We start from the raw sequence: 57,014 nt of genomic DNA on the forward strand, positions 1-57,014 counted from the left end.
GACCGTCGGGAGCCTCTTGCGCTGGCCCAGGGGAGAGATGCCGCCCCGCACATAGCCCGTGGTGCGCTCGGCCAGCGCCGGGTCGGCCATCGCCGCGCGCTTGCCGCGCACCGCGGCGGCCAGCGCCTTGAGGTCCAGCTGGCCCGCCACCGGCACCACGGCGACCGTCAGCGCGCCGTCGACGTCCGCCACCAGCGTCTTGAAGACCCGCTCCGGCGAGACACCCATCGCCTCGGCCGCCTCCTCGCCGTAGGACGGGTGGGAGGGATCGTGCTCGTACGCGTGGACCGTGTACGTCACTCCGGCCGCCGCGAGCGCCACCGTCGCGGGGGTGCCACCGGACTGCTGCTTCTTGGACTTCTTCGCCATGGGGACCAGTACCTCAGTTGAGACTCGTGGGACCGCGCGTCAGGTCCACCGCCGGCAACGACGGCAGGTTACGGATGACGGCCGTCTCGGAGCGAAGGAGTTTCAGCTCGTCCCTCAGGCGCGAGGCGGTGTCCGGAGCCTGGAGCAGACGCTGCTTCGTCGGCGTGTCCAGCATCATCGCGGCGGCGACCAGGTAGGAGACCACGCCCGGTTCGTCCGGCAGCTCGGCGCCGGTCGCCAGCGACCGCTCGCGTGCCCCCGCCAGCCGCTTCTGGTACTGCCGGAAGGACCGCAGCACCCCTTCGGCCAGCGCGCCCGCCTCGTCGCCGTCGTCCTCGGGCAGCGGCTCCAGTTCGGCCGTCAGGAAGGGGCCCGAGGCCTCCACCGAGAGCAGCCGCACCCGGGTCGTGCCGGTGGCCAGCACCTCGAAGGTGCCGTCGGCCCGCTCGCGGATCGTCGCCGCGTCCGCGACGCAGCCCACCTTGTGGAACGCCTTGACCGGGTCGGGCCCGAACCCGGCCGTCGGTCCGCGCTCGAGCGTCGTCGTCGGGTCGGGCAGGCCGGGCGCGCTCCGGGCCACCTCGTAGCCGTCGCGGATCGCCACGACGGCGAACCGGCGCGGTTCGTCCTCGGGAGTCTTCAGCAACTCGCGCATCATGGCGCGATAGCGCTCCTCGAAGATGTTGAGCGGGAGCACCAGCCCCGGGAACAGGACCGAGTTCAGGGGGAAGAGGGGGAGCCGGACGGTGGTCACGACCCAGAAGCCTAATGGTCGCCGGGGCGGACGCGACCGCCGTGCCCACTTCGTGGATGACCTGAACCTGTCGTCTCCCTCGCCGAGGCCACCGCGGCACGGACGTCGGCGCGCACCTGGAGGAAGCGGCCGAGCGGGTCGTCCGCGGCTCGGTCCCCGTCCCGGCCCCATGGGAAGGACGTGACGTACGGGCCGGTCAGACGCAGTTGCTCCGCCGCGTCCTGGTGGCGTTCCAGGCGCACCAGGACGTACGCCAGGAGGTTCCGCAGCTCGGCCGGCCAGGGGTCGGCAGCCGGGCGGGCGGCGGAGAGGGCGATCGCACGGTCGGCGGCCGCGTCCAGCCGGTCGCGGTGCGCGCCCGCCGCGTCGTCGCCGCTCGTCGTCAGGCAGATGAAGGCCGCCCTCAGCGGCAGCGCCCGTACGAGCGCGTCCTCGGGCGCGTCCTGCGCCGCCGTCTCGGCGAAGTCCAGGCACTCGCGGTGCGCGCCGGGTGAGGCGGCGGCCAGGTAGTCGAGGGCGGCGACATGGCAGCCGTAGTGGTGCGGGGAGCGGCGGACCGCCTGCGCCCACAGGCGCTCGAACTCGGGGTGCCCGGCGCGTGCGCCCCGAGCGGTGTCCAGCGCGGTCCGCCACGGCACCGGGTCGGGGCCGGCGGCCTCGGCGGCGGCCGTGACGGCGGGGGCGATCTGGCGCAGGAGCTCCGTGCGGGCCGGCGAGTCCCAGTGGCGCTCCACCGTCAGCCGGGCGGCGACCAGCAGGGCGTCGGGGTCGTCGGGAGCGGTGGCGCGCCAGTCGTCGAGCCACTCGGAGCGTGAGCGCGCGAAGGCGGCCAGCCGGGTCGCGTAGCGGTCGCGGTGCTCCCACTCGGCGTTCTCCCGGGTGCCGGCGAGGAGGGCGGCCGCGGGAGCGGACTCGCCGCGGGCCGCCGCGACGAGGACGGGGGCGAGGTGGTCGTCGGGGGCGTCGAGGAGTACGTCGTCGTCTTGGGCGGGCCGTGACGTCCGGGGGCGGGCGGCCCGGGCCGCCGTCCGGAGGAACGCGCGCAGCATGGCCAGTACGACGGCCGACGGTTCGTGATGGTTGTGCGGCTCGGCTTCGCCTTCGGCCGTCTGTGTTCCCACCCGCACCACCGTGCGGCTTTCGTCGTCGGGTGCGGGTGGCCGTCGGGGAGTGTGCTTCCCTCGGCCGGGTGCCGGGTGCCGGGTGCCGGGTGCCGGGTGCCGGGTGCCGGGTGCCGGGTGGGGAGGCGTGCTGCCCGGGTCTGGAGTGGTGTTTTTGCCGGGCCGGGGCCGGGGCCGGGTGCCGGGCGCCCCGTGGCGGGGAGGCGGTGCGCCGGGCCGGGGTGAGGCGGTCAGTTCCGGCGGAGCAGCCGTGTCGCTCCCGCCGCGACCGTGGTCGCCAGGATCCAGCCCAGCAGGATCAGGGCGGTCGCCAGCCACTGCCAGCCGTCCCGCAGCTGCCAGAAGCCGGCCTGTCCCAGGTCGATGACCGGCAGCAGCAGATCGAGGGCGAAGAGGGCGGGGTTCCAGTCCGGATGCTCGCCGTTCTTCAGCGGCGGCGGGTCGGCGCGCGCGAAGGCGAGCGAGCCGGCCGCCCACAGCACCGCCATCCACACCGCGGCCCGGCCCGGCCGGTAACCGTAGGCGACCGTCCAGTCCTGCGCGTATCCCACCAGCTTCGCGGCGATGGGCAGGCTCTCGCGGCGCCGGCGGTGCTTGGCGAGCAGTACCTCGCGGGCGTCCTCGTCCTCGCCGCCGGCCCGCAGCACCGCGGCGAGGCGCTCGTACGGCTCCGGGTGGTACTCGGCGGTCGCGGCGCCCACCCAGCGCAGCCGCTTCGCCAGCGGGAACGGCCCCCGCGGCACCAGGTTCTCGTAGGCGAAGCCGCCCATGTGCAGCCGTCCCGGCCCCGGCCAGCTGGCCGCCCGGTCCATCAGGTTGACCACCCGCGCCCCCGACAGCACCACCCGGCCGCGCGCCGGCCGCTCGCCGAGGAACCGCAGCTCGGGCGTCTGCACCCGGCGCAGCGACAGCTCCTGCTCGTCGGTGAAGGTGAACCGGGCGTACTCGAAGTCGACGGCGTCGCCGAACCGCCCGTCGTCCAGCCGCACCCCGCCCTCGCACTCGAACCGCTGGATCCGCGTCCCCTGCGCCGGAGTCGTCCCCCGCAGCAGCGGGCTGCCGATCCCGGCCGGGGTCAGGTACAGCGTGCGCTCCACGGTCAGCTGCGGGGCGTTCAGCGCGTGCCGCGTGTACGGGTTGAGGAGCCGGGCGCCGCGCAGGCTCAGCGAGACGCCGACCTGGGCGCTGCGCAGACTCACCTCGCCGTAGGACTCCAGCATCTCGGCCTGGAGGTCCTGCCCGACGCTCAGACCGTCCGCGGCGATCGAGCGCCCGCTGCGGTCCCGGTGCACGATCGCCTGGTTGAGCAGCAGGTCGGTGCCTATCTGCGCGTCGGTGAGCCGGATACCGGACCGGAACCGGCAGCGCGGCAGATGCAGATCGCCCTCGGTCTGCAACCGGGCCGCCTCCAGCCGCGGCACCGCGCAGTCCACCAGCCGCACGGTCGTGAAACGGGTCTCCGGCAGCAGGACCTCCCGCTCGAACCGGCAGCCCCGCAGCTCGACGTAGGGCACCACGGTGCCGCCCGCGAGGTTCATCGTGTCGCTGATCCGCACACCCACGAGCTGCAGCGAGGACACCCGGCCCGCGAGCGCGGGCGGACCGTCGAGAAGCAGCCAGCACACGATGCGGGCCCGCACGGTCCGCTCGGGTCCCCACGGATGCCCGCCGTGCGGGTCGTCGGCGAGCGCGTCGCCGCTGCTGAGGTCGTACACGCTGCCGTTGCGGAAGGCCTGCCACATGCCGGCCTCGGTGGCGGTCAGGTCGTCCGGCAGCTCTCCGTCACGGTGGCCGTCCCCCTCGGTCACGGCGCTTCACCCCCTCCCCAACTACTCGTCGGTCGCTCACACTTCGTACAACCGTTCATGCCCACTGAGTGACCCCTTGAACACACATAGTGAGCACGATCTCCCCGAGCCCCGGCGTGGCCCGCGCGGACCCGTCGCGTTCTGTATCAGCCATTGATACGCGCGGACAGTGCCCGACGCGGGTCTGAGAGAATTGGTTCCGTGATCTCCCGAATCGATCTGCGCGGCGACGCCCTCCCCGAGGGCCCCGCCCTGCGCGACCTGCTGCCCCGAGCCGACTTCGACGTCTCGGCCGCCCTGGAGAAGGTGCGTCCGATCTGCGAGGACGTGCATCATCGTGGCGACGCGGCGCTGATCGACTTCGCCGAGCGGTTCGACGGCGTCCGGCTCGACCGGGTGCGGGTCCCGGCCGCCGCGCTCACACGCGCGCTGGACGAGCTCGATCCGGCCGTGCGCGCGGCGCTGGAGGAGTCCATCCGCCGCGCCCGCCTCGTCCACCGCGCGCAGCGCCGCGAGACGCACACCACACAGGTCGTGCCCGGCGGCACCGTCACCGAGAAGTGGGTGCCGGTCGACCGCGTCGGCCTGTACGCCCCCGGCGGACGCTCGGTCTACCCCTCGTCCGTGATCATGAACGTCGTACCCGCGCAGGAGGCCGGCGTCGAGTCGGTCGCGCTCGCCTCGCCGGCGCAGGCCGAGTTCGACGGCCTGCCGCACCCGACGATCCTCGCCGCGTGCGCCCTCCTCGGCGTCGACGAGGTCTACGCGGCCGGCGGCGCCACCGCCGTCGCGATGTTCGCCTACGGCACCGAGTCCTGCCCGCCCGCCAACATGGTCACCGGTCCCGGCAACATCTGGGTCGCCGCCGCCAAGCGCTACTTCACCGGGAAGATCGGCATCGACGCCGAGGCCGGTCCGACCGAGATCGCGGTCCTCGCCGACGCCACCGCCGACCCGGTGCACGTCGCCTCCGACCTGATCAGCCAGGCCGAGCACGACCCGCTGGCCGCCGCCGTCCTGGTCACCGACTCCGCCGACCTCGCGGACGCGGTCGTCAAGGAGCTCCAGCCGCAGGTCGAGGCCACCAAGCACATCGACGACCGGATCGTCCCGGCCCTGGCGGGCCGTCAGTCCGCGATCGTGCTCGTCGACGGCATCGACGAGGGCCTGCGCGTCGTCGACGCCTACGGCGCCGAGCACCTGGAGATCCAGACCGCCGACGCCGCCGCCGTCGCCGACCGGGTCAGGAACGCCGGCGCGGTCTTCGTCGGCCCCTGGTCCCCCGTCTCGCTCGGTGACTACGCGGCCGGGTCCAACCACGTCCTGCCCACCGGCGGCTGCGCCTGCCACTCCTCGGGCCTGTCGGTGCAGTCCTTCCTGCGCGGCATCCACATCGTCGACTACACGCGGGACGCGCTGGCCGAGGTCGCGCACCACGTGGTGACGCTGGCGGAGGCGGAGGACCTGCCCGCGCACGGCGCGGCGATCAAGGCGAGGTTCGAGTGGAAGGTCCCGCAGAGCAAGTGACGTTCGGAATCGACGACCTCCCCGTACGGGACGAGCTGCGCGGCAAGTCCCCCTACGGCGCGCCCCAGCTGGACGTGCCGGTACGGCTGAACACCAACGAGAACCCCTACCCGTTGCCCGAGGCGCTGGTCGAGCGGATCACCGAGCGGGTCCGCGAGGCCGCCCGCGACCTCAACCGCTACCCGGACCGGGACGCGGTCGAACTGCGCACGCAACTCGCGGAGTACCTGACGAAGACCTCCGGGTACGCCGTGGACACGCGGGACGTCTGGGCGGCCAACGGCTCCAACGAGGTCATCCAGCAGCTGCTGCAGACCTTCGGCGGGCCGGGCCGCACCGCGATCGGCTTCGAACCGTCGTACTCGATGCACGGCCTCATCGCGCGCGGCACCGGCACGGGCTGGATCTCCGGCCCGCGCCACGACGACTTCACCATCGACCTGCCCGCCGCCGAGAAGGCCGTCGCCGAGCACCGCCCGGACGTCGTCTTCATCACCACCCCCAACAACCCCACCGGCAACGCGGTCCCCGCCGAGACGGTCCTCGCGCTGTACGACGCCGCGCAGGCCGCCAAGCCGTCGATGGTCGTCGTGGACGAGGCCTACGTCGAGTTCAGCCACGGCGCCTCGCTGCTGCCGCTGCTGGCGGGCCGGCCGAACCTGGTGATCTCCCGCACGATGTCGAAGGCGTTCGGCGCGGCGGGCCTGCGCCTGGGCTACCTCGCCGCGCACCCGGCCGTCGTCGACGCCGTCCAGCTCGTACGGCTGCCGTACCACCTGTCGGCCGTCACCCAGGCGACCGCGCTGGCCGCCCTGGAACACACGGACACGCTGCTGAAGTACGTCGAGCAGCTGAAGACCGAGCGGGACCGGCTGGTCGCCGAACTGCGCGCGATCGGTTACGAGGTGACCGAGTCCGACGCGAACTTCGTCCAGTTCGGACGGTTCGCCGACTCGCACGCCATCTGGCGGGAGATCCTCGACCGGGGCGTCCTGGTCCGGGACAACGGCGTACCGGGCTGGCTGCGGGTGACCGCCGGCACCCCGGAGGAGAACGACGCGTTCCTGGACGCGGCCCGTGAAGTACAGCGTTTTGTGGGGGAGACCCCCACACCCCCTAAGGAGCAGGACGCATGAACCGCGTAGGGCGCGTGGAGCGCACCACCAAGGAGACCTCGGTCCTCGTCGAGATCGACCTCGACGGCACCGGCAAGACCGACATCGCCACCGGCGTCGGCTTCTACGACCACATGCTCGACCAGCTCGGCCGGCACGGCCTGTTCGACCTCACCGTGAAGACCGACGGCGACCTGCACATCGACTCCCACCACACCATCGAGGACACCGCCCTCGCGCTGGGTGCCGCCTTCAAGCGGGCCCTCGGCGACAAGGTGGGCATCTACCGCTTCGGCAACTGCACGGTCCCGCTGGACGAATCCCTCGCCCAGGTCACCGTCGACCTGTCCGGCCGCCCCTACCTCGTGCACACCGAGCCCGAGAAGATGGCGCCGATGATCGGCGAGTACGACACGACGATGACCCGGCACATCCTGGAGTCCTTCGTCGCCCAGGCGCAGATCGCGCTGCACGTGCACGTGCCGTACGGGCGCAACGCGCACCACATCGTGGAGTGCCAGTTCAAGGCGCTGGCACGGGCCCTGCGCTACGCCTCGGAGCGCGACCCGCGCGCGGCCGGCATCCTGCCCTCCACGAAGGGCGCGCTGTAACCCATGACCGGCACGTCCACCGTACTGATCGTCGTCGGCCTCTTCTTCATCGGCGGCATCATCTCCTTCGCCAAGCAGCAGATGCCCAAGGGTCTGATCGTGCTGCTGTCCATCGGCGCCGCGATGTGTCTCTTCGCGGGCGTCCTGAGGCTGGAGGTCTGGAATTGACCGCCAAGCGGGTCGTCGTCTTCGACTACGGCTTCGGCAACGTCCGCTCCGCCGAGCGTGCCCTCGCGCGCGCGGGAGCCGACGTCGAGATCACCGGTGACTACGACAAGGCCATGAACGCCGACGGGCTGCTGGTGCCGGGCGTCGGCGCCTTCGCCGCCTGCATGGACGGCCTGAAGGCCGCGCGCGGCGACTGGGTCGTCGACCGCCGGCTGTCCGGCGGCCGCCCGGTGATGGGCATCTGCGTCGGCATGCAGATCCTGTTCGCGCGCGGCATCGAGCACGACGTGGAGGCCGAGGGCCTGGACGAGTGGCCCGGCACCGTCGGACCGCTCCAGGCCGAGATCGTCCCCCACATGGGCTGGAACACGGTCGAGGCACCGGCCGACTCCCGGCTCTTCGCCGGCCTGGACGCGGACGCCCGCTTCTACTTCGTGCACTCCTACGCCGTCCACGAGTGGTCCCAGGAGTCGCACAACCCGCTGATCGCCGCTCCCAGGGTCACGTGGTCCACGCACGGCAAGCCCTTCGTGGCGGCCGTGGAGAACGGCGCCCTGTGGGCCACCCAGTTCCACCCCGAGAAGTCCGGCGACGCCGGAGCCCAGCTCCTCACCAACTGGATCGAGACCCTGTAGAGATGAGCCCGGTAGAGATGAGCAAGCTCGAACTCCTCCCCGCCGTCGACGTCCGCGACGGCCAGGCCGTCCGCCTCGTGCACGGCGAGTCCGGCACCGAGACCTCCTACGGTTCCCCTCTGGAGGCCGCCCTCGCCTGGCAGCGCTCCGGCGCCGAGTGGCTGCATCTCGTCGACCTGGACGCCGCGTTCGGCACCGGGGACAACCGCGAGCTGATCGCCGAGGTCGCCAGGGCCATGGACATCAAGGTGGAGCTCTCCGGCGGCATCCGCGACGACGCCACCCTCGCCGCGGCCCTCGCCACCGGCTGCACGCGCGTGAACCTCGGCACGGCAGCCCTGGAGACCCCCGAGTGGGTCGCCAAGGTCATCGCCGAGCACGGCGACAAGATCGCGGTCGGTCTGGACGTACGCGGCACGACCCTGCGCGGCCGGGGCTGGACCCGCGACGGCGGCGACCTCTACGAGACGCTGGCCCGCCTCGACAACGAGGGCTGCGCCCGGTACGTCGTCACCGACATCGCCAAGGACGGCACCCTCCAGGGCCCCAACCTGGAGCTCCTGAAGAACGTCTGCGCGGCCACCGACCGCCCGGTCGTGGCGTCGGGCGGCGTGTCGTCCCTGGACGACCTGCGCGCCATCGCCGGCCTCGTCCCGGCCGGTGTCGAGGGCGCCATCGTAGGGAAGGCCCTGTACGCGAAGGCGTTCACCCTGGAAGAAGCCTTGGAGGCTGTGGCGTCATGACATCCGAAGCCGTACGGCGCGTGCAGAGCGGAAGTCCCTGGGAAGAGTCCTTCGGGTTCGCACGTGCCGTGGCGGCGGGTGATCAAGTCATCGTGGCCGGCACGACCGCCTTCAAGGGCGACCTGCTGTACGGCGACGGCGACCCGTACGAACAGACCAAGGTGGCCTTCGCCACCGCGGTCGAGGCGATCGGCGAGTTCGGGCTGGGCATCGAGTCCGTGATCAGGACCCGTGTGTATCTGGCACACTCCCGGGACGTCGATGAGGTGGGCCGCGCCCACAAAGAGCTGTTCGACTCCGTACGCCCGGTCACGACCCTGCTGGTCGTGGAGGGCTTCATGGACTCCCGGGTCCTGGTGTCGGTGGAGCTGGAAGCATTCAGAGGACAGTAAGAGGCATCGAAGGAGCCGTGGATTCATGACCCTGGCGGTCCGAGTCATCCCCTGCCTGGACGTGGACAACGGCCGGGTCGTCAAGGGCGTGAACTTCCAGAACCTGCGCGACGCGGGCGACCCCGTCGAGATGGCCAAGGTGTACGACACCGAGGGCGCCGACGAGCTGACGTTCCTGGACATCACCGCCTCGTCGGGCGACCGCGAGACGACGTACGACGTGGTGCGCCGCACCGCCGAGCAGGTCTTCATCCCGCTCACCGTCGGCGGCGGGGTACGCACCGCCGACGACGTCGACAAGCTGCTGCGGGCCGGCGCGGACAAGGTGGGCGTGAACACGGCCGCCATCGCCCGCCCCGACCTGATCCGCGAGATCGCCGAGCGCTTCGGCCGCCAGGTGCTGGTCCTGTCGGTGGACGCCCGCCGCACCGAGGCCGGCACCTTCGAGGTGACCACCCACGGCGGCCGGCGCGGCACCGGCATCGACGCGGTGGAGTGGGCGCACCGCGCCGCCGAGCTGGGCGCGGGGGAGATCCTGCTGAATTCGATGGACGCGGACGGCACGAAGGACGGCTACGACCTGGAGATGATCGCGGCGGTTCGTAAGCACGTGACCGTCCCCGTCATCGCCTCCGGCGGCGCGGGCCGCCTCGCCGACTTCCCGCCGGCCGTCGAGGCGGGCGCGGACGCGGTGCTGGCGGCGTCCGTCTTCCACTTCGGCGACCTGCGGATCGGCCAGGTGAAGGAGACGCTGCGGGGGGCGGGGCATCCCGTGCGCTAGTTCGAGGTGTTGCTCGTTGGTGGCGGCTGCGGGACCGCGCGCGATGCTCTGTTCGAAGGCATGGCGGCCAGGTGTCAGGAGCGGGACTCCAGGGTTTAGGAAGGGAAAGTTGCGCAAGTTTTATTGCGTAACTTTTCTTTCCTGACTACGGTGACGTCATGACCCGCGAGGAGAACCGCCCCATCACCGACCTGGGCACCCTCAAAGCCTTGGCGCACCCCCTGCGCATGCAGCTGTACCGCGGGCTGTGCGTGGCGCGCACGGCGACCGCCTCACAGCTCGCGGAGCAGGTCGACGAGGCGGTCTCCCTGGTCAGTTACCACCTGCGCAAGCTGGCCGAGCACGGACTGGTCGAGGAGGCCGAGCGGCAGAGCACGGACGGCCGGGAGCGCTGGTGGCAGCCCTCCTCGACCAGCGTGAGCATCCGCGACGAGAACTTCCGCGACGCCCCCGAGCGCGCGGCCGCCCACCTCGCGGCCACCCGGCTCTTCCACGAGCAGCGCGTCGGCATGTACCGCCGCTACCTCGACGAGCGCCCCACCTGGGGGCCGGAGTGGAACACGGCCGCTCCTGACAACGAGTCCCTGCTGCGCCTGACCCCCGCCGAACTGGCCGAGCTGGGTGCGGAGCTGCTCGCCCTGGCGGAGAAGTACGACGAGAAGGGCCGTGCCGCGGAGGCCGCCGGCGACACCGAGGGGCGCGAGAACGTGGCGCTGCACGTGTACGGGTTCCCGTTCCGTGTCTGAGGGGACCACGCCCGTGCCGGACACGCTCATACCCGGGGCCACCACCGCCACCACCGCCGTACCCGCCCACCGCGACCCCAACGTCCTGCGCTGGGTCGCCGCCTACACCGCCTCCATGGTGGGCGACACCGTCTTCTTCCTGGCGCTGTCCTGGGCCGCCGTGCGCAGCGGCAGCCCCGCCGAGGCCGGCATCGTCACCGCCGTCAGTGCGGTGCCGCGCGCTCTGCTCATGCTCGGAGGCGGCGTGGTCGCCGACCGGCTGGGACCGCGGAAGGTCGTCATCGGGAGCGACGCCGTACGGTGCGCCACGGTCCTTGCCGTCGCCGCCGTGCTGTTCGCCACCGACCCCGGGCTGTGGCTCCTCGCCCTGCTCGCCGTCGTCTTCGGCACGGTCGACGCCCTCTTCCTGCCCGCCGTCGGGGCGCTCCCGGCCCGGATCACCGGCAAGGACCAGCTCGCCCGGGTCCAGGGCATGCGCGGCCTCGCGGTCCGCTTCGCCGCCGTCGTGGGCGCGCCGCTCGGCGGGCTCGGCGTGGCGGTCGGCGGCGCGGCGGCCGCCTTCGCGTTCGCGGGGCTGCTGATCGCCGTGTCGGTGCCGCTGCTGATCTCCGTACGGATGCGCGAGCTGCCGCCCGACGACGCGACCGCCACTGCCGCCGCGGGGGACACCACCGCGTGGCGGGACCTGGTGGGCGGGCTCCGCTACATCCGCCGGCACCGCGTCCTCGGCCCGCTGATGGTGACCATCGCCCTCGGCGACCTCGGCTTCGTCGGCCCCCTCAACATCGGCCTGACCCTGCTCGCGGACGAGCGCGGCTGGGGCGCCTTCGGGATGGGCTGGGTGCTCGCGGGGTTCGGCACGGGAGCCGCAGTCGCCGCCCTGCTGCTGACCGTACGGGGGCGCCTGCCGCGCGCCGGGTGCGTCGCCGCCGGTGCCATCATCCCCGGCGCGGCCGCGATCGGCGCCCTCGCACACGCGCCCGGACTCCTCGCGGCCGTCGGCATCTCGGTGATCATCGGGCTGCTCACCGGGCTCAGCGGCGCCATGTGCGGAGCCCTGCTGCAGACCCAGTCCGAACCCGCCTACCTGGGGCGCGTCACCGCGGTCGGCGGAATCGTCAGCCTCGGCGTGGCGCCGCTGAGCATGCCGCTGTCCGCCGCCGCCATCGGCGTCTGGGGCACCGGCCCGGTCTTCGCCGTCAGCGGCGCGGTCTGCGCCCTCGGCGGGATCGTCGCCCTGAGCGCGCCCGGCGTGCGGCGGGCCGAACTGCCCAAGTAGCGGCCCCCGCGCTCAGATGCCGAGCTGCTTCGTCTCGTGCAGCCGGGCGATCGCCTCCTTCTCGCCCTCCAGCTCCACCTTCGCGGCGCTCTGCCGGCCGTACGCGAACAGCAGCAGTTCGGACGGCTCGCCGGTCGCCGTCACCACCGGGGTACCGCGGTGGGCGACCGTCGTCTGGCCGTTCGGCCGGCGCAGCACCAGGCCCGTCGGGATGCCGCGGCCCATCAGGCGGGCGCTGCGCTCCAGGCGGGACCACAGGGTGTCCTGGAAGACGGGGTCCAGCTCGCGAGGCGACCAGTCCGGCTGGGCACGGCGGACGTCCTCGGCGTGGACGTAGAACTCCACGATGTTCGCCGCCTCGTCGACCTGCTTGAGCGAGAACGGCGAGAACCGCGGCGGGCCGGTGCGGATCAGCTGGATCAGTTCCTCGTACGGCTTCGCCCCGTACTCCTCCATCACCCGGTCGAGCCGGGACGCCAGCTGCTTGATCAGGGTGCCCCCGGCGGCGTCCGGCCGGCGCTCGCGCACCACCACGTGCGCGGCGAGATCACGGGTCCGCCAGCCGTCGCACAGCGTCGGAGCGTCCGGCCCCGCCGTCTCCAACAGGTCCGCGAGCAGAAGTCGTTCACGCTTGGCGAAAGTCGACATGGAGTCAGCCTACGGCCGCCGGCCGGGTCCGCCCAATGGACAGCGCCGGGGCGTGTCCGTCCCGCGCGGCACAATGGGCGCATGACCAGCAGCTCCCCCCGGCCGACCAGCCCGCTCGCCCCGGAGATCGCCGACCGCCTCAAGCGCGGCGCCGACGGTCTCCTGCCCGCCATCGCCCAGCAGTACGACACCGGTGAGGTGCTGATGCTCGGCTGGATGGACGACGAGGCACTGCACCGCACCCTGACGACCGGGCGCTGCACCTACTGGTCGCGCAGCCGACAGGAGTACTGGGTCAAGGGCGACACCTCCGGACACTTCCAGTGGGTGAAGTCCGTCGCCCTGGACTGCGACGCCGACACCCTCCTGGTCAAGGTCGACCAGGTCGGCGCCGCCTGCCACACCGGCGACCGCACCTGCTTCGACGCCGACGTGCTCCTCACGGACGCCTCGGACGGCACGGGCGGCGTGACGGGCGCGGGTGCCGACGCGCCCGCAGCGGATCAGTAGGGTCTGCCGCCATGGACGTCATGGACCTGGACACCTTCCGCAAGCTGGCCACCGACCGCCGGGTGATCCCGGTCAGCCGCAAACTCCTCGCCGACGGCGACACCCCGGTCGCGCTCTACCGCAAACTCGCCGCCGAACGCCCCGGCACCTTCCTGCTGGAGTCCGCGGAGAACGGCCGCTCCTGGTCCCGGTACTCCTTCGTCGGCGTCCGCAGCGCCGCCACCCTCACCGAAAAGGACGGACAGGCCCACTGGCAGGGCACCCCGCCCGTCGGCGTCCCCACCGACGGCGACCCGCTCGCCGCCCTGCGCGCCACGGTCGAGGCCCTGCACACCCCGCGCGACCTCGCCCACGACCTCGGCCTGCCGCCCTTCACCGGCGGCATGGTCGGCTACCTCGGCTACGACATCGTGCGCCGCCTGGAGAAGGTCGGCCCGGGAGAGCGCGACGACCTGAAGCTCCCCGAGCTGACCATGCTGCTCACCAGTGACCTCGCCGTCATGGACCACTGGGAGGGCTCGGTCCTGCTGATCGCCAACGCGATCAACCACAACGACCTCGAAACGGGCGTCGACGAGGCCTACGCCGACGCGGTGGCCCGCCTGGACGCCATGGAGGCCGACCTCACGCGCGCGGTGGCCCAGCCCCCGGCCGCGCTGCCGCCGTCCGAGCTGCCCGAGTACACCGCGCTGTGGGGCGGCCCCGACTTCCAGGAGGCCGTCGAGGACATCAAGGAGCGCATCCGCGCGGGAGAGGCCTTCCAGGTCGTGCCCTCCCAGCGGTTCGAGACGCCGTGCACCGCGAGCGCCCTGGACGTCTACCGGGTGCTGCGGGCCACCAACCCCTCCCCGTACATGTACCTCTTCCGCCTCGACGGCTTCGACGTGGTCGGCTCGTCCCCCGAGGCGCTGGTCAAGGTCGAGGACGGGGGCGCCATGGTGCACCCCATCGCCGGCACCCGGCCCCGCGGCGCCACCCCGCAGGAGGACCAGGCGCTCGCCGACGAGCTGCTCGCCGACCCCAAGGAGCGCGCCGAGCACCTCATGCTCGTCGACCTCGGCCGCAACGACCTCGGGCGGGTCTGCGAACCCGGCTCGGTCGAGGTCGTCGACTTCATGTCCGTCGAGCGGTACTCGCACGTCATGCACATCGTCTCGACGGTCACCGGCCGGGTCGCCCCGGGCCGCACCGCCTTCGACGTCCTCACGGCCTGCTTCCCGGCCGGCACGCTCTCCGGCGCTCCCAAGCCGCGCGCCCTGCGGATCATCGACGAACTCGAACCGTCCCGCCGCGGCCTGTACGGCGGCTGCGTCGGCTACCTCGACTTCGCGGGCGACTCCGACACCGCCATCGCCATCCGCACCGCCCTGCTGCGCGACGGCACGGCTTACGTCCAGGCGGGCGCCGGAGTCGTCGCGGACTCCGACCCGGTCGCCGAGGACACCGAGTGCCGCAACAAGGCGGCGGCGGTGCTGAGGGCGGTGCACACGGCCAACCGCCTGGGGCGATAGGGCGAACGGGACGGGGCGGCAGGGGCGATCCGGCCGCCCGGCAGCGGGCTCGGGCGGGGGCGGTGGGGGCTCGGGCGGAGGCGGTGGGGCGATTCTCACGTCCGCCAATCCGAGCCCCGCGTGATGGTTCGCCCGGGGTTCGGGTGATAGTGGAGTACGTGACAGCTGTTCCTCACCCCCGTACCCCAGCCGCAGGACCCGCCCGGGCCGGCCGCCGCAGCCTCGCCGCCGCCCTGCTGTGCGGTGCGCTCGGCGCGGCCGTCGCCCTGCTCGCCACCCGGCAGGAGTGGGCGGAGGGCACCGCCATGGTGGCCGGCGGCGCGTTCCCCCTGACCGCCAAGGGCAGCGACGTCACGGGCGTACCCGCGGCGCTCGCCATAGTGGGCCTCGCCGCACTCGTCGCCGTCTTCGCCGTGCGCCGCGCGGGCCGGTTCGCCGTCGCCGCCCTGCTCGCGCTGAGCGGCGCGGGCACCGTCGCCGCCGCCCTGGCCGGGGCCTCCGACAGCTCCGCGCTGGACGAACAGGCGGCGAAGGCCGCCGGCGACACCTCCGCCACCGTGGACGCCCTCTCCCACACCGCCTGGCCCTACGTCGCGGCCGTGGGCGGCGCCCTGCTTCTGCTGGCCGGACTGCTCGCCCTGCGCTACGGCCGCCTGTGGCCCGCGATGTCCGGCCGCTACGAGCGGGACGGCACCCCGCGCCCGCGCCGCACCCCCCAGACCGTCGACCCGAACCGCCCCGAGGACCTCTGGAAGGCCATCGACCGGGGCGAGGACCCGACCGGCGCCTGACAGGCCCCGGGCCGGCGGTTCACCCGCGCGCACGGGGGCACCCGTCGACACGGCACGCGCGCCCCGGGCGCCGGGCGATCGCCACGCGCGCGTGGGCAGCGGCCCGCGCGTGGGAGCAGCCCGCGCGTGGGGACCACCCCCGCTCACACCGCGCGCGCCCGTGCGGGACAATGGGCACGAGCGTCCTGCTCAGACTTGGCACACAGCAACGAGGAGCAAGCAATGTCGGGCAGCAGCCACGGTCACACCCCGGCCGCCTGGACGGGTGTCATCATCGCCTTCATCGGTTTCTGCGTCGCGGGCGTGTTCATGGTGGCGGCCCAGCCGGTGGGCTTCTGGGCCGGCATGGCGGTCGTGCTTCTCGGCGGTGCCGTGGGCGGCATCATGCGCATGATGGGTCTCGGCCAGCCGAAGTCGAACCACCCCGTGCACCAGGTCGCCGGCGAGCGCGAGCCGGCCGGCGCCAAGGGCTGACCGGGCACGGCGGTCACGCCGCTGCCGAGGGGCGGATCGGCACGAGGGTGCCGGAGCCGCCCCTCACGTGCGCTCACGGCCCGGCGGGGGCAGAATGCGGTGCGTGGATGCCGAGACGGGGAAGCCGACGCGGAGCGGGGCCGTGACACGGGGCACGCCCACGCTCCTGGGCCTGGCCGTCCCGGCCGGAGTGCTCGCGGCCGTCGTCGGCGCCTTCACCTACGTGCGCAACGTGGACCCGGGCGAACCCGGCCACTACCCCGTCTGCCCCCTGCTGCGCTTCACCGGCATCCTCTGCCCGGGCTGCGGCGGCCTGCGCAGCGCCCACGCCTTCGCCCACGGTGACCTGCTGACCGCGCTGCACGCCAACGCGCCGGCCGTCCTCGGCTATCTGGGCTTCGCCGTGCTGTGGACCGTCTGGGTGGTCCGCGTGGTGCGCGGCCGTCCCCTGCGGATCGATCTCGGACCGGTGCACCTGTGGACGCTGGGGACGTTGCTGCTGGTCTTCACCGTTGTCCGGAACCTGCCGTTCGGTGGCTGGCTCGTCCCTTGATCACCTGGTGAACGTCCAGGTAGTGGGATCGCCGTCAACCGGATGCGAGGCCCTTGCCGCGCTCCGGATACCATCACAAGTGACCACAGGTTTCGCCGTCTGAAAGGGGGCCGCTCGCGTGAGTGTGCTCGACGAGATCATCGACGGAGTCCGTGCCGACCTCGCGGAACGGCAGGCGCGCGTCAGCCTCGACGAGCTCAAGGAGCGCGCGGCCAAGGCTCGCCCCGCCAAGGACGGCGTGTCCGCCCTGCGCGGCGACGGCGTCAAGGTCATCTGCGAGGTCAAGCGCTCCAGCCCGTCCAAGGGCGCGCTGGCGGCCATCGCCGACCCGGCCGGACTCGCCGCGGACTACGAGGCGGGCGGCGCCGCCGTCATCTCCGTCCTCACCGAGGAGCGCCGCTTCGGCGGCTCGCTGGCCGACCTGGATTCGGTCCGCGCGAGCGTGGACATCCCCGTGCTGCGCAAGGACTTCATCGTCACCTCGTACCAGCTGTGGGAAGCCCGCGCGCACGGCGCCGACCTCGTGCTGCTGATCGTCGCGGCCCTCGAACAGCCGGCGCTGGAGTCGCTGATCGAGCGCGCCGAGTCCATCGGGCTCACCCCGCTCGTCGAGGTGCACGACGAGGACGAGGTCGAGCGCGCGGTGGACGCCGGCGCCAAGGTCATCGGCGTCAACGCGCGCAACCTGAAGACGCTCGAGGTCGACCGCGGCACGTTCGAACGGGTCGCCCCGGAGATCCCCGCGCACATCGTCAAGGTCGCCGAGTCCGGCGTCCGCGGCCCGCACGACCTCATCGCCTACGCCAACGAGGGGGCCGACGCCGTCCTGGTCGGCGAGTCCCTGGTCACCGGCCGTGACCCGAAGACGGCGGTCTCCGACCTCGTCGCGGCCGGGGAGCACCCGGCACTGCGGCACGGGCGCGGCTGACCCCGCTAGACTCGCCGACGATGACGCTCCCGCTCACCCCGACCCCCAGGGACCCGTACGCCCGCCTCGCGCGCGGCTGCCGGCCCCGGGGCTGCCGCGCGCCCGCACGCAGGGTGCACGGCCGCAGGGTGCGGTACGTCATCGGAGACGAACCCGGACAGGTCAACGGCATGCGATGGCAGCAGCGCCCCGTAAGGGGCGCGGGGCTGTACTGAACATGCGACTCCGTCGCGCGGGCGCGACCAGCCACAAGGCCCGCAGTCGGCAGACGACAACCCGCGCCCCACGGCGAAAGTGCCCACACCAGACACTCACCGTGAGGTTCACGCATGCCCAGCAACTTCTTCATCCCCGACCCGGAGGGTCAGATCCCCAGCGCCGAGGGCTACTTCGGCGAGTTCGGCGGCAAGTTCATCCCCGAGGCCCTCGTCGCGGCGGTCGACGAGGTAGCCGTCGAGTACGACAAGGCGAAGGCCGATCCCGAGTTCGCCCGTGAGCTCGACGACCTGCTGGTCCACTACACCGGCCGCCCCAGCTCCCTCACAGAAGTACCCCGCTTCGCCGAGCAGGCCGGAGGCTGCCGCGTCTTCCTCAAGCGCGAGGACCTCAACCACACCGGCTCACACAAGATCAACAACGTGCTCGGCCAGGCCCTGCTCACCAAGCGCATGGGCAAGACCCGGGTGATCGCCGAGACCGGCGCCGGCCAGCACGGCGTGGCGACGGCGACGGCCTGTGCGCTCTTCGGCCTCGACTGCACGATCTACATGGGTGAGATCGACACCCGCCGCCAGGCCCTCAACGTGGCCCGCATGCGCATGCTCGGCGCCGAGGTCATCGCCGTGAAGTCCGGCAGCCGCACGCTCAAGGACGCGATCAACGAGGCCTTCCGCGACTGGGTCGCCAACGTCGACCGCACCCACTACCTCTTCGGCACCGTCGCCGGCCCCCACCCCTTCCCGGCGATGGTGCGCGACTTCCACCGCGTCATCGGCGTCGAGGCCCGCCGCCAGCTCCTGGAGCAGGCCGGACGCCTCCCCGACGCCGCGATCGCCTGCGTCGGCGGCGGCTCCAACGCCATCGGCCTCTTCCACGCCTTCATCCCCGACGCGGACGTCCGCCTCATCGGCTGCGAGCCCGCCGGACACGGCATCGAGACCGGCGAGCACGCGGCCACCCTGACCGAGGGCGAGCCCGGCATCCTGCACGGCTCACGCTCGTACGTCCTCCAGGACGACGAGGGCCAGATCACCGAGCCGTACTCCATCTCGGCCGGCCTGGACTACCCGGGCATCGGCCCCGAGCACTCCTACCTCAAGGACTCCGGCCGCGGCGAGTACCGCGCGGTCACCGACGACGCCGCCATGCAGGCACTGCGCCTGCTGTCGCGCACCGAGGGCATCATCCCGGCCATCGAGTCCGCCCACGCGCTGGCCGGCGCCATCGAGGTCGGCAAGGAGCTGGGCAAGGACGGGCTGATCGTCGTCAACCTGTCCGGCCGCGGCGACAAGGACATGGACACCGCCGCCCGCTACTTCGGGCTGTACGACACCGACGCCGAGGTCGCCGCCGACGAGGCCGGCACCGCCGAGATCGAGGGGGACGCCAAGTGAGCGGGAACGTGCGACTGCTGAACGACACCCTCGCCGCGGCGAAGGCCGAGGGCCGCTCCGCCCTCATCGCCTACCTGCCGGCCGGGTTCCCCACCGTCGACGGCGGCATCGCGGCGATCAAGGCCGCGCTCGACGGCGGCGCCGACGTCGTGGAGGTGGGCCTGCCGCACAGCGACCCCGTCCTCGACGGGCCCGTCATCCAGACCGCCGACGACATCGCCCTGCGCGGTGGCGTCCGCATCGCCGACGTGATGCGCACCGTCCGGGAGGCGCACGCGGCCACCGGCAAGCCGATCCTCGTCATGACGTACTGGAACCCCATCGACCGCTACGGCGTCGAGCGCTTCACCGCCGAACTGGCCGAGGCGGGCGGCGCCGGGTGCATCCTGCCCGACCTGCCCGTCCAGGAGTCGGCGCTGTGGAGGGAGCACGCCGACAAGCACGGGCTCGCCACCGTCTTCGTGGTCGCGCCCAGCAGCAGGGACGCGCGGCTCGCCGAGATCACCGCGGCCGGCAGCGGATTCGTCTACGCCGCCTCCCTCATGGGCGTCACCGGCACCCGCGAGTCGGTCGGCGCGCAGGCCGAGGACCTGGTGCGGCGCACCCGCGCCACCACCGGCATCCCCGTCTGCGTCGGGCTCGGCGTCTCCAACGCCGCGCAGGCCGCCGAGGTGGCCGGCTTCGCCGACGGCGTGATCGTCGGCTCGGCGTTCGTCAAGCGCATGCTGGACGCCCCCGACGACGCGGCCGGCCTGGAGGGCGTCCGCACGCTCGCCGCCGACCTGGCGAAGGGCGTGCGCGGACAGGCGTGACGCCAGACACGTGCCGGACAGGTAGGCGACAGACAGGCACGTGACAGACAGGCACGTGACAGGGGTCCCTCGTACGAGTGGACCTGGGACCGGGGAGGCGCGCTGCGCCTCCCCGGTTCGTTCTGCGGGGTGTGAGCGAGAAGAACCGAGAGGGAAAGCGCACCGCCCGTCAGAAGCTGGCGGCCGAGCGCGAGAAGCAGAAGTCCAAGGACAAGCGCCGGCGCGCGCTGATCGTCGGCGCGAGCGTGGTCTGCGTCCTGGGGCTCGCGGCGGTGATCGGCGTGCTCGGCGCGAACGCGGGCAAGGACGACGGCGGCGAGGAGGCCGGCCCGGTCGTGGCGCCCTCGGGCGCGCAGGGGAAGGACAGCCTCGCGATCCCGGTCGGCAAGGAGAGCGCCAAGTCGACGCTCACCATCTGGGAGGACTTCCGCTGCCCCGCATGCAAGACCTTCGAGCTGGCGTACCGCGACACGATCCACGAGCTCACCGAAGCCGGGCAGCTCAAGGTCGAGTACCACCTGGCGACGATCATCGACGGCAACATGGGCGGCACCGGCTCCCGCAAGGCGGCCAACGCGGCGGCCTGCGCCCAGGACGCCGGGAAGTTCACGCCGTACCACGATGTGCTGTTCACCAACCAGCCGGCGGAGAGCGACGACGCCTTCGCCGACGAGAACAAGCTGCTCGACCTGGCACGCGAGGTCGACGGCCTCGACACCACCCTCTTCCAGGAGTGCGTCAAGAACGGTACGCACAACAGCTGGGTGGAGAAGTCCAACGAGGCCTTCCTCGACGGCGGCTTCGGCGGCACACCGACCGTCCTGCTGGACGGCAAGAACATCTACCAGGACCGCTCCATGACACCGGAGAAGCTGAAGCAGATGGTGTCCGACGCCGACAAGTAGCGCGGCGGTGGGACGGCGGCGGAGCGCGCCCACGGGGTGTCCTCGGGTGTCCGTGGATGCCTGGGGGCGTCCGTGGGCGTCCGCCGGATGTCAGAGGGGGCGCTCTTTCCGTCCGCTCGTTACGGACCCGTAGCCGGGCTGCCCGCCGCGGGCCCCGTCCGACACGGTAGCGTCGACCCTGCCATGGAACTTGCCTTCATTCCCAGCCCGTCGCGCGGGGTGCTGAACCTCGGTCCCATCCCGCTGCGCGGCTACGCGTTCTGCATCATCATCGGCGTCTTCGTTGCCGTCTGGCTCGGCAACAGGCGCTGGGTCGCCCGGGGCGGGCGGCCCGGCACGGTGGCCGACATCGCGGTCTGGGCCGTTCCGTTCGGCCTGGTCGGCGGCCGGCTCTACCACGTGATCACGGACTACCAGCTGTACTTCAGCGAGGGCCGTGACTGGGTCGACGCCTTCAAGATCTGGGAGGGCGGCCTCGGCATCTGGGGCGCGATCGCGTTCGGCGCGCTGGGCGCCTGGATCGGCGCCCGGCGCATGGGCGTCCCGATGCCCGCGTACGCCGACGCCGTCGCCCCCGGCATCGCCCTCGCGCAGGCCATCGGCCGCTGGGGCAACTGGTTCAACCAGGAGCTGTACGGCAAGGCCACCGACCTGCCCTGGGCCGTGGAGATCACCTCGTCGGCCGACGGCCGGGTACCTGGCACGTACCACCCGACGTTCCTGTACGAGTCGCTGTGGTGCGTCGGCGTCGCCGTGCTCGTCATCTGGGCCGACCGCCGCTTCAAGCTCGGCCACGGGCGGGCGTTCGCGCTGTACGTCGCCGCGTACTGCGCGGGCCGGTTCTGGATCGAGTACATGCGCGTCGACGACGCCCACCACATCCTGGGCCTCAGGCTGAACAACTGGACCGCGCTCTTCGTGTTCCTGCTCGCCGTGGTGTACATGGTGCTCTCGGCGCGGATGCGGCCGGGCCGGGAGCAGGTGGTCGAGCCGGGTACGGAGTCCTCCGACGGCGACGCCGGGGACGACGCGAAGGACGACTCCGACGCCGGCTCCACGGACGCCGACGCCGTTTCCGAGAAGACCGACGCCGGTCCCCAGGACGAAGAGGACGGCACGGAGAAGGACGTGAAAGACGTGAAGGGCGTGAAGGACGGAGCCGACTCGGCCAAGAAGGGCTGACGGACCGCCGCCGTACGTCGCCGAGGGCGCCCGGAACTCTCCGGGCGCCCTCGGCGTGTGTCAGGACAGGACGGGCCGCCGGGCCAGCGACAGGGTGCGCTGGGCCGTCGCCACCACCGCCGCGTCGACGAACCGCCCGTCCGGCAGCGCCAGCGCGCCCGGCTGCGCGGTGGCCGCCTTGACGATCGTCTCCGCCTCCTCCAGCTCCCGCTCGGTGGGCAGATAGGCCCGCTCGATGATCGGCAGCTGACGGGGATGGATCGCGGCACGCCCGAGGAAGCCCAGCGCGCGGCCGTGGGCGCAGGACGCCGCCAGGCCCTCCAGGTCCCGGGTGTCCGGATGCACCGTCTGCGACGGCGGCGCCAGCCCCGCCGCCCGCGCGGCCACGACCACACGCGAGCGCGCCCAGTCCAGGCCGGTGTCACCGCGTACGCCCAGGTCGGCGCGGAGATCCGCCTCGCCGAGAGCGATGCCGCGCAGCGAGGCGTGGGCGCCGGCGATGAGGTACGCCCGCTCCACGCCCAGCGCTGTCTCCAGGAGCGCGTACAGGGGCGGCCCGCCGGTGGCCGCCACGACGCCGGTGATCTGCTCGGGGGACGTCACCTTGGGCAGCCGCAGCCCGGAGAGCCCCGGCAGCCTGGCCAGTGCCGTCAGGTCCGCGGCGGCGAGCGGTCCGTCCAGGGCGTTGACGCGGACGTGGACCGGTACCGGCTGCGGCTCGCCGAGCAGCTCGGCGGTGGCCTCGCGGGCGTAGTCCTTGCGGTCCGGGGCGACCGCGTCCTCCAGGTCGACCACGACCACGTCGGCCCCCGCGGCGAGCGCCTTGGCGACCACCCGGGGCCGGTCCCCGGGGGCGTACAGCCAGGTCAGCGGGGATGCTGCGGTCATACGACGCCCTCCTCACGAAGCTCCTTCACGTCCGCCGGGGTCAGGCCCAGCCCGGTCAGCACCTCCTCGGTGTCCGCGCCGTGCGGGCGCCCCGCCCAGCGGATCGCGCCGGGGGTCGCGGAGAGCCGGAAGAGGACGTTCTGCATGCGCAGGGGGCCCAGCTCGGGGTCGTCGACGGTGGTGACGCTGTCGAGGGCCTGGTACTGGGGGTCGGCCATCACGTCCCGCACGTCCTGGACCGGGGCGACCGCCGCCTCGGCCTTCTCGAACTCGGCCAGCACGTCGGCGCGGCTGTGCCGGGCGATCCAGTCGCCGACCGCCGCGTCGAGCACGTCGGCGTGCCGGGCCCGGTCGGCGCCCGTGGCGAACCAGGGCTCGTCGATCAGCTCCGGGCGGCCGACCAGGCGCATCACGCGCTCGGCGACCGACTGGGCCGAGGTGGAGACGGCGACCCAGGTGCCGTCGGCGGTGCGGTAGGTGTTGCGCGGGGCGTTGTTCTGGGAGCGGTTGCCGGTGCGCGGCTGGACGTGGCCGAGCTGGTCGTACCAGGTGGGCTGCGGGCCCAGCACGGTCAGGATCGGCTCGATGATCGCCATGTCGACGACCTGCCCCTCGCCGGTGCGTTCGCGCGCGGCGAGCGCGGTCATCACGGCGTACGACGTCGCCAGGGCGGCGATCGAGTCCGCGAGGCCGAACGGCGGCAGCGTCGGGGGCGCGTCCGGCTCGCCGGTCATCGCGGCGAAGCCGCTCATGGCCTCGGCGAGGGTGCCGAAGCCGGGGCGGCGCGCGTACGGGCCGAACTGCCCGAAGCCGGTGACCCGGGCGAGGACCAGGCGGGGGTTGACGGCGGACAGCTCGTCCCAGCCCAGGTCCCACCTCTCCAGGGTGCCCGGGCGGAAGTTCTCGATGACGACGTCCGCGGTCGCGGCGAGGCGGAGCAGGGTGGTGCGGCCGGCGCGTTTGGACAGGTCCAGGGTGATCGTGCGCTTGTTGCGGCCCAGCAGCTTCCACCACAGGCCGATGCCGTCCTTGGACGGGCCGTGGCCCCGGGAGGGGTCGGGCCGGTCGGGGTGTTCGACCTTGACGACGTCGGCGCCGAAGTCGCCGAGCATGGTGGCGGCCAGCGGGCCCGCGAAGAGGGTGGCGAGGTCGAGGACGCGCAGACCGGTCAGCGGGGAGGCCGGGGAGCCCGGGGAGCCCGGACCGGCGGGGGACGCGGGATCAGCGGTCAGGTGGGGCTGGGGCATGGGCGGGTGGCCTCCCGGTGGGTGAGGTGGGCGAGGGTGTCGAAGCCGGTGCCGTCGAAGTCGCCGACCGAGGTGGCCAGGCGGTTCTTCAGCGGGGCCGTCCAGTGTTCGGGCAGGGCGGCGGGACAACCGGCGAGGAGTCCGGCGACGCTGCCGGCGGTGGCGCCGTTGGAGTCGGTGTCCCAGCCGCCGGACACCGCGCGGGAGACCGAACCGGTGAAGTCGCCGTCCGCGTGCGTGAGGGCGGCGGCGATCAGGGCGGTGTTGGGAACGGCGTGGACCCAGTGGTGGGTGGGGGAGTGGCGGGCGTGGAGCGCGTCCACGACGGCGTCGAAGTCGGCGTGCGTCTCGGCGAGGTGGACGGCGTGCCGGACGGCTTCGGCGAGGCGGGAGCCGGGCGGTACGACCGTGAGGCCGGCGCGCAGGCAGGCGTGGACGTCGTGGGCGCCGGTGGCGGCGGTGGCGATGACGGCCGCCGCGAACATCGCCGCGTGGACGCCGCCCGCGGTGTGCGTGAGGGTCGCGTCGCGGTGCGCCTGCTCGGCGGCGGCTGCCGGGTCGCCGGGGTTGGTCCAGCCGTGCACGTCGGCGCGGATCAGGGCGCCGATCCACTCGCGGAAGGGGTTGCGGTGGCGGGCGGTGTGCGGGGGTTCGAGGCCGGCGAGGAGGTTGCGGTAGGCGAGGCGTTCGGCGGTGAAGGCGCGGCCCGCGGGGAGTTCGTCGAGCCAGACGCGGGCGACGTCGGCGGTGGTGAAGGTCCTGCCGTGGCGTTGGAGGAGCAGGAGGCCGAGGAGGGGGTAGTTGAGGTCGTCGTCCTCGGGCATGCCGTCGATGTTCTCGGCGAGGGAGGTGGGCGCGGAACGGCGGTTCCACGGGTACGCGCCGGTGAGGTCCTCGGACAGGCCACGGGCGGTGAAGTAGGTGGTCGGGGGCCAGTTGCCGGTGGCCTTGGCGAGACACCGGATGCCGGTCAGCGGGAGCTTCTCGACGGGTTTGCCGAGGAGGCAGCCGACGGCTCTGCCCAGCCAGGCGGCTTCCAGGCGGGCACGGGACACGGTCGCGGGGCGCGGCGTGGGCCAGTCGGGGCACAGGGCCCGGATCCGGTCCAGGTCCGTCGGCTCCGCGTCCGCCAGGGGACTCGGCAGGCCGGCCAGTTCGTCCAGTAGGTCTTCCGCCAGGAGGCGCAGGCGGGGGGAGGCAGGCCGGGAGGACGCGCCGGCCCGGGCGGGGGCCTCGGAGCCGCCGGCCGCTCGCCAGCGCGCCGCGATCGCCGACGGGTCGCGGCCGTCCTGCGCCGCCTGGCGCAGCTCGTGGCCGATCAGGTCCTCGGGCTGTACCCAGGTCAGTCGGAGCATCCCGCCCCTCCGATCGCGGTGAACGCCCGCTCGTGGGCGCGGCGCCGCGCCCTGTCGCGTCCGAAGACCTCCCGGGCCACCGCGGTGAGCGTCGCGGCCGGTTCCCAGAGGTCCAGGCGGCTCGCCTCGGCGACCGTCTTCGCCCAGTCCTCCGGGACCGGCGATCCCAGCGCCCCGGCCAGCGCGCCCGCCATCGTGGCGATGGAGTCGCAGTCGCGGCCGTAGTTCACCGCGCCGAGGACCGCGTGCCGGTAGTCGCCGCCGGAGACGAGCAGCATGCCGAGGGCGACGGGCAGTTCCTCGATCGCGTGCACGCGGGACGGGCGGCGGGCGGCCAGGGAGGGCGCGCGGTAGTCGGGGCCCACCGTGTCGTACGGCGCCACCGCCTCCCGCAGCGGCCCCAGCGCGGACTCGAAGTCCGAGTACCGCGAGGCCGCCTCACAGACCGCCTCGATCGCCGCCCGGGTGCCGTCCTTCGCCAGGGACAGACAGGCCGCCACCACCGAGTCCGGCGTCGCCCCGGGCGCGCAGGCCGCGGCCACCGCCGCCGCGAGGACACCGGCCGCCTCCCGGCCGTACGACGACTGGTGCGCGCCCGCGATGTCCAGCGCCTCGGCGTAGGCGCCCGCCGGGTGGGCGGCGTTGACCAGGCCGACCGGGGCCATGTACATCGCGGCACCGCAGTTGACGATGTTGCCGGTGCCCGCCTCGCGGGGGTCCACGTGGCCGTAGTGGATCCTCGCGACCAGCCATTTCTCCGCCAGGAAGATCCGCTGGAGCGGGAGCGCCTCGGCCTCCAGTTCCGGGATCCAGCGTGGGGCGGTCATCAGGTCCGGGACCAGGTGTTCGGCGACCGAGTGGGCGTCGAGGTGGTCGCGGACCGTGCCGTACACCCGTACCAGCGCGTGGGTCATCAAGGTGTCGTCGGTGACGTGGCCGTCGCCCTTGTGGTACGGGGCGATGGGGCGGGCGGTGCGCCAGTCGTCGCCGTTCCAGGGGCCGACGACGCCGTGGACGCGGCCGCCGTGGCGTTCGAGGATCTGCTCGGGGGAGTAGCCCTCGACCGGGCCGCCGAGCGCGTCGCCGACGGCCGCGCCGACGAGGGCGCCGGTGACGCGCTCCTCCAGGCTCGCCGTGCCGTTGCCGGCCGTGCCGGTGTCCGTTGTGGCGTTGTCCGTTGTGGCGTTGTCCGTTGTGCCGGGTGTCCTCATGTCGTCTGTCGCCCTTCTGGTCGGGACGGTTGCGTGGCGTACAGGCGTCCGGCGAGCTCGACCAGGTCGGTGCCGGTGAGCCGGGGCAGTACGCAGCCGGGGAGCGTGCGGCAGGTCTCCCGCCAGGGCGCCGGGATCGACGTGCCGCCGCCCAGTGCGCCGGTGAGGGCGCCCGCCAGGGCGGGGGCGGAGTCCGCGAGCCGGGAGAGGCAGGCCGCCGCCGGTACCGCCTCCGCGAGGCGGCCCCCGGCGGCGGTGGCCAGTGCGAGGGCGACCGGGACGGTCTCGGCGGCGGCGATGCCGTAGCTGTAGACGTGGTCGACGATTCCGTGCTCCAGCAGCGGGACGAGGGCGAAGGCGCTCTCGGCGTCCGCCGCCAGCGCCAGTGCCTGGCGGGCGTTGCGGGCGATCTCCGTATCCTCGGGCAGCTCGGCGAGCGCGGCCGTCACACAGGCGCGCACACCGGCGCCGTCGAGGGCGCACGACAGTGCCGCCGCCATGGCCCGGGCGCCGTGCACGCCGTCGCCGTCCTGGGTGTACCGGGCGTCGAACTCGGCGAGGTCGGCGGCGAGACGCGGGGCGCCGGGGTGGGCGACGGCGAGGACGCAGGCCCTCACGCAGGCGGCGTCGTCGAAGTAGTGCGGGTTGTCGTGGCCGGTGGCGGGCGGGCGCAGGCCGGTGGCGAGGTTGCCGAGCCCGGCTCGTACCGAGATGCGGGCGCGCAGCGGAAGTACGGCCGACTCGACCTCGGGGGCGCGTTCCGCCGCGGCGGCCACCTCGCTTGCCACGGCGTTCCAGGTCAGGTCGATCGCGGCGCGCATCCGGCGTTCCCGGCTCAGGTCCCCGAGCGCGCTGTCGTCCCCGGCGCGCAGCACCGCCTCCGCCGCGAACGCGGCCCATTCGGCGTCGTCCGACGGGCCGAGGCGCAGCGGCTCCGGGGGCTGGTTCAGGGCGATGGGGACGGGGAGGGTGGTGGTCGCGTTCCGCTCGGCGAAGGTGTCCAGTTCGCGGGTGAGGCGGCGCGTCCACTCGGGCATCCGGGCGGCCCGGTGCCGGGCGGCGGGCCAGCCGGCGGCGTCCCCCGCGGCGAGTCCGAGGAGGAGCCCTTCGACGCGGTCGGGGCGCGTTGCCGGGTGGGGCGGTGTGGCGGGCGCGGTCCCTGGTGTGCGGGGCGGTGTGGCGGGCTCGGTCCCCGGCCGGTGCCCGCTCCCGGTGGGCGCGGCCTCCTCCGGGGCGCCGGGCGGGGCGACGTACGCGGTGGTGACCGGTTCCTCACCTGCGGGACGTGCCCTGCTCACGGTGTCACCCCCGCCCTCGCGTCGCCGTCCGGCACGGGTTCGTTCCCTTCCCGCCCGGCGAGGCTCGCCTCCGGTACGGGCGCACCGTGCCGCGCCGGGCGCCGGCCCGGTGCCGCGAGGGTGTCGATCCGTACGGAGTCGCCGTGCCCTGCGAGCGCGTGGCCGGGTGCCGGAGCGCTCCTGCCCTCCGGTTCCGGGGCGGGGCCGTCGCCCGGTTCCGGGGCGAGCCCATGGCCTGGTTCCGGGGCGGGGCCGTCGCCCGGTTCCGGGGCGTGCTCATGGCCCGGTGCGGGCCTGGGCCTTCGATCCGGTGTGGGCTTCTGCCCGTGCTCCGGTGCGGGCGCCTGTCCCTGGCCCGTTGCGGGCCCTGGTCTTGGCTCCGTTTCCGGAGCGAGGTCGTTGCCCGGCCCGTGCGCCGTTGCGGGCCCTGGTCTTGGCTCCGTTTCCGGAGCGAGCCCATCGCCGGGCCCGTGCCCCGCTGCGGGCCCCGGCCCGTGCCCCGGTGTCCGCGCCGGCCCGGTGGGGTCCGCGCCGACGGGGCCCGGTACGGATCCGGCGTGCGGTGTGGCGCGTTCGGCCGGGGTGTCGCCCCGGTGAGGGGGCGCGTCCCGCGGGGTGTCCCCGGGCCTGGTGGTGCGGGAGCGGTCTTCCGGGGCTTCCGCGTCCCGCGTCAGCAGATCCGCCACCTCCAGCACATGGTGTCCGGCCATCGCCGGCAGGCAGCTGCCGCGGGCCGGGCCGATGGCCGCCGCCCACTCGGCCGGGATGGCGGCGGCCCCCTGGGTGGCGCCGGCCAGGGCGCCGGCCACCGCTGCCGTGGTGTCGGCGTCGCGGCCCATGTTGACGGCCGTCAGCACGGCGTCCGTGAAGTCGCCGTCGGCCGCCGCGTACGCCCCGAAGGCCAGGGCGACCGCCTCGGGCGCCAGGTCGGTCCAGGGGTAGCCGCCGATGACCACCGCGGAGCGGACGGCGCGTTCGCCGAGATGGGCCGCCGTCATCGCGCGGCGCAGGCAGCGGGCCGTCCAGGAGTCGTCCGGGACGACGGCCAGGGCGGAGGCCACGACCGCGACGGGCGGCGCCCCCGCCATCGCCGCCGCGACTCCCGCCGCCACCGCCTGGCCGCCGTAGATGCCCTCGCCGTCGTGGCTGACCGACCCGTCGATCGCCACCAGCCGGGCCGCCTCGGCGGGACGGCCCGCCGCGAACACACCGTGGGGCGCCGCCCGCATGGCCAGTCCGTCGCTCCAGGCATGACGGTGCTGGGCGGAGACCGGGGCGGCCAGACCGCGGCGCAGGTTCTCCAGGGTGCCGCGTTCGCTGAAGCCCGCGCCCCGGAACGGGCCCTCCTCCCGGTCCGCGATCCACTCGTGCCACGCCGTCTCGACATGGGCCGGGGTGAGCGCGGAGCCGTAGCGGGCCAGCAGCAGGCCCGAGAAGATCGCGTACTCGGTGTCATCGGTGCCGGCCGGCTTCTTGGCCACGTAGCCCGTGATGCGACCCCAGCGGGCTCGGATCTCGGAGGGTTTCATGTTCTCGGCCGGAGCCCCGAGGGCGTCCCCGACGGCCAGTCCGAGCAGCGCGCCCCGGGCCCGTTCGCGGAGTCCGACGGCGTCCCCGGACGCGGGGGCCGGGGGAATGCAGGCGGTTGATGCCATGCGGCCTCTCCTCTCCCTTTGCGGATGTGTCCCCGGTGCGGTGCGCCGCGCAGCCTCTCAGGCCTCAGCGTCACCCGGTCGACATGTGTGCAGCCAAGATCACGGATGAGCGCCAGAGGGTAAAACCGCAGGTAAGCCCAGCCTTTCCTTGCTGGCGACACGGAAATGACCGGCGTAGATTGGGTGTTGTCGAGAAGTAGAACTTGTCCAAACTGGCTTCCGAACCAACCTCCCGGGGGGACCCTCATGGCCATCATCGAAACCGCGGCGCCGCTGCACGAGGCGCACCGTGACAACCACACGCACCGCGACGTGAACGGCGGCTGGCTGCGCCCCGCCGTCTTCGGCGCGATGGACGGCCTGGTCTCCAACCTCGCCCTGATGACCGGTGTCGCTGGCGGCGCGGCCGGTCAGCAGACCGTCGTGCTGAGCGGCCTGGCCGGCCTGGCCGCCGGCGCCTTCTCCATGGCTGCCGGCGAGTACACCTCCGTCGCCTCGCAGCGCGAACTCGTCGAGGCCGAGCTGGACGTGGAACGCCAACAGCTGAGGAAGCACCCGGCGGACGAGGAGGCCGAACTGGCCGCGCTCTACGAGGCCCGCGGCGTCGAGACCGGCCTCGCGCGCGAGGTGGCCCGTCAGCTCTCGCGCGATCCCGAGCAGGCCCTGGAGATACACGCCCGCGAGGAGCTGGGCATCGACCCCGGCGATCTGCCCTCGCCGCTGGTGGCGGCCGTGTCGTCGTTCGGTTCGTTCGCGCTGGGCGCCCTGCTCCCCGTCCTGCCGTTCCTGCTGGGTGCCAGTGCGCTGTGGCCCGCGGTGCTGCTCGCGCTGGCCGGGCTGTTCCTGTGCGGCGCGGTGGTCGCCAAGGTGACGGCCCGCAGCTGGTGGTACAGCGGACTGCGGCAGCTCGCCCTCGGTGGAGCGGCGGCCGGTGTGACGTACGCCCTGGGCAGCGTGTTCGGAACGGCCGTAGGATAGCCCGGCTCGGAACTTATGCGGCAGTCCGCATAAGTAGCCGTTACTCGCTGGTTTCGAGTGCGTGATCCCCGGGCATGAGCCGTAAGCGCTGTAGGCAATGAAGCCTGCCGCGCATTCGCGGAGTGAGCGACGACGCTTCCTCCGCGCCCCCCCCCGCACCGACGGACATCGATCTGTCCCCCTCGGTCACCACAGGCACACCCCAGCCTCCACCGCCGGGCGCGGTACCCCTCCGGGACCGCCGCGACCCCCTCGGTGTCCGCATGCTGGAACGGAATATCCCGCTTTGCGAGAACCGCTCCATCATGTAACCTGCACCAAATTTTGCACTCAAGCAGAGGGCCAGCGTCGTCCCTCGGCACTCGCTCCCCCGGCGCCACCAGGCCCTGGGAGGCGCCCCCAGCCAGATGACGACGACGGGAGAGCCGATGCGTACGCCGCGCCAGCCGTCCCAGCATTCCGCGAATGGCCAGAACTGGTCCTTCATGGATGCTCGCCCTGCCGCGCAGGGTATGTACGACCCCCGCAACGAGCACGACGCCTGCGGCGTCGGATTCGTCGCCACCCTCACCGGCGAGGCGTCCCACGCCCTGGTCGACCAGGCGCTCACCGTGCTGCGCAACCTGGAACACCGTGGCGCCACCGGCTCCGAGCCCGACTCCGGCGACGGCGCGGGCATCCTCTCCCAGGTGCCCGACGCCTTCTTCCGCGAAGTGGCCGGATTCGAGCTGCCCGAGGCCGGGGCGTACGCCGTCGGTATCGCCTTCCTGCCGGTGGACGACACCGAGGACGCCGTCTCGCGCATCGAGACGATCGCGACCGAGGAGGGCCTCACCGTCCTCGGCTGGCGCGAGGTCCCGGTCGCCCCGCAGATGCTGGGCGCCACCGCCCGCTCGACCATGCCGGTCTTCCGCCAGATCTTCGTGGCCGACGGCGAGTCGCAGGGCATCGCCCTCGACCGCCGCGCCTTCGCGCTGCGCAAGCGCGCCGAACGCGAGGTCGGCGTCTACTTCCCGTCGCTGTCCGCGCGGACCATCGTCTACAAGGGCATGCTGACCACCGGCCAGCTGGAGCCCTTCTTCCCGGACCTGTCCGACCGCCGCTTCGCCTCCGCGATCGCGCTCGTGCACTCCCGGTTCTCGACGAACACCTTCCCGGCCTGGCCGCTCGCCCACCCGTACCGCTTCGTCGCGCACAACGGCGAGATCAACACGGTCAAGGGCAACCGCAACTGGATGGTCGCCCGCGAGTCCCAGCTCGCCTCCGGACTGTTCGGCTCGTCCCCGGACCTGGAGCGGATCTTCCCGATCTGCACGCCGGACGCCTCCGACTCCGCCTCCTTCGACGAGGTCCTGGAACTGCTGCACCTCGGCGGACGCTCCCTGCCGCACTCCGTGCTGATGATGATCCCGGAGGCGTGGGAGAACCACGACTCCATGGACGCCGCCCGGCGCGCCTTCTACCAGTTCCACTCCACGATGATGGAGCCCTGGGACGGCCCCGCCTGCGTCACCTTCACCGACGGCACCCAGGTCGGCGCCGTACTCGACCGCAACGGCCTGCGCCCCGGCCGCTACTGGGTCACCGACGACGGCCTCGTCGTCCTCGGCTCCGAGGTCGGCGTCCTCGACATCGACCCGGCCAAGGTCGTCCGCAAGGGCCGCCTCCAGCCCGGCCGCATGTTCCTCGTGGACACCGCCGAGCACCGCATCATCGAGGACGACGAGATCAAGGCCCAGCTCGCGGCGGAGGAGCCGTACGCCGAGTGGATCGAGGCCGGCGAGATCGAGCTGTCCGACCTGCCCGAGCGCGAGCACATCGTGCACACCCACGCCTCGGTCACCCGCCGCCAGCAGACCTTCGGATACACCGAGGAGGAGCTGCGCGTCATCCTCGCGCCGATGGCCAAGGCCGGCGCCGAGCCGATCGGCTCCATGGGCACCGACTCGCCGATCGCCGCGCTCTCCGACCGCCCCCGGCTGCTCTTCGACTACTTCACCCAGCTGTTCGCACAGGTCACCAACCCGCCGCTGGACGCGATCCGCGAGGAACTGGTCACCTCCCTGCGCTCCTCGCTGGGCCCCCAGGGCAACCTGCTCGACCCGACGGCCGCCTCCTGCCGCACCGTCCTGCTGCCCTTCCCGGTCATCGACAACGACGAGCTGGCCAAGCTCATCCACATCAACGCCGACGGCGACATGCCCGGCTTCAAGGCCGCGACCCTTTCCGGCCTCTACCGGGTGCACGGCGGCGGCGACAGCCTGGCCGCGCGCATAGAGGAGATCTGCGCCGAGGCCGACGCCGCCATCGAGAACGGCGCCCGGCTGATCGTCCTGTCCGACCGCCACTCGGACGCCGAGCACGCGCCGATCCCCTCGCTGCTGCTCACCGCGGCCGTCCACCACCACCTCATCCGCACCAAGCAGCGCACCCAGGTGGGCCTGCTCGTCGAGGCCGGCGACGTCCGCGAGGTCCACCACGTCGCCCTGCTCATCGGTTACGGCGCCGCCGCCGTCAACCCCTACCTGGCCATGGAGTCCGTCGAGGACCTGGTCCGCGCGGGCACCTTCCTGCCCGGCGCCGAGCCCGAGCAGGCCATCCGGAACCTGATCCACGCCCTCGGCAAGGGCGTCCTCAAGGTCATGTCCAAGATGGGCATCTCCACCGTCGCCTCCTACCGCGGCGCCCAGGTCTTCGAGGCCGTCGGCCTCGACGAGGCCTTCGTCGCGAAGTACTTCAACGGCACCGCCACCAAGATCGGCGGCGTCGGCATCGACGTCGTCGCCAAGGAGGTCGCCGCCCGCCACGCCAAGGCCTACCCGGCCAGCGGCATCGCGCCCGCCCACCGCGCGCTCGACATCGGCGGCGAGTACCAGTGGCGCCGCGAGGGCGAACCGCACCTGTTCGACCCGGAGACGGTCTTCCGCCTCCAGCACTCCACGCGCTCCGGCGAGTACGACATCTTCAAGAAGTACACCGAGCGCGTGAACGAGCAGTCCGAGCGGCTGATGACGCTGCGCGGCCTGTTCGGCTTCAAGAGCGACCGGCAGCCGATCCCTCTCGACGAGGTCGAGCCCGTCTCCGAGATCGTCAAGCGCTTCTCCACCGGCGCCATGTCGTACGGCTCCATCTCCCAGGAGGCGCACGAGACCCTCGCCATCGCCATGAACCAGCTGGGCGGCAAGTCCAACACCGGTGAGGGCGGCGAGGACCCGGAGCGCCTGTACGACCCGGCGCGCCGCTCCTCGATCAAGCAGGTCGCCTCCGGCCGCTTCGGTGTCACCTCCGAGTACCTGGTCAACGCCGACGACATCCAGATCAAGATGGCCCAGGGCGCCAAGCCCGGCGAGGGCGGCCAGCTGCCCGGCCACAAGGTCTACCCGTGGGTCGCCAAGACCCGGCACTCCACCCCCGGCGTCGGCCTGATCTCCCCGCCCCCGCACCACGACATCTACTCCATCGAGGACCTGGCGCAGCTGATCCACGACCTGAAGAACGCGAACCCGCAGGCGCGGATTCACGTCAAGCTGGTCTCCGAGGTCGGCGTCGGCACGGTCGCGGCGGGCGTGTCCAAGGCGCACGCGGACGTCGTCCTCATCTCCGGCCACGACGGCGGCACCGGCGCCTCGCCCCTGACGAGTCTCAAGCACGCCGGCGGCCCCTGGGAGCTCGGCCTCGCCGAGACCCAGCAGACCCTGCTGCTCAACGGCCTGCGCGACCGGATCGTCGTACAGACCGACGGCCAGCTCAAGACCGGCCGCGACGTCGTCATCGCCGCCCTCCTCGGCGCCGAGGAGTTCGGTTTCGCGACCGCGCCGCTCGTCGTCTCCGGCTGCGTCATGATGCGCGTCTGCCACCTCGACACCTGCCCGGTCGGCATCGCCACCCAGAACCCGGTCCTGCGCGACCGGTTCTCCGGCAAGGCCGAGTACATCGTGAACTTCTTCCGGTTCATCGCCGAGGAGGTCCGCGAGATCCTCGCCGAGCTGGGCTTCCGCACCATCGAGGAAGCCGTCGGCCAGGCCGAGACCCTCGACGTCACCCGCGCCGTGCACCACTGGAAGGCACAGGGCCTCGACCTCGAGCCGCTCTTCCACGTGCCCGCGCTGCCCGAGGGCGCGGTGCGCCACCAGGCCGTCGACCAGGACCACGGCCTGGAGAAGGCGCTCGACAACCAGCTGATCAAGCTCGCCTCCGACGCGCTCGCCGGCGCCGACGCCACCGAGGCCGCGCCGGTACGCGCCCAGGTCGCGATCCGCAACATCAACCGCACCGTCGGCACCATGCTCGGCCACGAGATCACGAAGAAGTTCGGCGGCGCGGGCCTGCCCGACGACACCGTCGACATCACCTTCACCGGCTCCGCCGGCCAGTCCTTCGGCGCCTTCGTCCCGCGCGGCATCACGCTGCGCCTGGAGGGCGACGCCAACGACTACGTCGGCAAGGGCCTCTCCGGCGGCCGTGTGATCGTCCGCCCCGACCGGGGCGCCGACCACCTCGCCGAGTACTCCACCATCGCCGGCAACACCATCGGCTACGGCGCCACCGGCGGCGAGATGTTCCTGCGCGGCAAGGTCGGCGAGCGCTTCTGCGTCCGCAACTCCGGCGCGCTGGTCGTCTCCGAGGGCGTCGGCGACCACGGCTGCGAGTACATGACCGGCGGCCACGCGGTCGTCCTCGGCGAGACCGGACGCAACTTCGCGGCCGGCATGTCCGGCGGCGTCGCCTACGTCATCGACCTCGACCGGGACAACGTCAACGCCGGCAACGTCGGCGCGATCGAGGCACTCGACGACACCGACCGGCAGTGGCTGCACGACGTCGTGCGCCGCCACCGGGAGGAGACGGGCTCGACCGTCGCCGAGAAGCTGCTCGCCGAGTGGCCCACCGCCGTGGAGCGCTTCAGCAAGATCATCCCCAGCACGTACAAGGCAGTGCTCGCCGCCAAGGACGCCGCCGAGCGAGCCGGTCTCTCCGAGACCGAGACCACCGAGAAGATGATGGAGGCGGCGACCAATGGCTGATCCCAAGGGCTTCCTGAACCACGGACGCGAGGTCGCCCAGACCCGCCCCGTCGACGAGCGCGTCAAGGACTGGAACGAGGTCTACGTCCCCGGTTCCCTGCTGCCGATCATCAGCAAGCAGGCCAGCCGGTGCATGGACTGCGGCATCCCGTTCTGCCACAACGGCTGCCCGCTCGGGAACCTGATCCCCGAGTGGAACGACTACGCCTACCGCGAGGACTGGCAGGCCGCGCAGGAACGCCTGCACGCCACCAACAACTTCCCGGAGTTCACCGGCCGCCTGTGCCCGGCTCCGTGCGAGTCGGCGTGTGTCCTCGGCATCAACCAGCCGCCGGTCACCATCAAGAACGTCGAGGTCTCCATCATCGACAAGGCGTGGGAGACCGGGGACGTCGCCCCGCAGATCCCCGAGCGCCTGTCCGGCAAGACCGTCGCCGTCATCGGCTCCGGCCCGGCCGGTCTCGCCGCCGCCCAGCAGCTCACCCGGGCCGGCCACACCGTCGCCGTCTACGAGCGCGCGGACCGCGTCGGAGGCCTCCTGCGCTACGGCATCCCCGAGTTCAAGATGGAGAAGCGGCACATCAACCGCCGTATCGAGCAGATGCGCGCGGAGGGCACCCGCTTCCGCACCGGTGTCGAGATCGGCCGCGACCTCAAGGCCACCGACCTGAAGAAGCGCTACGACGCCGTCGTCATCGCCGCCGGCGCCACCACCGCCCGCGACCTGCCGGTCCCCGGCCGCGAGCTCCAGGGCATCTACCAGGCCATGGAGTACCTCCCCCTGGCCAACAAGGTCCAGGAGGGTGACTACGTCGCCCCGCCGATCTCCGCCGAGGGCAAGCACGTCGTCGTCATCGGCGGCGGCGACACCGGCGCCGACTGCGTGGGCACCGCCCACCGCCAGGGCGCGGCCTCCGTCACCCAGCTGGAGATCATGCCCCGCCCCGGCGAGGAGCGGAACCCGGTCGCCCAGCCCTGGCCGACCTTCCCCATGCTCTACAAGGTCACCTCGGCACACGAGGAGGGCGGCGAGCGGGTCTACGCCGTCTCCACCACCCACTTCGAGGGCGACGAGGACGGCAACGTCCAGTGGCTGCACATGAGCGAGGTCGAGTTCATCGACGGCAAGCTCACCCCGAAGCCGGGCACCGAGCGCAAGATCCCCGCCCAGCTGGTCACCCTCGCCATGGGCTTCACCGGCACCGACCGGGAGAACGGACTGGTCGACCAGTTCGGCCTGGAACTCGACGCACGGGGTAACATCGCCCGGGACGCCGACTTCCAGACCAACGTGCCGGGTGTGTTCGTCGCCGGTGACGCCGGCCGCGGCCAGTCGCTCATCGTCTGGGCGATCGCGGAGGGCCGCTCGGCCGCCCGCGGCGCCGACAGCTTCCTGACCGGAGCCAGCGAACTGCCGGCCCCGATCCGCCCGACGGACCGCGCCCTCGCGGTCTGACGGACGGGACAACCGTCCGACGGACGGAACAACCGAAGAACGTCCCGCACAAAGGCGTGCGGAACACTGATGGCGCCTGCCCCGTCCCCGACCGGACAAAGGGCAGGCGCCGTCGCATCCGCCCCTACGGCAGCCGGTACGTCTCCCCGTACATCTCCCACACCAGCGGTGTGTCCAGCTTCAGGTTCCCGGCCTCCAGGAAGCGGCGCTGCGCCGTGTCGACACGGGAGGTGTCGATGCCCGGACGCTTCGCCCGCATGGCGTCCCGGCGGACGTCCAGGAAGGTCTTCAGGTAGGCCTTCTCGGTGCCGCCCTGGCCCGGCGTCCTCGCCTTCCGCATGGCCTCCTCACGCAGCCCGTAGAAGCCCCCGGCGTCCGTGTCGGGACCGTGGAAGACCATCGCGTCGAAGTAGACGAACTGGCCCAGCGTGCCGAGGCCGTCCAGCTTGGCCAGGCGCACGGCCGGCTCGAAGTAGACGCGGTCGCGCTCCTCCTCCTGCGCCTCGCGGAACGCCGGAAGCTTGGCCTCCGCCTGCCAGGCGGCTGTGAAACCGGGGTCGAGACCCTCGTGGGAGTCGCTGCCGTCCACCTCGCGCAGGGCGGGCAGGTACGTCGCCAGCCCGTTGTCCGGGTGGGCCTCGGTATAGCGCTCGACCAGGGTGAGCAGGTCGTGCGTACCGGTGCAGAAACCGATGATGCCCGCCGTGTAGCCGCACCCGTCGCCGAGATCCTCGATGGTGCCGTAGGAGGTACGCCACTTCGTGGTCGAGTTCTCGGCGCTGGACACCAGCTGCTGGGCCAGCTCCTTCTTCGCGGGAGCGGCGAGCCCCGCGGGCAGGTCGGCGATCAGCGCGTCGTCCGCCGCCCGCTCCTCCTCCGCCCGGCTCTTGGCGTCCTCACGCGACGACTGCGTGGTGGCCACGGGCGGCGTCACCGGCGCGTCGGCCGAGTCCGTCGGCATCACGAAGTACACCCCCGTGGCGATCACGGGAACGGCCGCGAGGAGCAGCACACCGGCACGTTTCATAGGGGAATACCTCCGCCTGTCAGTTCCGACACCTTGACCGCCGCCGTCACCGCCAGCAGCACCACCAGCCCCGCGCACACACCCGCCTGCACCGCCACCCGCCGCCCGTCCCGGGGCGCGTACGCGTACGCCAGGGCCACCACGCCACCCACCAGCAGCCCGCCGAGATGGCCCTGCCAGGAGGTGAGCCCGGCGGACACCACCAGCCACAGCAGCAGGAACGCCATGAATCGGTTGACGGAGGCCATGTCCGCGCCGACCCGGCGGGCCAGTACGTAGTAGGCGGCTCCCAGTCCGAAGATCCCGCCGGAGGCGCCGACCGAGAACTGACCGGGATCGGTGAGCAACAGTTCGAGAACCGAACCACCGAGCGATGACAGCAAGTACAGCACGGCAAGACGGACGCGGCCGAGCATAGGCTCCACCACACGCCCCAGTTGCCACAGAGCGACCATGTTCATCACGATATGCAGCAGGCCGAACGTGCCCTCGGTGGGCTGCAGATGGAGGAAGGAACTGGTGATCATCCGCTCCCACTCACCGGCGGCGACCCCCTCGGCGCGGAAGCCGTCCGGGAGCACGTCCTGGTAGACGTAGTAGCCACCGTCCGGACCGACCAGCCGCGCACCGACCATGGCGAACCGGTCCACGATCTCCGGCCGCACCACCTCCGCCAGATACGCGAGCACGTTCAGCCCGATCAGCACGTACGTCACCACAGGCGTCGTCGAGACCCGCCCGCCGACGATCGTCCGGGCCTGCCGGACCGACCGCGCGCCCTCCTTCACGCACTCGGGGCAGTGGTGACCCACGGACGCCTCGCGCATGCAGTCGGGGCAGATGTGGCGCTCGCAGCGGGTGCAGCGGACATGGCACTCCACCGCGGGATGGCGGTAGCAGGTGGTGACGGTGGACTCGGAATCCACGGCCGGCTCCTCGGGACTGGACGGACGGTGAGCCGGTGGGGACGGCGGCGAACAAAATAGCGAATGCCTGTGGACGAGCTGAGAGGCGGGGTGCGCGGTGCCGTAACCTCGGCAGCCAAATGCCGCAAGTCCAGGGGTGACGGGGGAGTCCACATGGCCGCGATCAGTCTCACCAAGATCCAGGAGACGGCGCCCGCGCTGGTCGATCTGTACAAGAGCGCCGGAGTGTCACTGAGCAAGCACGCGCTGGAGGACACCCGGGCGGCGGTCTACCTCGTCGTCGACTACTCCGGGTCGATGAAGCCGTACTACAAGGACGGCAGCGTGCAGGCGCTCGCCGACCGGGTGCTCGGGCTGTCCGCCCACCTCGACGACGACGGCACCGTACCGGTGGTGTTCTTCTCCACGGACGTCGACGCCGTCACCGACATCGCCCTCGCCGACCACCGGGGACGGATCGACCGGATCGTGGCCGGCCTCGGACACATGGGCAAGACCAGCTACCACCTGGCCATGGACGCCGTCATCGACCACTACCTCGACAGCGGCGCCCGCCACCCCGCCCTGGTCGTCTTCCAGACCGACGGCGGCCCCGTCAACCGGCTCGCCGCCCAGCGGTACCTGTGCAAGGCGGCACCCCTGCCCCTGTTCTGGCAGTTCGTCGGCTTCGGCGACCCGGACAGCCGCCAGTTCGACTACCTGCGCAAACTCGACGACCTCGCCGTCCCGGCCACCCGGGTCGTCGACAACGCCGGCTTCTTCCACGCCGGCCGCGACCCGAAGAAGCTCACCGACGCCGAGCTGTACGACCGACTGCTGGGCGAATTCCCCAAGTGGCTGGTGGCCGCACGCGCCCAGGGCATCGTGCGGCCCTCCTGAACCCGGCGGCGGGTCAGCGCGTCAGCGCGTACCCCAGCACCACACCCGCCGACACCTCCACCATCCCCGGCGCCAGATCACCGGCCGAACCGCCGCCCCCGCCGCCGTGACCGCGATACCGGACGAAGGACTCGGCGTCCACGTCCTGGATGTGCACCACCGCGCCCAGCCGCACACCCGCCGCCTCCGTGTACACCTCGGCCTTGCGCCGGGCGGCGGCCACCGCCCTGCGGCGCGCCTCGTCGCGCATCGCCGGCTTGTCGTGCACGTCGAACTCCACATCGTCGATCCGGTGCGCGCCCGCGTCGACCGCGTCCACGATCAACTGCTGGAGGCCGTCCAGCGCCCCGGACTCCACGGAGTACGAAGCCTGACAGCGATAGCCGGCGAACGTCCGCTCGCCGCCGTAGCCGTCGTACTCCGAGCTGAGCCTGAGCCGGGAGCCCGAGACCGAGGCATCCGCCACCCCGTGCCGGCGCAACACGTCGCGCAGTCGCGACACGGCCGCGCCCGCCTCCTGGAAAGCCCGGTCCGGCGCGGGCTCCAGCACGTCCACCGCCAGCCTCACCCGCACCAGCTGCGGCTCCACCCGCACACTGCCCGCACCGAACACACTGAGCCCCCAGGGCTCCCTGATCGTCTCCGTCATATCGCCTCCGTCATCGGGGCATTGAAGCACCGTTCACCCGGCCCATGCCGGTCCACGCACCAGTCCACGCACACGCGTCAGTCCGTGTGCCGGTCCATGCGCCTGCCTACGTGTCGCACTCCAGCACCGTCCGGCACAGCCCGCACCGCGCCCGCACCCGCCCCCGCACCGGCACCCTGATCCGCTGATGACACGTCGGACAGGGAAACGACACCCGCAGCGACTCGCGCCCGCCCGGCGTGAAGGAATACGGCCCGTCCGCGGCCAGGACCACCGCGGCGTGCGGATCCTGGGCGTGACGGCGATCCCGGGCATAACGGCGCCGGCCCGCCCAGCCGGCCGCCGTGAGCGGCGGCTGCCGCTCGTCCCGGCGCGCCCGGTCCATCCCCTTGACGTACGCCGTGTAGGCCTGCGGACTGGTGAACCACACCGACGGATCCTCACCGAACACCAACGCCCGCTTGGCCAGCACGTACCCGAACTCCTCCGGCGTCAGATACCCCAGCTTCTGCGACGACGCCGCGTCCTCCCGGTAGGCGTCCAGCAGCAGCCAGCCGGCGCCCAGATACGCCGTCGCCGTGTCCGTCAGGATCTCGTTGTCCCGGGTACCGGCGAAAGACAGATCGAGACGATGCAGATACACGTGCATCACCTCGTGCGCGAGGGCCGCGCCGATGTCCCGGCGATGCGTCCGGAACCGGTCGTTCAACTCGATGAAGTACTCGGGCCCCGCCGCCAGCTCCACACTCGCCGCATGCGTCATCTCCCGGAACGAGACGATCATCCGGGCATCGGGCAGACGGTAGTGACGCACCAGCTCGCGCGCCACCCGCTGCGCGCCCAGATACAGATCGTCCGCGTCACAGAACGCCACGTCGGCCGGCACCACACTGGCCGAGAACGACCGCACCGTGTCGTACGACAACCGTCTGTACAGCGCGGTGACGGCCGCCCGCACCGTCTCCAGGTGCGGAAAACCGTGCTCGACCGGTCCGCCGTTCGCCACGCCCGACCCCCAAGACGCCCGAAGCCTCCTCCCACTGTACGAGGAGAGCCGGGCCACCGGGCGTTCAGCGCCTGAGACAGTCTGCGACGCCCCCGGATCCGCCCGTAGGGTGGACGGTCATGACCACCAGCAACACCGGTACCGGTGCCGTCGACCCCGCCGTCCGCGAGGAACTGGCCCGGCTGCGGGACAGTATCGACAACATCGACGCGGCCGTCGTCCACATGCTCGCCGAGCGCTTCAAATGCACCCAGCAGGTCGGCCACCTCAAGGCCCGCCACCAGCTGCCGCCCGCCGACCCGGCCCGTGAGGCCAAGCAGATCGGCCGGCTGCGCACCCTCGCCGAGAACGCCAAACTCGACCCGGCGTTCGCCGAGAAATTCCTGAACTTCATCATCGCCGAAGTGATCCACCACCACGAGCGCATCGCGGAGAACAACGGCAACGGCACGACCACCGCCTCCGGCTGAACACCCCCGCGCGCCCGCGCCCCCGCCCACGGGGGCGCGCGCCGGAGAGCACGCCGGCCACCGCGATGACCCGGACAAACCCCGCGTACCGATCCGCCCCTGTGCCCTGCCCACCGCATCAGGCAGCATGTCGTGCATGTCCGTACTGACGCGCGACGAAGCGCAGACCCGAGCCCGGCTCCTCGACGTCCACCACTACACGATCGACCTCGACCTGACCCGTGGAGACGACACCTTCGACTCCCACACCGTCATCCGCTTCACCGTACGCGGCCAGACGGACACCACGGACACCTTCGTCGAGGTCAAGCCCGCCGAGCTGCGCACCGCCACCCTGGACGGACACCCCCTCGACCCGGCCACCCTGGACGAGAACCGGCTGGCACTGAAGAACCTCACCCCCGGCGAGCACGAACTGCGCGTCGAAGCGGCCATGCGCTACTCCAGCACCGGCGAGGGCATGCACCGCTTCACCGACCCCACCGACAACGAGACCTACGTCTACACCCAGCTGTTCATGGACGACGTCCAACGCGTCTTCGCCGCCTTCGACCAGCCCGACCTCAAAGCCGTCTTCGATCTCACCGTCACCGCACCCCAGGGCTGGACCGTCCTCGCCAACGGCATCACCGAACACACCGGCGACGGCCACTGGAAGGCCGCCACCACCCCGGTCATCTCCACCTACCTCGTCGCCGTCGCCGCCGGACCCTGGCACTCCGTACGCACCGAACACCGCGGCCTGCCCTTCGGCATCCACTGCCGCCGCTCCCTCGCCCCCCACCTCGACGCCGACGCCGACGAACTCCTCGACGTCACCCGCGCCTGCTTCGACCGCTACCACGAGAAATTCACCGAGCCCTACCCCTTCGACTCCTACGACCAGGCCTTCGTCCCCGAGTTCAACGCCGGCGCCATGGAGAACCCCGGCCTGGTCACCTTCCGCGACGAGTTCGTCTTCCGCTCCGCCGTCACCGACACCCAGCGGCAGACCCGCGCCATGGTCATCGCCCACGAGATGGCCCACATGTGGTTCGGCGACCTCGTCACCCTCAGGTGGTGGGACGACATCTGGCTCAACGAGTCCTTCGCCGAATACATGGGCTACCAGACCACCGCCGAAGCCACCCGATTCACCGACACCTGGACCGACTTCGGCGTCGCCCGCAAACCCTGGGGCTACGACGCCGACCAACGCCCCTCCACCCACCCAGTCGCCCCCGAGAACGTCCCCGACACCGCCTCCGCCCTCCTCAACTTCGACGGCATCTCCTACGCCAAGGGCGCCTCCGCCCTGCGCCAGCTCGTCACCTGGCTCGGCGAAAAAGACTTCCTCGCCGGCATCAACACCCACTTCGACCGCCACAAGTTCGCCAACGCCACCCTCGCCGACTTCATCGACTCCCTCGCCGCCGCCACCGACCGCGACGTCCACGCCTGGGCCGACGCCTGGCTGCGCACCACCGGCGTCGACACCCTCACCCCCCACATCACCGGCGACAACGGCACCCGCGCACTCACCGTCGACCACACCGGCACCCGCCCCCACCGCATCGCCGTCGGCCTCTACGACCAGGACCTCACCGACGAAGGCCGCCTCACCCTGCGCGAACGCCTCGACCTCGACGTCCCCCAGACCGAACCCCGGCCCATCGGCAAACGCCCCGCCCTCGTCGTCCTCAACGACGGCGACCTGAGCTACGCCAAGATCCGCTTCGACGCCGAATCCACCCGAACCATCCGCGCCGCCCTGTCCGGCCTCCCCGACCCGCTCACCCGCGCCGTCGTCTGGAACGCCCTCAGGGACGCCGTCCGCGACGGCGAACTCCCCGCCACCACCTACCTCGACATCGCCCGCACCCACCTCCCCCACGAAACCGACCTCGCCCTCGTCGACGGCGTCCTCACCTTCGCCACCACCCAGGTCGCCGACCGCTACCTCACCCCCCAGCAGCGGCCCGCCGCCCTCACCACCCTCACCGACCTGTGCCGCGACCTCATCCGCCGCACCGAGGACGGCGACCACCCCGGACTGCGCCTCATCGCCGTACGCCACCGCGTCGCCACCGCCGCCCACCCCGACACCATCGCCGCCTGGCTCGCCGACGGCACCGTCCCCGGCGGCCCCGAACTCGACCCCGAACTGCGCTGGCGCATCCTCACCCGCCTCGCCGTCCTCGGCGCCACCGACGAGAGGGCCATCACCGCCGAACTCCGACGCGACCCCAGCGACACCGGCCAGGAAGGCGCCGCCCGCTGCCGCGCCGCACTGCCCGACCCCGAGGCCAAGAGCCGCGCCTGGGAAACCATGTTCGCCACCGACGACCTCTCCAACTACCTGTTCACCGCCACCGCCAAGGGCTTCTGGCAACCCGAACAGGCCGACCTCCTCCGCGACTACGTACCCCGCTACTACGCCGAAGCCGTCGCCGTCGCCGCCCGCCGCGGCCCCGCCATCGCCGACGCCGCCGGACGCTGGGCCTTCCCCGCCCACGCCGTCGACGCCGACAACCTGCGCCTCGGCCGGGAATGCCTCACCGACGCCGCCCCCACCCCCGCCCTGCGCCGCAAACTCGCCGACCAGCTCGACGACCTCGCCCGCGCCCTGCGCGTACGAGAAGCGGACACGGACACACACTGACCCGCGACACGGCCGGCCCCCCACCCGGGACCGGCCGCCGGGATACCCCTTTCGGGTAGTGATCTTGAGCTGTCCGGGCGTACGCGCACATCCACGTACAAGCTGGAACTCCCCGCCCACCCGTCACCCGGCCGCCGCCCCCCGACGAGGCACCGCGCGCCGCGACGCATCGCGCCCGGAGGACAGCCCATGGGCCTGCCGCCCCTCGCCTCGGGCCCGCACGGCCCCGACGCCCTGCGCCCCCTGCTCGACACCGTGCTCCACGCCCTGCACACCGGCGCCGCCACACGCGGCGGCCCGCTGCCCGCGGGCGGCCCCGACACCGTCGCCGCCCGGGTGGCGGACGCCGCCGGCGACATCCTCCCCGACCACGGCGACCCCGACGCACTCCGCACCCTGGTCACCGCACTCGCCGAAGGCGCCGCCGACCCCGCCCACCCCCTGTGCGCCGCCCACCTGCACGGCCCACCCCTCGCCGTCGCCACCGCAGCCGACCTCGCCGCCTGCGCCCTCAACCCCTCACTCGACTCCTGGGACCAGGCACCCGCCGCCTCCGCACTCGAAACCCTCGTCACCCGTACCCTCGCCCGGGAAACCGGCGCCACCGACGCCCTCGTCACCACCGGCGGCACCGAATCCAACCAACTCGCCGCCCTCCTCGCCCGCGAAACACACGGCCCCGGCCTCCGGCTCATCCACGGAGCCAACGCCCACCACTCCGTGCCCCGCGCCGCCTGGCTCCTCGGACTGCCCGAACCCGTCACCGTCCCCGCCCCCACCGGCACCCTCGACCCCGCCGCCCTCGACGAAGCCCTCACCCAGATCCCCGGACCACACCTCGTCATCGCCACCGCCGGCACCACCGACGCCGGCCTGATCGACCCCCTGCCCGAAATCGCCGACCGCTGCACCACCCACGGCGCCCGCCTCCACATCGACGCCGCCTACGGCGCCGGCCTCCTCTTCAGCGACCACCACCGCCCCAAACTCGCCGGACTGGAAGCCGCCCACACCATCACCCTCGACCTGCACAAACTCGGCTGGCAACCCATCGCCGCCGGCCTGCTCACGGTGAAGAACCCCAACGACCTCACCGCACTCCACCACCACACCCACTACCTCAACGCCGACGACGACACCGACGCCGGACTCCCCGACCTCCTCGGCCGCTCACCACGCACCAGCCGCCGCCCCGACATCCTCAAAATCGCCGTCACCCTCAAAACCCTCGGCCGCACCGGACTCGGCACCCTCGTCGACGAAGTCTGCACACGCGCCGACCAACTCGCCGCCCTCATCCACGACCACCCCGCCTTCGAACTGCACGCGCCGCCCACCATCAGCACCGTCCTGTTCCGCCCCACCCACGCCACCGACCACGACGTCGCCACCCTCCGCCGCACCCTGCTCACCACCGGCCACGCCGTACTCGGCCGCGCCCACGCCGACGGCCGCCTCTGGCTCAAAGCAACCCTCCTCAACCCCCACACCCGGCCCGACGACCTGACCACCCTCCTCACCCTCGTGGAAAGCTCCCTGGAAGGACACACCCCACGATGAACACCCCCGCCCCCCACATCCCCCGCGACCTCGTCGGCATCGGCATCGGCCCCTTCAACCTCTCCCTCGCCGCCCTCGCCGACCCCCTCACCGGCCTCGACACCGTCTTCTACGACCAGCGCCCCGCCTTCCACTGGCACCCCGGCCTGCTCATCGACGGCGCCCGCGTCCAAGTCCCCTTCCTCGCCGACCTCGTCACCCTCGCCGACCCGGCCAGCCCCTGGACCTTCCTCAACCACCTCAAGACCCGAGAACGCCTCTTCCCCTTCTACTTCGCCGAACGCTTCCACATCCAACGCGCCGAATACGACGCCTACTGCCGCTGGGTCGCCGACAACCTCCCCGCCCTCCGCTTCCACCACCAGGTCGACGCCGTCCGCTGGAACCCCGAACGCGGCCTCTTCGAAGTCGACTACACCCAACTCGACACCACCGGAGAAGCCGAAGCCCTCGGCCGCACCTACACCAGGAACGTCGTCCTCGGCATCGGCACCGAACCCCACGTCCCCGACCCGCTCAAACCCCTCGCCGACGCCCCCGGCGTCCCCGTCATCCACGCCGCCCACTACCTCGACCACCGCGAAACACTCCTCGACGCCGACCACATCACCGTCATCGGCACCGGCCAGTCCGGCGCGGAAATCTTCCTCGACCTCCTCCGCCACCGCCCCACCGGCCACGAGAAGCTCCACTGGCTCGGCCGCACCGAAGCCTTCGCCCCCATGGAGTACTCAAAACTCGGCCTCGAACACTTCACCCCCGACTACACCCACTACTTCCACACCCTGACCGAACCCGTCCGCGACCGGCTCATCACCGCACAGTGGCAACTGCACAAAGGCATCGACGCCGACACCGCCGCCGCCATCCACGACGAGCTCTACCGCCGCACCCTCGACGGCGGCTGGCCCGACACCGTCCTCACCCCCGGCGTCCACGTCCGCACCGCCGGCCGCCTCTCCACCACCCAGGTCGAACTCCACCTCGAACACACCCAGCAGAAAACCCGCACCCGCCTCACCACCGACGCCGTCATCCTCGCCACCGGCTACCGCGAACGGCCCCTCGGCCGCATCCTCGCCGGCCTCGACCCCTACATGCGCCGCGACAACCGCGAACGCCCCCGCGTCGACGAACACTTCCGCCTCGTCCTCGACCCCAGCGTCACCGGCTCCGTCTACGTCCAGAACGCCGAAACACACACCCACGGAGTCGGCGCCCCCGACCTGGGCCTCGCCGCCTGGCGCAGCGCCACCATCCTCAACGACCTCACCGGACGCGAACCGTACCCACTGCCGCACCGCACCGCCTACACCACCTTCGGCCTGCAAAACGGACTGCCCCAGATCCCCTCCGCACGCCACCACAGGGCACTCACCCCACTGACGGAAGGAACCTGAGGCAGCCCCAGGAGAAACCCGCTCAGAACACCGGCACACCCTCCCGCGTCAACGACCAGCCCACCGACGCGAAGTCCGCCGGATCCAGTACACCCCTCGCCGTCGCCCACTCCGCGATCCGCGTACGGATCTCCGTCGACTCCGACCACAGCTCCCTGGCCGACGCCACATGCGGGAAAGCCCCACCGCCGTTGGCCCGGTAGTTGTTCACCGCCAGCACGAACTGCCCCGCGTCATCCAACGGAGCACCACCGAAGGACAGGTTCCTGATCCGTGAACCGGCCGCCTGCGCGATATCGATCTCGTACGACAACCCCGACACATAGTCGTAGTTGTAGTCCGGACGGCCGTTCGCGTTCGTCAGCTTCTCCACGTCCACCGGCGCACCGGCCGCCGTCCGCACGTAGTACTCCGCCGAGAACTCCAGGTACGCCCGCAGCTGAGCACCCGTCATCAGCTTGGCGACCAGCGTGTTGTCGTACACGTACAGACTCGACAGATCCCGGATCGTCACGTCCCCGGCCGGAATCTCCGAAGTCCGCGAGAACGGTGACGCCTGCGCCACCACCGGCAACGACGCGAACTCCGTCCCCGCCAACGCCTCCCTGACCACATCCTCCTGAACCTTCGTGATCAGGTCGATGATCGGAGCGTCCTTGTACCGCGCCTCCACCGTCGTCAGCGTCTCGGTCGCCGTCCCGACCACCTGATTGACATACGACACCACCACCGCGTGCTCATCCGCCAGCAACTCCGTGATCCGCGGATCGTCGGCGACCGTGTTCGAATTCCGCAACGACGCCCTCACCGACTCCACCTGCCAACGACCCCGCTCGAAGACCAGCTCGAAGTCGAAGAGAGTGAGCCGCTCGGCATAGCACAGCGGCTCGGACAGAACGACCGTCCGCCCGGTCTCCTCGTTGACGACCTTCAGCTCCGCGATCTCCGTATGCGCGTGCCCGACCAGGATCGCGTCGACACCCGGCACCAACCGCGCCACATTGGCCGCCGCGTTCTCCACGTACGGCACCTGATCACCGTAGGACGACGTACCCGACGAACCCGAGTGCGCCGACACCACCACCACGTCCGCCCCCATCGAACGCAGCTTCGGCACCCACTTGGCCGCCTGCTCCTCCAGCCCCGGGAAAGCCAGCTTCCCCTGCACATACGCCTTGTCCCAGATCGCGATACCCGGATTGGTCAACCCCAGCACCGCCACCTTCACCGGCGGCGCGCCCTTCACCCGGAACGTCTTCATGAAGTACGGCGGGAACGCCGGCCTCAACGTCTTCGCGTCCACCGCGTTCGCGCCCAGCAGCGGGAAGTCACACTGCTCCTCGAACCTGCGCAACGTCTCGATGCCGTAGTTGAACTCGTGATTTCCGAGCGCCACCGCGTCGTACCCGATCGCGTTCATCGCCTGCGCCATCGGATGCACCGGACCACCCTCGGCGGTGATCGGATCGACCTTGGCGTAGTAGTACGTCAGCGGGGTGCCCTGGATGGTGTCGCCCGCGTCGATCAGCATCGTGTTGCTGCGGCCCTTCTCCGCACGGACCTGGTCCACCAGCGTGGACACACGGGCCAGCCCCTGGGCATTGCCCGCCGTGTCCGCGTACTCGGCGTCCTTGAAGTAGTCCCAGTTGAAGACGTGCCCGTGCAGGTCGGTGGTGCCCAGCACCGTCAGCGCGTACCGCTTGCGCCCACCGCGCCCCCGGTGCGCGGAGGCCGCCTCGGCCGCCGGAGCCGCGGCCGCGCCCGCCAGCGCGACACCCGCCCCCGTCACGGCGGACCTGCTCAGGAACTTCCGGCGGTTCAACGACATGGCTGACTCTCCTCGGTGACCCGTGAACAACAGTGGCAACGCGCGTAGATTCTGTCCTGAACATGCCGCCTGTCAAGAGCGGCAGACGGACGAAACGCTCATCGGAGCGGACGGGCGCACATATTCAATACTTGTCAATAACCCTTTACTCAAAGGTTGTTGAGCGGACATGCGTGGCCAATTCGCTACCCGCCGGTAAGTCATAGGCTCGAACCATGCGCCGAGCAAAGATCGTCTGCACACTTGGGCCCGCCACCGACACATACGACCAGATCAAAGACCTGGTCGACGCCGGAATGGACATCGCCCGCTTCAACTTCAGCCACGGCACCCACGCCGAACACGAAGAGCGATACCACCACGTCCGCAAGGCCTCCGACGAAACCGGCCGCAGCGTCGGCACCCTCGCCGACCTTCAAGGACCGAAGATCCGACTCGGCCACTTCACCGAAGGCCCCGTACTCCTCGAACGCGGCGACACCTTCACCATCACCGTCGAAGAAGGCACCACCGGCGACCGCCACACCTGCGGCACCACCTACGCCGGCCTCGCCACCGACGTCACCCCCGGCGAACGCATCCTCGTCGACGACGGCAAAGTCTGCCTCCAGGTCACCGACATCGACGGCCCCCGCGTCCACACCGAGGTCATCGAAGGCGGCATGGTCTCCGACCACAAAGGCCTCAACCTCCCCGGCGTCGCCGTCTCCGTCCCCGCCCTCTCCAAAAAGGACGAAGACGACCTCCGCTGGGCCCTGCACGCCGGCTTCGACGTCATCGCCCTCTCCTTCGTCCGCACCGGCCGCGACATCCAGGACGTCCACCGCATCATGGACGAAGAAGGCCGCCGCCTCCCCGTCATCGCCAAGGTCGAAAAACCCCAGGCCGTCGAGAACATCGACGATATCGTCGCCGCCTTCGACGGCATCATGGTCGCCCGCGGCGACCTCGGTGTCGAAATGCCCCTCGAACAGGTCCCCATCGTCCAAAAGCGCGCCATCAAACTCGCGAAGCGCAACGCCAAGCCGGTCATCGTCGCCACTCAGATGCTCGACTCCATGATCGACAACGCCCGCCCCACCCGCGCCGAGGCCTCCGACGTCGCCAACGCCGTCATCGACGGCACCGACGCGGTCATGCTCTCCGGCGAGACCAGCGTCGGCAAACACCCCATCGAAACGGTGCGCACCATGGCCCGCATCGTCGAAGCGGCCGAGGAGGACATCCTCGCCAAGGGCCTCCCCCCACTCACCGACCGCAACAAACCCCGCACCCAGGGAGGCGCCGTCGCCCGCGCGGCAGCCGAGATCGGCGACTTCCTCGGCGCCAAGTTCCTCGTCGCCTTCACCCAGTCCGGCGACACCGTCCGCCGCCTCTCCCGCTACCGCTCACCCATCCCCCTGCTCGCCTTCACCCCTGAACCGGCGACGCGCTCCCAGCTGAGCATGACCTGGGGCGTGGAGACCTTCTGCGGCCCCCACGTGGATTCCACGGACGCGATGGTCGACCAGGTGGACGAGCTCCTGACCCGCTACGGACGCTGCGAGAAGGGCGACGTGGTGGTCATCACGGCCGGCTCACCACCGGGGGTGTCCGGCACGACGAACCTGGTGCGGGTGCACCACATCGGTGAGGACGACCGTCCCAAGTAGACCGGCCGTCAGTACTTGGGCCCGACGTGGGCGTCCATGAGGGCTACGGAGGCTTTGCGGGCGACGGAGATCGTGACGGCCGCGCGGCTTTGATTGAGCGACTTCCACTCGACACCGACGCGGTCGAGAGTGGCGGTGAAGAGCCTGATGATGTCGGTCGACGTGTTGGTGAAGAAATACCGGGGGTACTCGTAACGCTTGTACTCACCGGCAACCAGGCGGGTCGTCCAGTTGGTGATGCGACAGCCGTCGGAGTGGATGAGTCCGCGGGTGAACTCCCAGGGCTGGGCGTCCACGATCGTCTGCTGCCACGGTGCGAGGGCGATCCTTCGCTCGTGCTTCTTCCCTGGCCCGTGTTGAGGAAAGAAGCATGGCCAGTGCCCGCTGTAGCCGACCACAGAGGTGTACCCGACGGCTTGGACTCGGTATGCCTTCCCGTTGGGATTGATGGCTTCGATGGCGGCAGCGCACGCGTTGATGAGCCCGGGCCATGCATCGGCGCATGCGATTCGGAGGAAGTAGCCCGACCTCATGCCGGGACTGATGCAGCCATCGCCGAGATAGAGGCCGAGCAGGTAGGCGTATGCCGCCCTGTACTTGGGTGGCTCTGCGTTAGGACCGCACAGCGAGCATGAGGTTTGCCGCATACGTGGCAGAGGCTCGATGCGTGTCTGCCACGAGCGGATGGCGGCGCGGGATATCCCGGTTTCCTTGCTGACGGAGTTCAGGCTCCGTCCCTGTGCCACCAGTGCCAATGCACGCTTGCGTGTGCTGGTGTCGTACATGCGGTCACTCTGTGGCGAGGTTGGCAACGACACGCAGTAAAAAGTGGATGTTCACGAGAACGTGGACATCCACTTACTGGCGTAAACCTTGGAAAACAAGGAAAAGTGCCCCGGGTCGGACTCGAACCGACACTGTATGGGTTTTGAATCCATTGCCTGCTGCCAATTGGGCTACCGGGGCCCGCGGAATCGAAGGTTTCCCCTGACCCTCCGCGCGTACACCTTACCGCAGCTAGGTAGGCTCTTGTCAGCAGTACCCCTGCCCTGAACGAGGAGCCCTACGTGACCGCCCCCGAGTCGCCCCAGCCCGTAGACGTGCCCGAAGACGACAAGTCGCACGTTCCTCCGCTGACGACCCGTGTCGTCATCGCCGAGGACGAGGCGCTGATCCGACTCGATCTCAAAGAGATGCTGGAGGAGGAGGGCTACTCCGTCGTCGGTGAGGCCGGTGACGGTGAGCAGGCCATCGAGCTGGCCCGGGAGCACAAGCCCGACCTGGTGATCCTCGATGTGAAGATGCCCAAGCTGGACGGCATCTCCGCGGCGGAGAAGATCGCTGAGGAGAGCATCGCGCCGGTGCTGATGCTGACCGCGTTCTCTCAGCGCGATCTGGTGGAGCGGGCGCGGGATGCCGGGGCGATGGCGTACCTGGTGAAGCCGTTCTCCAAGAGTGATGTCGTGCCGGCGATCGAGATGGCTGTTTCGCGGTTCACGGAGTTGAAGGCGTTGGAGAAGGAGGTCGCGGACCTGAGTCTGCGGTTGGAGACGCGGAAGCTGGTGGACCGGGCGAAGTCGGTGTTGCAGACGGAGTACGGCCTGACGGAGCCGGCGGCGTTCCGGTGGATTCAGAAGACGTCGATGGATCGGCGGATGTCGATGCAGCAGGTGGCTGAGGCGGTCATCGAGGACGCGGAGGAGAAGAAGGCGTCCAAGGGCTGAGCTCGCCCCCGAAGGAGCATTGAGGCCCGCGTCCCCGTCTGGGGGCGCGGGCCTCGTCGTGTGGTCGGCCGGTTCGGTTCAGTCTTCGCCGAGGTAGGCCTTGCGGACGGATTCGTCGTGGAGGAGGTCCGCTCCGCTGCCGGAGAGGACGATGTTGCCGACTTCCATGACGTGGCCGTGGTCGGCGAGGGAGAGGGCGGCTTGGGCGTTCTGTTCGACGAGCAGGATGGTGGTGCCCTGGGATTTCAGTTCGGCGATCGTGGCCATGATCTTTTGCATCATGATCGGTGAGAGGCCCATGGAGGGTTCGTCGAGCATGAGGAGTTTGGGCTGGGACATGAGGGCGCGGCCCATGGCGAGCATTTGCTGTTCGCCGCCGGAGAGGGTGCCTGCGGCTTGTTTGCGGCGTTCGCCGAGGATGGCGAAGAGGTCGTAGGCGCGCTGGATGTCTTTTTCGATGCCTGGTTTGTCGTTGCGGAGGAAGGCGCCGAGGCGGAGGTTGTCCTCGATGGTCATGCGGGGGAAGATGTGGCGGCCTTCGGGGGAGTGGGCGAGGCCGAGGGAGACGATTTGGTGGGCGGGGACTTTTTTGAGTGATTTGCCGCCGAACTTTATCTGGCCGCCGACTGGTTTGAGGAGGCCGGAGAGGGTGCGGAGGGTGGTGGTTTTGCCGGCGCCGTTGGTGCCGATGAGGGTGACCACTTCTCCGGCGTCGACTGTGAAGGAGATGCCTTTGACGGCTTCGATCTTGCCGTAGGCGACGCGGAGGTCTTCGACCTCGAGGAGTGCGGTCATCGGTCGTTCTCCTTGCCGGCCGCGGTGTTCTCGGTGGTGTCGGCCTGGGCGGCTTCGGCGGCCTCGACTTCGGCGGCTTCGGCGGCGCCGGGGTCGTTGGGGAGGGGTTCGCCGAGGTAGGCGGCGATGACGCGTTCGTCTCCCTGGACGGTGGCGCTGTCGCCTTCGACGAGTTTTTCGCCTTGGACGAGGACGGCGACGCGGTCGCAGAGGTTGAAGATGAAGCGCATGTCGTGCTCGATGACGAGGATGGCGATGCCCATGTCGCGGATGGCGAAGACGAGTTCTTCGGTGGAGCGCGTCTCCTGCGGGTTCATGCCGGCTGTGGGTTCGTCGAGGAGGAGCAGGCCGGGTTCGCTGGCGAGGGCGCGGGCGATTTCGAGCTTGCGTTGTTCGCCGTAGGGCAGGTTGCGTGCGAGGTGGTCGGCTTTGGCGGCGAGGCCGACGAAGTCGAGGAGTTCCATGGCGCGTTCGCGGCTGGCTGCTTCGGCTTTGTGGAAGCCGGGGCCGCGTAGGACGGCTGACCAGAAGCCTTCTTTGGTGCGGGTGTGGCGGCCGACGAGGACGTTTTCCAGGACGGTCATGTTGGCGAAGAGGCGGATGTTCTGGAAGGTGCGGGCGATGCCGGCGGCGGTGACTTTGAAGGATTTGGCGGGGAGGATCTGGTCCTTGTAGCGGACTTCGCCTTCGGTGGGGATGTAGAGGCCGGTGAGGCAGTTGAAGAAGGTGGTTTTGCCGGCGCCGTTGGGGCCGATGAGGCCGACGATTTCGCCGCTGTTGACGGTGAGGTCGACGCCGTTGACGGCGGTGAGTCCGCCGAAGCGCATGGTGACGCCGCGTGCGTCGAGGACGGTGGTGCCGGGGGCGGGGGTGCCCGGTGCGGTGTCCTTGGTGGTGGTGTCGGTGGTCATGGTGGTCAGGCCCCTGTCTTGCTCAGGACTGTGGGCGCTTCGGCCTCTTCGTGGAATTCCAGTTTGCGGCGTTTGTTGGCGATGAGGCCTTCGGGGCGGAAGCGCATGAGCAGGACGAGTGCGAGTCCGAAGGCGAAGAGCTGGTAGTCGCCGAGGAACTGGAGTTTGTTGGGGATCAGGAAGAGCAGTGAGGCGCCGATGAGGGGGCCTGCGATGGTGCCCATGCCGCCGAGGACGACGGCGGCGAGGAGGAAGGCGGAGTTGGGCGGGGAGGTGCCGGCGAAGAGGTACTGCTCGGGGGTGACGGTGTAGGTGACGTGGGCTTGGACGGTGCCGGCGAGGCCGGCGAGGGTGGCGCCGACGGCGAAGGCGATGAGTTTGACGCGGAAGCCGTTGATGCCCATGGCGAGGGCGGCGGTTTCGTCTTCGCGGATGGCGACCCAGGCGCGGCCGATGCGGGAGTCGCCGCTGCGTCGGAAGACGAGGACGACGACGGCCGTGATGACGAGCATCAGGAAGAAGTAGTTGGCGAACCGGCCGATGGTGAAGCCGGCGATGTCGTGCTGGATGCCGAGGTCGAAGCCGAGGATTTTGAGGTCGGGGATGGAGGAGATGCCGTTGGAGCCGTTGGTGAGGTCGGGTCCGGAGGTGCCGTCGAGGTTGTTGGCGGCGATGCGGAAGATCTCGCCGAAGCCGAGGGTGACGATGGCGAGGTAGTCGCCGCGCAGTCGCAGTGTCGGGGCGCCGATGAGGACGCCGAAGACGAGGGAGGCGGCGGCGCCGACGAGGACGGCGGCCCAGAAGGGGAAGTGGACGCCGAAGGGGGAGCTCTGGGAGCCGGAGACGAGGGAGGCGGCGTAGGCGCCGACGCCGAGGAAGGCGACGTAGCCGAGGTCGAGGAGGCCTGCGAGGCCGACGACGATGTTGAGGCCGAGGGCGACGGTGGCGAAGATGAGGATGTAGACGCCGATGGTGGCGTACTGGTCGTCGGTCTGGGTGAAGGGGAAGCAGGCCGCCGCGATGAAGGCGCCGCAGATGGTGATGTTCTGGTGGCGTGCGGTGAGCTGGGTGACCTGGGAGATCAGGCCGGAGGCGTTGAGGGCGGCGAAGCCGAATCCGGCCATGATGAGGAAGCCGACGAAGAGTTCGTCGTACTCGGTGCCGATGCCGTAGGTGAAGACGAGCAGGGCGATGGCGAGGACGGCGACGATGATGAGGATCTCGGCGTAGGCGGGGAGTGCGCGTACGGGGCGGGGGGCGCCGGGGGCGAAGGCGGCCCTGATGGTCTGCCAGTTCTGGGCGGTGGTGTGCCTGAACTTCTCCCAGCCGGTGTCGTCGGGGTCGAAGGGGTCGGGTTCGGGGCGTTCGAAGGGCAGGGCGAGCGCGCCGAGGAGGGCGATCAGGGTGACGGCCGCCGCGATGTATCCGCCGGGCTCCAGGTTGACGAGGCCGCCGAGTTGGGCGCTGATCGCGATGATCGTGTACCAGGTGGTGGCGAAGGTGGCGAGGGCGGCGAATCTGATGGCCGCGTCGGCGCCGGAGGGGGCGAGCCAGCGGAGTCCTTTGACGCCGTAGGAGGCGAGGCCGAAGAGGGTGGTGAGGGCTCCGCCGATGAGGGCGAGGACCTGTAGGCCGCCGGGGTAGCCGTAGACGGTGAGGTCGCCGGGGAATTCGGCGGTCCAGGTCCAGGCGAGGAAGGTGGAGATGATGGTGAGGAGGCCGCCGCCGGTGGCGAGGGCGCGGCCGATGTGCGGGGGTATGCCGATGAGGCCGGTGCGGGTGTCGGGGGCGGGGGTGCCGGCGGTCTTGGGGGCGGTGGTGTGTGTGGTCATCGGTGTCACGCCCTGTCCGCGACGCGTTCGCCGAGCAGGCCTTGCGGCCTGAGCAGCAGTACGAGGATGAGGAGGATGAAGGCCCAGACGTCTGCCCAGGACTGGCTGCCGAACTGGTCGAGTCCGGGGACGTCGGCGATGTAGGCGGTGGCGAGGGTTTCGGCGACGCCGAGGACGATGCCGCCGATCATGGCGCCGTAGATGTTGCCGATGCCGCCGAGGACGGCCGCGGTGAAGGCCTTGAGTCCCAGGATGAAGCCCATTTTGAATTCGATCTGGCCGTACTTGAGGCCGTAGGCGACGCCTCCGACGGCGGCGAAGACGGCGCCGAGGGCGAAGGCGACCACGATGATGCGGTCGGTGTTGACGCCCATGAGTTTGGCGGTGTCGGGGTCCTGGGCGGTGGCCTGCATGCCGCGTCCGGTGCGGGTCTTCATCACGAAGTAGGCGAGGACGGCCATGCTGATGGGTGCGGCGGTGAACAGGAAGATGTCGCCGGTCTGGATGGTGACGTTGCCGATGTGGAAGGGGCCGCCGTCGATCTGGGGGAAGGTGCGGGCGGATTTGGCGTCGGGGTACCAGGCCCAGACCGCCTGCTGGAGGGCGAGGGAGAGGCCGATGGCGGT

The 57,014-nt window shown here is 71.4% G+C and carries 52 protein-coding genes and 1 tRNA gene (2 of these 53 only partly in view); 31 read left to right on the top strand and 22 right to left on the bottom strand.

Translation table 11 applies throughout. The features are described from left to right. From ybaK to QC283_RS21820, 4 genes are all read right to left on the bottom strand, one after another. On the bottom strand, positions 1–369 hold the 5' portion of the coding sequence (gene ybaK, locus QC283_RS21805; protein WP_279563288.1) for a Cys-tRNA(Pro) deacylase. It extends 132 nt beyond the left edge of the window; only the first 369 of its 501 coding nucleotides appear in the window; it begins with the start codon at positions 367–369; the stop codon falls past the left edge of the window. Positions 370–382: 13 nt separating this feature from the next. Next, positions 383–1,123, bottom strand: coding sequence for an LON peptidase substrate-binding domain-containing protein (locus QC283_RS21810; RefSeq protein ID WP_279563289.1), 741 nt, complete (start codon positions 1,121–1,123; stop codon positions 383–385). Positions 1,124–1,134: 11 nt separating this feature from the next. Next, positions 1,135–2,172 (bottom strand): hypothetical protein, encoded by a 1,038-nt coding sequence (locus tag QC283_RS21815; RefSeq protein ID WP_279563390.1) that lies wholly within the window; start codon positions 2,170–2,172, stop codon positions 1,135–1,137. Between the two features lie 302 nt (positions 2,173–2,474). Then, entirely contained in the window at positions 2,475–4,052 is a 1,578-nt protein-coding gene (locus QC283_RS21820) for an oxidoreductase (RefSeq protein ID WP_279563290.1), read from the bottom strand. A gap of 201 nt (positions 4,053–4,253) precedes the next feature. Here QC283_RS21820 and hisD point away from each other — a divergent pair, with 201 nt between their 5' ends. The 10 genes from hisD to QC283_RS21870 all read left to right on the top strand — a co-directional run bounded on the left by hisD (position 4,254) and on the right by QC283_RS21870 (position 12,049). Continuing rightward, entirely contained in the window at positions 4,254–5,579 is a 1,326-nt protein-coding gene (gene hisD, locus QC283_RS21825) for a histidinol dehydrogenase (protein ID WP_279563291.1), read from the top strand. Beyond that, entirely contained in the window at positions 5,576–6,715 is a 1,140-nt protein-coding gene (locus tag QC283_RS21830) for a histidinol-phosphate transaminase (RefSeq protein ID WP_279563292.1), read from the top strand. The genes hisD and QC283_RS21830 overlap by 4 nt, the downstream gene beginning before the upstream one ends. Then, positions 6,712–7,305, top strand: a complete 594-nt coding sequence (gene hisB, locus QC283_RS21835) for an imidazoleglycerol-phosphate dehydratase HisB (protein WP_279563293.1) — start codon at positions 6,712–6,714, stop codon at positions 7,303–7,305. Before QC283_RS21830 ends, hisB begins: the two co-directional genes overlap by 4 nt. A 3-nt stretch (positions 7,306–7,308) precedes the next feature. Continuing rightward, positions 7,309–7,473 (top strand): hypothetical protein, encoded by a 165-nt coding sequence (locus tag QC283_RS21840; protein WP_279563294.1) that lies wholly within the window; start codon positions 7,309–7,311, stop codon positions 7,471–7,473. After that, the gene (hisH, locus tag QC283_RS21845) at positions 7,470–8,108 is read left to right on the top strand and encodes an imidazole glycerol phosphate synthase subunit HisH (RefSeq protein WP_398011113.1); all 639 of its coding nucleotides are present in this window, start codon (positions 7,470–7,472) and stop codon (positions 8,106–8,108) included. The genes QC283_RS21840 and hisH overlap by 4 nt, the downstream gene beginning before the upstream one ends. Before the next feature lie 17 nt (positions 8,109–8,125). Then, positions 8,126–8,851, top strand: a complete 726-nt coding sequence (priA, locus tag QC283_RS21850) for a bifunctional 1-(5-phosphoribosyl)-5-((5-phosphoribosylamino)methylideneamino)imidazole-4-carboxamide isomerase/phosphoribosylanthranilate isomerase PriA (RefSeq protein ID WP_279563392.1) — start codon at positions 8,126–8,128, stop codon at positions 8,849–8,851. After that, positions 8,848–9,243 (top strand): RidA family protein, encoded by a 396-nt coding sequence (locus QC283_RS21855; protein WP_055416449.1) that lies wholly within the window; start codon positions 8,848–8,850, stop codon positions 9,241–9,243. The genes priA and QC283_RS21855 overlap by 4 nt, the downstream gene beginning before the upstream one ends. Positions 9,244–9,268: 25 nt before the next feature. Further along, positions 9,269–10,024 carry an imidazole glycerol phosphate synthase subunit HisF gene (gene hisF / locus QC283_RS21860; RefSeq protein WP_279563295.1) on the top strand — a complete coding sequence of 252 codons (756 nt, stop codon included), beginning with the start codon at positions 9,269–9,271 and terminating at the stop codon, positions 10,022–10,024. 158 nt (positions 10,025–10,182) lie between these two features. Then, on the top strand, positions 10,183–10,770 hold the full coding sequence (locus QC283_RS21865; protein WP_279563296.1) for an ArsR/SmtB family transcription factor: 588 nt from the start codon (positions 10,183–10,185) through the stop codon (positions 10,768–10,770). A gap of 13 nt (positions 10,771–10,783) precedes the next feature. Beyond that, positions 10,784–12,049, top strand: a complete 1,266-nt coding sequence (locus QC283_RS21870) for an MFS transporter (protein ID WP_279563297.1) — start codon at positions 10,784–10,786, stop codon at positions 12,047–12,049. A 12-nt stretch (positions 12,050–12,061) separates the two neighbouring features. Here the strand turns inward: QC283_RS21870 and QC283_RS21875 are convergent, their stop codons facing one another. Further along, a complete protein-coding gene (locus tag QC283_RS21875; RefSeq protein ID WP_279563298.1) occupies positions 12,062–12,697 on the bottom strand; it encodes a TIGR03085 family metal-binding protein in 636 nt (211 codons plus the stop codon). Between the two features lie 81 nt (positions 12,698–12,778). On the opposite strand from QC283_RS21875, the gene hisI reads away from it, so the two are divergent. The 11 genes from hisI (at position 12,779) to lgt (ending at position 21,976) form a co-directional block, all read left to right on the top strand. Then, the gene (gene hisI / locus QC283_RS21880) at positions 12,779–13,207 is read left to right on the top strand and encodes a phosphoribosyl-AMP cyclohydrolase (RefSeq protein ID WP_279563299.1); all 429 of its coding nucleotides are present in this window, start codon (positions 12,779–12,781) and stop codon (positions 13,205–13,207) included. A gap of 20 nt (positions 13,208–13,227) precedes the next feature. Then, positions 13,228–14,718, top strand: a complete 1,491-nt coding sequence (locus tag QC283_RS21885; RefSeq protein ID WP_279563393.1) for an anthranilate synthase component I — start codon at positions 13,228–13,230, stop codon at positions 14,716–14,718. 149 nt (positions 14,719–14,867) lie between these two features. Next, positions 14,868–15,509 carry a TIGR02234 family membrane protein gene (locus tag QC283_RS21890; protein WP_279563300.1) on the top strand — a complete coding sequence of 214 codons (642 nt, stop codon included), beginning with the start codon at positions 14,868–14,870 and terminating at the stop codon, positions 15,507–15,509. A 222-nt stretch (positions 15,510–15,731) separates the two neighbouring features. Further along, entirely contained in the window at positions 15,732–15,983 is a 252-nt protein-coding gene (locus QC283_RS21895; protein WP_279563301.1) for an HGxxPAAW family protein, read from the top strand. Positions 15,984–16,077: 94 nt separating this feature from the next. Then, on the top strand, positions 16,078–16,536 hold the full coding sequence (locus QC283_RS21900) for a DUF2752 domain-containing protein (RefSeq protein ID WP_279563302.1): 459 nt from the start codon (positions 16,078–16,080) through the stop codon (positions 16,534–16,536). Between the two features lie 118 nt (positions 16,537–16,654). Then, positions 16,655–17,464 (top strand): indole-3-glycerol phosphate synthase TrpC, encoded by an 810-nt coding sequence (gene trpC, locus QC283_RS21905; RefSeq protein ID WP_279563303.1) that lies wholly within the window; start codon positions 16,655–16,657, stop codon positions 17,462–17,464. A gap of 20 nt (positions 17,465–17,484) precedes the next feature. After that, positions 17,485–17,679 (top strand): tryptophan biosynthesis modulator TrpM, encoded by a 195-nt coding sequence (gene trpM / locus QC283_RS21910; RefSeq protein ID WP_279563304.1) that lies wholly within the window; start codon positions 17,485–17,487, stop codon positions 17,677–17,679. A gap of 114 nt (positions 17,680–17,793) precedes the next feature. Continuing rightward, positions 17,794–19,077 carry a tryptophan synthase subunit beta gene (trpB, locus tag QC283_RS21915; RefSeq protein ID WP_279563305.1) on the top strand — a complete coding sequence of 428 codons (1,284 nt, stop codon included), beginning with the start codon at positions 17,794–17,796 and terminating at the stop codon, positions 19,075–19,077. Next, on the top strand, positions 19,074–19,889 hold the full coding sequence (gene trpA / locus QC283_RS21920) for a tryptophan synthase subunit alpha (RefSeq protein WP_279563306.1): 816 nt from the start codon (positions 19,074–19,076) through the stop codon (positions 19,887–19,889). The genes trpB and trpA overlap by 4 nt, the downstream gene beginning before the upstream one ends. A 131-nt stretch (positions 19,890–20,020) precedes the next feature. Continuing rightward, the gene (locus tag QC283_RS21925; RefSeq protein ID WP_279563307.1) at positions 20,021–20,794 is read left to right on the top strand and encodes a DsbA family protein; all 774 of its coding nucleotides are present in this window, start codon (positions 20,021–20,023) and stop codon (positions 20,792–20,794) included. A 183-nt stretch (positions 20,795–20,977) separates the two neighbouring features. Continuing rightward, positions 20,978–21,976, top strand: a complete 999-nt coding sequence (gene lgt, locus QC283_RS21930) for a prolipoprotein diacylglyceryl transferase (protein ID WP_279563308.1) — start codon at positions 20,978–20,980, stop codon at positions 21,974–21,976. Positions 21,977–22,036: 60 nt separating this feature from the next. Here lgt and QC283_RS21935 read toward each other — a convergent pair whose 3' ends face one another. From QC283_RS21935 to QC283_RS21960, 6 genes are read right to left on the bottom strand one after another with little or no spacing between them, the layout of a single operon-like run. Continuing rightward, entirely contained in the window at positions 22,037–22,864 is an 828-nt protein-coding gene (locus tag QC283_RS21935) for an HpcH/HpaI aldolase/citrate lyase family protein (RefSeq protein ID WP_279563309.1), read from the bottom strand. After that, positions 22,861–24,111: a CaiB/BaiF CoA transferase family protein gene (locus tag QC283_RS21940; protein WP_279563310.1), complete on the bottom strand. Its 1,251-nt coding sequence runs from the start codon at positions 24,109–24,111 to the stop codon at positions 22,861–22,863. The genes QC283_RS21935 and QC283_RS21940 overlap by 4 nt, the downstream gene beginning before the upstream one ends. Beyond that, a complete protein-coding gene (locus tag QC283_RS21945) occupies positions 24,093–25,466 on the bottom strand; it encodes an ADP-ribosylglycohydrolase family protein (protein ID WP_279563311.1) in 1,374 nt (457 codons plus the stop codon). Before QC283_RS21945 ends, QC283_RS21940 begins: the two co-directional genes overlap by 19 nt. Further along, complete coding sequence (locus tag QC283_RS21950; RefSeq protein WP_279563312.1) at positions 25,454–26,677, bottom strand: ADP-ribosylglycohydrolase family protein; 1,224 nt, start codon at positions 26,675–26,677, stop codon at positions 25,454–25,456. The genes QC283_RS21945 and QC283_RS21950 overlap by 13 nt, the downstream gene beginning before the upstream one ends. Then, positions 26,674–27,975 carry an ADP-ribosylglycohydrolase family protein gene (locus QC283_RS21955; protein ID WP_279563313.1) on the bottom strand — a complete coding sequence of 434 codons (1,302 nt, stop codon included), beginning with the start codon at positions 27,973–27,975 and terminating at the stop codon, positions 26,674–26,676. Before QC283_RS21955 ends, QC283_RS21950 begins: the two co-directional genes overlap by 4 nt. Continuing rightward, on the bottom strand, positions 27,972–29,630 hold the full coding sequence (locus tag QC283_RS21960) for an ADP-ribosylglycohydrolase family protein (RefSeq protein ID WP_279563314.1): 1,659 nt from the start codon (positions 29,628–29,630) through the stop codon (positions 27,972–27,974). Before QC283_RS21960 ends, QC283_RS21955 begins: the two co-directional genes overlap by 4 nt. A gap of 246 nt (positions 29,631–29,876) precedes the next feature. On the opposite strand from QC283_RS21960, the gene QC283_RS21965 reads away from it, so the two are divergent. The 3 genes from QC283_RS21965 to QC283_RS21975 all read left to right on the top strand — a co-directional run bounded on the left by QC283_RS21965 (position 29,877) and on the right by QC283_RS21975 (position 37,088). Further along, positions 29,877–30,608 (top strand): VIT1/CCC1 transporter family protein, encoded by a 732-nt coding sequence (locus QC283_RS21965; protein ID WP_279563315.1) that lies wholly within the window; start codon positions 29,877–29,879, stop codon positions 30,606–30,608. Between the two features lie 485 nt (positions 30,609–31,093). Beyond that, entirely contained in the window at positions 31,094–35,632 is a 4,539-nt protein-coding gene (gene gltB, locus QC283_RS21970; protein ID WP_279563316.1) for a glutamate synthase large subunit, read from the top strand. Further along, on the top strand, positions 35,625–37,088 hold the full coding sequence (locus QC283_RS21975; RefSeq protein ID WP_279563317.1) for a glutamate synthase subunit beta: 1,464 nt from the start codon (positions 35,625–35,627) through the stop codon (positions 37,086–37,088). Before gltB ends, QC283_RS21975 begins: the two co-directional genes overlap by 8 nt. Before the next feature lie 124 nt (positions 37,089–37,212). Here QC283_RS21975 and QC283_RS21980 read toward each other — a convergent pair whose 3' ends face one another. Next, positions 37,213–38,115 (bottom strand): chitosanase, encoded by a 903-nt coding sequence (locus QC283_RS21980; RefSeq protein WP_279563318.1) that lies wholly within the window; start codon positions 38,113–38,115, stop codon positions 37,213–37,215. Then, entirely contained in the window at positions 38,112–39,041 is a 930-nt protein-coding gene (locus QC283_RS21985; RefSeq protein ID WP_279563319.1) for a rhomboid family intramembrane serine protease, read from the bottom strand. The genes QC283_RS21980 and QC283_RS21985 overlap by 4 nt, the downstream gene beginning before the upstream one ends. Before the next feature lie 153 nt (positions 39,042–39,194). Between QC283_RS21985 and QC283_RS21990 the strand changes: the two genes are divergently transcribed. Next, positions 39,195–39,920 carry a vWA domain-containing protein gene (locus QC283_RS21990; RefSeq protein WP_279563320.1) on the top strand — a complete coding sequence of 242 codons (726 nt, stop codon included), beginning with the start codon at positions 39,195–39,197 and terminating at the stop codon, positions 39,918–39,920. 13 nt (positions 39,921–39,933) lie between these two features. Here the strand turns inward: QC283_RS21990 and QC283_RS21995 are convergent, their stop codons facing one another. Continuing rightward, positions 39,934–40,569, bottom strand: a complete 636-nt coding sequence (locus tag QC283_RS21995; RefSeq protein ID WP_279563321.1) for an SIMPL domain-containing protein — start codon at positions 40,567–40,569, stop codon at positions 39,934–39,936. A gap of 106 nt (positions 40,570–40,675) precedes the next feature. Then, entirely contained in the window at positions 40,676–41,575 is a 900-nt protein-coding gene (locus QC283_RS22000) for a hypothetical protein (RefSeq protein WP_279563322.1), read from the bottom strand. A 119-nt stretch (positions 41,576–41,694) separates the two neighbouring features. On the opposite strand from QC283_RS22000, the gene QC283_RS22005 reads away from it, so the two are divergent. From QC283_RS22005 to QC283_RS22020, 4 genes are all read left to right on the top strand, one after another. Beyond that, positions 41,695–42,045, top strand: coding sequence for a chorismate mutase (locus tag QC283_RS22005; protein ID WP_279563323.1), 351 nt, complete (start codon positions 41,695–41,697; stop codon positions 42,043–42,045). A gap of 136 nt (positions 42,046–42,181) precedes the next feature. Beyond that, entirely contained in the window at positions 42,182–44,686 is a 2,505-nt protein-coding gene (gene pepN / locus QC283_RS22010; protein WP_279563324.1) for an aminopeptidase N, read from the top strand. A gap of 189 nt (positions 44,687–44,875) precedes the next feature. Beyond that, positions 44,876–46,246, top strand: coding sequence for a pyridoxal phosphate-dependent decarboxylase family protein (locus tag QC283_RS22015; RefSeq protein ID WP_279563325.1), 1,371 nt, complete (start codon positions 44,876–44,878; stop codon positions 46,244–46,246). Next, positions 46,243–47,646, top strand: a complete 1,404-nt coding sequence (locus QC283_RS22020) for a lysine N(6)-hydroxylase/L-ornithine N(5)-oxygenase family protein (protein ID WP_279563326.1) — start codon at positions 46,243–46,245, stop codon at positions 47,644–47,646. The genes QC283_RS22015 and QC283_RS22020 overlap by 4 nt, the downstream gene beginning before the upstream one ends. A 22-nt stretch (positions 47,647–47,668) precedes the next feature. Here the strand turns inward: QC283_RS22020 and QC283_RS22025 are convergent, their stop codons facing one another. Continuing rightward, complete coding sequence (locus tag QC283_RS22025) at positions 47,669–49,474, bottom strand: bifunctional metallophosphatase/5'-nucleotidase (RefSeq protein WP_279563327.1); 1,806 nt, start codon at positions 49,472–49,474, stop codon at positions 47,669–47,671. Positions 49,475–49,689: 215 nt separating this feature from the next. On the opposite strand from QC283_RS22025, the gene pyk reads away from it, so the two are divergent. Continuing rightward, a complete protein-coding gene (gene pyk, locus QC283_RS22030) occupies positions 49,690–51,126 on the top strand; it encodes a pyruvate kinase (protein WP_279563328.1) in 1,437 nt (478 codons plus the stop codon). A gap of 8 nt (positions 51,127–51,134) precedes the next feature. On the opposite strand, the gene QC283_RS22035 is transcribed toward pyk, so the two are convergent. Together QC283_RS22035 and QC283_RS22040 are read right to left on the bottom strand one after the other, a co-directional pair. Then, complete coding sequence (locus QC283_RS22035; RefSeq protein ID WP_279563329.1) at positions 51,135–51,911, bottom strand: helix-turn-helix domain-containing protein; 777 nt, start codon at positions 51,909–51,911, stop codon at positions 51,135–51,137. A gap of 106 nt (positions 51,912–52,017) precedes the next feature. Continuing rightward, a tRNA-Leu gene (locus tag QC283_RS22040) sits at positions 52,018–52,092 on the bottom strand. Between the two features lie 101 nt (positions 52,093–52,193). On the opposite strand from QC283_RS22040, the gene QC283_RS22045 reads away from it, so the two are divergent. Further along, entirely contained in the window at positions 52,194–52,850 is a 657-nt protein-coding gene (locus QC283_RS22045) for an ANTAR domain-containing response regulator (protein ID WP_279563330.1), read from the top strand. A 78-nt stretch (positions 52,851–52,928) separates the two neighbouring features. On the opposite strand, the gene QC283_RS22050 is transcribed toward QC283_RS22045, so the two are convergent. The 4 genes in view from QC283_RS22050 to QC283_RS22065 are tightly spaced (at most 5 nt apart) and all read right to left on the bottom strand, a layout consistent with a single transcriptional unit that may run on beyond the window. Further along, entirely contained in the window at positions 52,929–53,645 is a 717-nt protein-coding gene (locus QC283_RS22050) for an ABC transporter ATP-binding protein (protein WP_279563331.1), read from the bottom strand. Then, positions 53,642–54,556: an ABC transporter ATP-binding protein gene (locus QC283_RS22055; protein ID WP_279563332.1), complete on the bottom strand. Its 915-nt coding sequence runs from the start codon at positions 54,554–54,556 to the stop codon at positions 53,642–53,644. Before QC283_RS22055 ends, QC283_RS22050 begins: the two co-directional genes overlap by 4 nt. A gap of 5 nt (positions 54,557–54,561) precedes the next feature. After that, entirely contained in the window at positions 54,562–56,388 is a 1,827-nt protein-coding gene (locus QC283_RS22060; RefSeq protein ID WP_279563333.1) for a branched-chain amino acid ABC transporter permease, read from the bottom strand. A 5-nt stretch (positions 56,389–56,393) separates the two neighbouring features. Then, positions 56,394–57,014, bottom strand: partial view of a branched-chain amino acid ABC transporter permease gene (locus QC283_RS22065; RefSeq protein WP_279563334.1) — the 3' portion only. The gene runs 312 nt beyond the window's last position; 621 of the gene's 933 nt are visible here — the last part of the coding sequence; its start codon lies beyond the right edge, outside the window — the gene reads right to left on this strand; it ends in the stop codon at positions 56,394–56,396.

The sequence above is a fragment of the Streptomyces sp. DH41 genome (genome assembly GCF_029813785.1).
Taxonomy (GTDB): Bacteria; Actinomycetota; Actinomycetes; order Streptomycetales; family Streptomycetaceae; genus Streptomyces.

Coding starts and splice junctions, on each gene's coding strand:
- QC283_RS21840 (WP_279563294.1), top strand. CDS start 7,309: ATGACCGGCACGTCCACCGTACTGATCGTCGTCGGCCTCTTCTTCATC.
- QC283_RS22055 (WP_279563332.1), bottom strand. CDS start 54,556: ATGACCACCGACACCACCACCAAGGACACCGCACCGGGCACCCCCGCC.
- QC283_RS21895 (WP_279563301.1), top strand. CDS start 15,732: ATGTCGGGCAGCAGCCACGGTCACACCCCGGCCGCCTGGACGGGTGTC.
- QC283_RS21950 (WP_279563312.1), bottom strand. CDS start 26,677: ATGAGGACACCCGGCACAACGGACAACGCCACAACGGACAACGCCACA.
- QC283_RS22015 (WP_279563325.1), top strand. CDS start 44,876: ATGGGCCTGCCGCCCCTCGCCTCGGGCCCGCACGGCCCCGACGCCCTG.
- gltB (WP_279563316.1), top strand. CDS start 31,094: ATGGATGCTCGCCCTGCCGCGCAGGGTATGTACGACCCCCGCAACGAG.
- QC283_RS22060 (WP_279563333.1), bottom strand. CDS start 56,388: ATGACCACACACACCACCGCCCCCAAGACCGCCGGCACCCCCGCCCCC.
- QC283_RS22035 (WP_279563329.1), bottom strand. CDS start 51,911: ATGTACGACACCAGCACACGCAAGCGTGCATTGGCACTGGTGGCACAG.
- QC283_RS21960 (WP_279563314.1), bottom strand. CDS start 29,630: ATGGCATCAACCGCCTGCATTCCCCCGGCCCCCGCGTCCGGGGACGCC.
- QC283_RS21855 (WP_055416449.1), top strand. CDS start 8,848: ATGACATCCGAAGCCGTACGGCGCGTGCAGAGCGGAAGTCCCTGGGAA.
- pyk (WP_279563328.1), top strand. CDS start 49,690: ATGCGCCGAGCAAAGATCGTCTGCACACTTGGGCCCGCCACCGACACA.
- trpM (WP_279563304.1), top strand. CDS start 17,485: ATGACGCTCCCGCTCACCCCGACCCCCAGGGACCCGTACGCCCGCCTC.
- QC283_RS22005 (WP_279563323.1), top strand. CDS start 41,695: ATGACCACCAGCAACACCGGTACCGGTGCCGTCGACCCCGCCGTCCGC.
- QC283_RS21900 (WP_279563302.1), top strand. CDS start 16,078: ATGCGGTGCGTGGATGCCGAGACGGGGAAGCCGACGCGGAGCGGGGCC.
- QC283_RS21965 (WP_279563315.1), top strand. CDS start 29,877: ATGGCCATCATCGAAACCGCGGCGCCGCTGCACGAGGCGCACCGTGAC.
- QC283_RS21865 (WP_279563296.1), top strand. CDS start 10,183: ATGACCCGCGAGGAGAACCGCCCCATCACCGACCTGGGCACCCTCAAA.
- QC283_RS21875 (WP_279563298.1), bottom strand. CDS start 12,697: ATGTCGACTTTCGCCAAGCGTGAACGACTTCTGCTCGCGGACCTGTTG.
- QC283_RS21995 (WP_279563321.1), bottom strand. CDS start 40,569: ATGACGGAGACGATCAGGGAGCCCTGGGGGCTCAGTGTGTTCGGTGCG.
- QC283_RS21935 (WP_279563309.1), bottom strand. CDS start 22,864: ATGACCGCAGCATCCCCGCTGACCTGGCTGTACGCCCCCGGGGACCGG.
- pepN (WP_279563324.1), top strand. CDS start 42,182: ATGTCCGTACTGACGCGCGACGAAGCGCAGACCCGAGCCCGGCTCCTC.
- lgt (WP_279563308.1), top strand. CDS start 20,978: ATGGAACTTGCCTTCATTCCCAGCCCGTCGCGCGGGGTGCTGAACCTC.
- QC283_RS21940 (WP_279563310.1), bottom strand. CDS start 24,111: ATGCCCCAGCCCCACCTGACCGCTGATCCCGCGTCCCCCGCCGGTCCG.
- QC283_RS21815 (WP_279563390.1), bottom strand. CDS start 2,172: ATGCTGCGCGCGTTCCTCCGGACGGCGGCCCGGGCCGCCCGCCCCCGG.
- QC283_RS22020 (WP_279563326.1), top strand. CDS start 46,243: ATGAACACCCCCGCCCCCCACATCCCCCGCGACCTCGTCGGCATCGGC.
- QC283_RS21980 (WP_279563318.1), bottom strand. CDS start 38,115: ATGAAACGTGCCGGTGTGCTGCTCCTCGCGGCCGTTCCCGTGATCGCC.
- hisB (WP_279563293.1), top strand. CDS start 6,712: ATGAACCGCGTAGGGCGCGTGGAGCGCACCACCAAGGAGACCTCGGTC.
- QC283_RS22025 (WP_279563327.1), bottom strand. CDS start 49,474: ATGTCGTTGAACCGCCGGAAGTTCCTGAGCAGGTCCGCCGTGACGGGG.
- hisI (WP_279563299.1), top strand. CDS start 12,779: ATGACCAGCAGCTCCCCCCGGCCGACCAGCCCGCTCGCCCCGGAGATC.
- QC283_RS22050 (WP_279563331.1), bottom strand. CDS start 53,645: ATGACCGCACTCCTCGAGGTCGAAGACCTCCGCGTCGCCTACGGCAAG.
- priA (WP_279563392.1), top strand. CDS start 8,126: ATGAGCAAGCTCGAACTCCTCCCCGCCGTCGACGTCCGCGACGGCCAG.
- trpB (WP_279563305.1), top strand. CDS start 17,794: ATGCCCAGCAACTTCTTCATCCCCGACCCGGAGGGTCAGATCCCCAGC.
- QC283_RS21885 (WP_279563393.1), top strand. CDS start 13,228: ATGGACCTGGACACCTTCCGCAAGCTGGCCACCGACCGCCGGGTGATC.
- QC283_RS21975 (WP_279563317.1), top strand. CDS start 35,625: ATGGCTGATCCCAAGGGCTTCCTGAACCACGGACGCGAGGTCGCCCAG.
- hisF (WP_279563295.1), top strand. CDS start 9,269: ATGACCCTGGCGGTCCGAGTCATCCCCTGCCTGGACGTGGACAACGGC.
- QC283_RS21990 (WP_279563320.1), top strand. CDS start 39,195: ATGGCCGCGATCAGTCTCACCAAGATCCAGGAGACGGCGCCCGCGCTG.
- QC283_RS21945 (WP_279563311.1), bottom strand. CDS start 25,466: ATGCTCCGACTGACCTGGGTACAGCCCGAGGACCTGATCGGCCACGAG.